The sequence below is a fragment of the Paenibacillus sp. FSL R7-0189 genome (genome assembly GCF_037969925.1).
GTDB lineage: Bacteria > Bacillota > Bacilli > Paenibacillales > Paenibacillaceae > Paenibacillus_AQ > Paenibacillus_AQ odorifer.
This window is the reverse complement of the sequence record NZ_CP150223.1, coordinates 1,730,144-1,787,814: the sequence shown is the minus strand read 5'-3', so window position 1 is coordinate 1,787,814 and position 57,671 is coordinate 1,730,144. Positions and strand designations below refer to the sequence as shown.

Genomic DNA, 57,671 nt, shown 5'->3' with positions numbered 1-57,671 from the left:
GGGACGATTCGATGGGCAAAAGAAAGAAGGCGAGATAATGGCGGCTACCGCAATTATGAATTATACAAGTATCCAGAAAAAAAAGAAAAGAGCTAAAGCCATCAATACCGGGCTGATTCTGCTCTCCTGTCTGCTCGTAGTGGTGTTTGCTTTTCCGCTTTATTGGCTGCTGCGAGGTGCCTTCGTGAGCCATACAGAAATACTGGCGCGGCCGCCTGTGTTTTTCCCAGAGTCACTAAATGTCGATAATTTTCGGCTTGGATTGGAACGTATTCAGTTCCTGCGGCAGCTTTGGAATTCAGTTTCGATTGTAGTTCCTTATGTGATCGGGACGGTGCTGACGACAAGCTTTGCTGGGTATGCCTTTGCTAAGCTGAACTTTCCGCTGCGCGGGATGTGGTTCGTGCTGGTCATCAGTACGATGATGCTGCCTAGTGCCGTAACCCTGCTGCCACAATATTCTCTGTACACTTCTTTGGGACTGGCTGGCAAACCTGCTCTTATTATTCCGGCCTTTTTCTGTGCAGGCGGCAACGCGTATTTTGTCTTTTTGCTCCGGCAATTTTTCATGACGATTCCGCTAGAACTCAGTGAAGCTGCCAAGATTGACGGTGCGGGTTACTTCCGTATCTACTCCCGCATCATGCTGCCGCTTATACGTCCCGCAATGATTGTTGTGGCGTTGTTCAGCTTTATCAACTGTTGGAATGAATTTTTCTACACCATGATTTATTTGAAGACTGAAGCAGATTATACGCTGCCTATGGGCTTGTATATTGTGAACGGGATGCGCATTCCGAACTATGAACAGGTCATGGCACTGGCGCTCGTCGTTACAGCTCCTTGTCTAGTATTTTTCTTGATCGGCAACAAATATTTTGTTGAGGGTATTACATTAACAGGAATCAAGGGATAAAAAGGAGGAATTCATCCAAATGACAAGTCATAAATGGCCCAGAAGAGCTTCTGTAGCGGCATTATGCGCGGCTGTGGTATTAAATGCAGGGATTGTTCCCGTATCGGCTAACTACACGACTGATTTCTATCATGAAGGCGTAGGCACCGATTATGGGCAGGCAAAGTGGAAGGATAATTCTATTGTTAAGGAAGGCGTTAATTTCAGCGATGTCACCGTCGGAGAAATGATGCAGGCGATTGAAGCTTTTGATTTTGAGGCTTTTGCAAAAGATAATTCCGATTTGCCTTGGCTTGATGCCTTGCTTGTTAACGAAGGTGTCATTCCGGATGATGTCAACGATGAAGTTAGCGCCAATACTCTGTTTAGCCGGGGAAGCGCTTTGTACATGAAGACTCAGGATAATACCAAGCTGGGTTTTGTGGGAACGGTGCATTACGCGGATACTTTGAACAAGGACACGATGTATAACATCACCCTTTCTACAGGAGACTTGGCGGAACAGAAAAATGTGCGGAAGAACTACCCAAGTCATGAGAATCAGACCTACACAAGCGGAGGCCTGGAGATTAACCAGCGGAAATTTATTTCCAGCTATAACAGTGCTGTAACACTGCTTCAGTTGAAGAATCCTACGGCCAGCGATATAACGTTGACGATGAAGGTTAAATCACCTTTCGTCTCTGCGGCGGAGGGGGATGAGCTGGTTGGTTACAGAGTGGCTGCTCCACTAATGGTAGGCAAAGCCGGGCAAAAGGTAGTTGAAGCAATGTCCTACGTGGATGTTCATCTGAGCGGAAACGGCATGAGTCCTTCCGAAAATGAACTGGTTAGAGAGATTACAGTGCCCGCCGGTGGCTCCGTTGACCAAAAGGTGGTCATGGGTTGGTTAGCGGATGAAATACCGGGCTCAAAGCTGCATTATGAGAGCTTTAAGGCTGCTGACAGCAATGATACAGCCTTCTCCGCACAGGTGCGGGAGTACAATGAGTGGTGGGCAGAGAACATTCCATATATCGATGTTCCCGATGAGAATGTGAAGAAGGTACTTTATTATCGTTGGTGGTGTAACCGCTTTAATTTGCTGGATGCCAACATTCCGGGCAATGACTGGCAGTTCCCAATGAACATGGAGGGCGTTCTCGGCTACAACAACGGGATTACGGTCAGTGTACCTTGGGCGATGCAGGATCTGAAATGGCTGCGTGATCCTTCCTACTTGTATGGAACCTGGCTGGCTCAAGGGGAATATTCCGAGAATAAGAACTATAAAAATAATCCCGGACGTCCTAACATCTGGACTTGGGATATGATGCAGAACACGTCGCAAGTAGGCTGGGATGCTTACAAGATTTACGGTGGTGGTCAGGAAATATTGAAGAAGTTCGCTGATTTTTCCGCCACTGATGTTACCGGCACACTTGAACATTTTAAAGGCACTAATCCAAATCTTGTTTATTATAACCATGGTCCGATTACAGGTAATGACGGAGATACCGTATCCATGCACTGGAATGGTAGTGGTAACTATGCCCGGCTGGATGGCTCTTCTACTACCTACGCCAATGCAGTGGCAACAGCGAAGATGTACGAGCAGCTTGGAGATACTGCGGGTGCAGCTAAAATGAACACTGTGGCGCAGAATATTAAGAATTCAATTCTGAATGAGATGTGGTACGACAAGGCTGACTTTGATGGTGACGGTGTGGCAGATACGAATGGTACAGGCAGCTTTTTGCACAAAAAAGTTGTGGGTGGTACCGATGTATTCAACCCTTGGCGGGATAATAACATGTTTGTCTTTAACTTTGGTGTAGTACCATCTGAAGGTGAAGAAGGATATGAGGCGAAATATTTATCCCAGTTGTCTGATTACGCAGATCCGAATTATTATCCGATCTTTCCCTTCTTTACAGCGGATCAGAACAGTATTATGAAGCGGGTGGAAGATTTCAAGAATGGCAAGACGGATGCCTTCGGTACAGACCAGTTCGCCTGGTGTAACTTCGGAAACTATATTAATACCGTTCGTGCCTCTCTGCGCTATTATCCTATAGATAATATCAACAGTGACGTTTACAAAACACTGTTTGATTGGGGCGCTTGGTTGCATACAGTGGAACCGGGCAATACGGACCACCTGGACTCTAATGAATTTTTCTGGCTGGAGGATTACTTCTTCGGCACACCATGGACAAAAGACAATCCTCCTAACCCTAGTGGAGATATGGTACGGGCATGGATTCACCACGATACGCTTGGCATGATGAATTACACTGTGGTTGAAGATATGGCGGGTATTCAGCCACGGACAGATGACAAAATCGAGCTATGGCCGATTAATGTCGATTATGACTATTTTGCTGTAGATAACGTGCGTTACCATGATGCTAACTTATCTATCGTATGGCAGGATCCTGCTAAATATAGTGACAATCCTCATTATCAAGGTATTCCAGCAGGTTATTCGCTCTTCATTAATGACGAACTCGTAATGACAACTAACGAAATGTCCCATCTGATTTATGATACAGCTACTGGCAAGGTGGAAAAACCTTCAGGGGATGTAACTGGGGCCGTTGGCGACAACTCGAAGACACAGGTGTTATATGAAAAAGGCAGTGCTACGACGCTTGCTGCGGCAGATCAAACATCCTTAGCCAGCAATGAGAAGACTGTCGACATGTTTAATAAAGCAGGCGTTGATATTGTTAATAACGGTACGAATCTGGCTGTTGCTTCAGGCACTACTGTTGAATCGACTTATATCAAGAGCGGTTCGAATATCCGCAACCTGGCGGACAATTCGACAATCGCATCAATTAATCATACGTCAAACACAGCTTTATTCGGCGGTTCGCCGAATTCTGTCGATACGGTTACGTTCAAATTTGATGGAGTCCAGGCTGTGGACAATGTAAAAGTCTATTTCTATAATGACCGGCTTCTGAACGGTTATGGTACACCACAGACATTTGGTGTCGAATATCAGGATGCTGATGGAAGCTGGAAACCAGTGGAGGGACAATTCCGCTATCCGGAATATATTGCTTCCAACTATAACAATGTGGAGTTCCAAAAGGTTAACACTGCAGCGATTCGCATTCATGTGACGCATCCGCTGGAACTTGCGACCGCCATCAAGGAGATTCAGATCTACAATAATAATCTGGAGGTTAAGGCGGCTGCCAATCAGGCACCAAAGGTTTATCTAGAAACACCATTGAAGGTTGAGCAAAATGTTCCTCTGACGATTATGCCGCAGATCGTTGATGATGGGTTGCCAAGTGGCAAGCTGACTTATACCTGGGAGAAGATTTCAGGTGAAGGAGAAGTAGAGGAGACAGGGCTTGATAAAGCCATGCTGCAAGCCACCTTTAAGACGACTGGTGAATACGAATACCGCCTGACTGTCAGCGATGGAGAACTGGAAACTGTCGTGAAGGTTCCAGTCACCGTATTTGTAGCTACTGCGGAACTGACAGAGATGATCGCGAAGTTTGCGGATCGGGATTCCGGCAGACTTGTCCGGAACAAGGATGATTTTACTGCGGCAACATGGCAAGAGCTGCAAGCTGCGCTGACTGCTGCCAAGGCATTGCTGGCTCAGGGAGAATATACGCTGGAAGAGATCAAGGTGGCAACGGATCAAATGCGGATGGCGTTGGATAACCTTAGATACAGAAATGCTGCCCTTTTGGCTGCCCCTAGTGCCTCATACACTTCGGCATGGGAGTCTGTGTATGGCATTAATGATGGTTATATCCCTTATACTTCAGCAAGTATTTACAATAGCGAAGCAGAAACTCAGTATGGGAACTGGGGCGGTCCCGGTGAAAGCCACTGGCTGCAACTGACCTGGAAAGAGCCCGTGACTTTGTCAGGCAGCTCCGTGTACTTCTATGATGATGAAGGCGGTGTGCAGGTACCGGGAGATTACAACTTCGAATATTGGGATAAGGATGCTGGAAAATATGTACCGGTATCGGGCTTGAGCGAGAAAGGCAAAGCAAGAAATGCATTTAACGAGGTAACCTTTGACGAGGTGAAGACGGATAAACTCCGTTTGATTCTTAATAAGCAGTCCACCAGTATTTGGACAGGCGTTAAGGAATGGCGGGCTATTTCGTCTAAGCCAGAAGGAGAAGTTCCTGCTCCCGGCGACCATGGTGCGATTGTGAGCATTGAACAGATTGCGGTGAGTACGACAGTTAACGTCGTGCCTACGCTTCCAGCTAAGGTTACAGTAACTTACGCCGATAAAACGACAGGCTTGGCAAGTGTGGTATGGGAGGAAATTCCCCTTAACAAACTCACCATTGCTACAGACTTCACTATATTTGGTAAAGTGGCGGGCACCGATATTGCTGCCAGCTGCCGCATCAGTGTGAGGTACGATAAATCTAAACTTAAAGCAGCCATTGATACAGCGGAAGATCCTTCGGTAAATGAAGAGAATTATACCGGAACGCTTGAGCAATGGGAGGCACTACGCATTGCACTAGAGGCTGCTAAAGCCACTTATGCAAATGACGGTGCTACCGATGGTGATATTAATGTGGCATATTCCAATTTGAAAAATGCCTTTGAAGCCTTACAGCCTGTCGAAGCTCATGATGCAACGATCAGCGGAATCACAATTCCGGGCGGATCTATTGATCAGGTAGCCAAAGAAATTATTTTACCGGATACGACTACGCTTGATGAGCTGAAGGAAGGACTTACTGTTCCGGTAGGGGTTACCTTCGCTGTGTACGAACCTGATAGCATTACTCTTGCGGGAGAAATCCAAACGGGTTACAAGGTCATTGTGACGGCACTGGATAAAACAACGACCAGAACGTATACCTTAACATTAGTTTCTGTAAATCCGCCTCTCATAACGGCACCCTTGGAGGAGAAGCTTAGAGCAATAGAGACTCTGGATAAGAGCCTTTATCTAGAGGAGAGCTGGAATACTCTTGAGAAAGAGGTAGCACGTGCAGTGATGTTGCTGGAGAGTGGAACTGCCACTCAGGCAGACATAGATGAGGCATTAAGTCAGCTTAATGCGGCGGTTGCGGGCCTGAAGTTGCTTTCAGAAGTTACGCCAACACCTACGCCAACATCAACACCTGTACCGACAGCGACACCAACGCCAACGTCAATACCAAAACCAACAGAGGCACCGGGTACTTATGTGCCGGTAGCTACGGCCAAACCGTCTCCTAGCGCGTCTGCGATAGCCCCTGCTGTAAGCAGTGGTAAAATCGTGGTCCAGACGGTCATCGGAGCAGATGGAAAAGCATTGGCTGAACTCACTGCCGCAGATGTTGAAAAGGCAGCTAAAGATGCAAAGGATGGTATTCTGTCCATTGTCGTGAATCCTGCCGGAAACGCGAAACAAATTGTAATTGAGCTGCCACTGCAGTCACTGGCAGCAGCGGGAAATGTTAAATCCCTCAAGATTGATACAGGAACAGCAAGCATAATGCTGCCGGAAAGTTTCTTGAAGACTTACACAGATGCTAAGAACGGCAAACTTAAGCTTATTGTGGGCACTGGAGATGTATCCGGATTGCCACTGTCGGTAAGCAGTCAGTTGAATGCTGGTACAATTAAAGACATCAGTCTTAGCGTAGACGGTGTGGTTATTCCGAGTGATGTTCTGAAGACATCGGGGGTCAAGCTGGCACTTCCTTATACGCTGAAGTCTGGTGAGAAAGCTCATAAAGTAGTGGTTTATTACTTGAACAGTAATCAGCAACTAGAGATCGTTAAGAACGGAAGATTTAATACAGGAACACAGATGCTTGAGTTAACTTTGCCGCAGCTTGGCAGTTATGTAGTGGTTCACTCGAATGTTTCATTCAAAGATATCGCTACAGCTAATTGGGCGTTAAACAGCATTGAAGCACTCGCAGCACGAGGTGCAATCGAAGGGATGGATGCTGAACACTTTAATCCAAGTGGAAATGTAACCCGTGCAGAATTCATCAAAATATTGATGAACGCTTTTGATTTACTAGATGAGACGGCTGTAAGCACATTTACAGACGTTAAGGATGGGGCATGGTATGCCAGTCCGATTGCGAGCGCTCAAAAGCTCGGCATTGTTAAAGGCAAAGCGGATGGCAACTTTGGTGCAAGCGAGGAGATTACTCGTCAGGAAATGGCAGTCATGATTTATCGTTTGGCTCAGACGATTAATATCCCATTGACTGACGGAACAAATGCTTCTGGTGAAGCATTCTCTGATGTGAACCAGTTGTCTGCGGATGCAGCCAAAGCTGTAGAAGCGATGCGTATTAGTGGAATTATTAACGGTATGACATCCAACCAATTTGGGCCAAACGGCAAGGCTACAAGAGCGCAAGCAGCGACAGTGATCTTCCGCCTGTTTGAGCAGCTTCAATAATCGTGCAGCAATACAAGCTATAAAAAACACAGGTGTCCTAGTCATGCCAATGACTGGTGGGGTACCTGTGTTTTTTGCTGCTGACCGTATGTCCCGAACGCCAGCTTTATTAGTTCAAAGCTGCTAGCTCAAAGGTGCCAGCCCCAAACGCCTAACTCAAAGTTGCTGGCTCAGAGATGCCAGTGCCAAACGCCTAGAACAAGCTGGCAACCCCTAAGGCCTAACTCAAAGTTGCTAGCATAGAGATGCCAGCCTCAAACGTCTAGATCGAAGTTGCTATCTCAGAGCTGACAACTCAAAAACACCTAATCACATGCTCGTATCCCCCATGCTCTTAAAACAAACTTTGCTTCATGGTATGTCATTTGCACGCAAGAGATCGCTAACGGACCCAGTAGCCGCTAAACACAGCATTTATCGACTTTTGGCTTGCTATCGGACTCCATAGTAGCTATTGGCATGAAAACCGCCCAATATGAGCCTCTTTTGATAAAATAGCTGCACTGGAGTCCGAAAATGTGCCAAAAAGGAGATAAATGAGCAAATAACGCCTCCTGAGTCCGTAAGTGCCTGAGGATGCAAGTGGTGTTATCGCGGCTAAGTCCGTAAGTGTCTGAGGATGTGTTCGGTGTTATTGTGCTAGGTCCGTAAGCTCCCCGGGGAGAGGGTGTTTTGGCGCTAACGGACCCAGTAGCCCCTAAACGTTGCATTTATCGACTTTTGGCGTACTATCGGACCCCATAGTCACTATTGGCATGAAAAACGCCCGGTTTGAGCCACTTTTGATGAGATAGCTGCACTGGAGTCCGAAACTGTTCGCAAAAGGCAATAATTGAGCAAATAACGCCTCCTGAGTCCTTAAGTGCCTGTGGATGTATTCGGTGTTATCGTCCTAGATCCGTAAGCGCCTGATGATGTGTTGGGTGTTATTGTGCGAGGTCCGTAAACCCCAAGGGATGAGTGTGATTCGGCGGTAACGGACCCAGTAGCCCCTAAACGTTGCATTTATGGACTTTTGGCGTGCTATCGGTCCTCAGAGTCGCTATTGGCATGAAAACCGCCCAATATGAGCCACTTTTGATGAAATAGCTGCACTGGAGTCCAAAACTATGCCAAAAAGGCGATAAATGAGCAAATAACGCCTCCTGAGTCCTTAAACGCCTGAGGATGTATTTGGTGTTATCGTGCCTGAGTCCATAAGCGTCTGAGGATGTATGCGGTGTTACGTGCCTGAGCCGAAAGCGTCTGAGGATATATGCGGTGTTACGTGCCTGAGCCGAAAGCCTCTGAGGATATATGCGGTGTTATCGTGCCTGAGTCCATAAGCGTCTGAGGATGTTATGCGGTGAGTCACTATTGGCATGACCCCAAGGGCTGATTGGGTTACTTACCTGCCGAACCCGGCGTATGGAGTAGTCTCGTTTCTTTCTTGTTGATCCCTTTTCAGTATAATTTTGGCGGATAGGATTTGGAGAGACGGGGGATAATTTCTAGGAAACCTAATTCTGACAGGAGTGACTACTGTGGAGGAACGGCCAGCAGGTGGAAACAGCAATACGTCTCAAAAAAACACAAAATCTGAGCAGACTCTGAGTACGTCACTGGATGAAATGATGACTTTGTTTCGAAACATATTCAAGGACGATGAAACGCTTAGAATCAGGGTGTTTAGCAACATGTTTACTGATAGTCTTCGCTTTGGGTTAGTCTATGTTGACGGAATGGTTGACAAGCATTTGATCCAGGAAGGGATTATTAAGCCTGTTATGGCTTTTGATTTTACCAAAAAGAATTGTGACAATAAAGCCGAGCTGATGGAGAACATCCGGACGCAGGTCATTAGCATTAGTGATGTGGTCGCCTCTGAAGATTTTGATGAAATGATTTATTCGATTATAGCTGGCAAGACCTTACTGCTGATGGACGGCTTTGCGGGTGTTCTGAACATTGGGGCACAGGGTTGGGAGACGAAAGCTCTTGCGGAACCGGTGACCGAAAAAAGTGTCAAAGGTCCAAGGGAAGGATTTACGGAATCACTGTTAGTGAATCTCACCCTTATTCGGCGCAGGGTGCAAGACTCCGAGTTAAAGTTTGTTTTTAGTTCACTGGGAAGACGTTCCAAAACACCGATATGTATCTGTTATATGGAGAGCTTGGCATCACCGGCTATTCTCAAAGAATTACAGAATCGAATTGAACAGATTGACATAGATCTTATTCTGGACACGGCATCTCTGGCGGAATTAATTAGAGACGAACCCTATTCGCCCTTTGAGATGACAGGAAGTACAGAGCGCCCGGATGCCGTAGTCAGTAACATGATGGAGGGCAGAGTTGCCGTGCTTATAGAAGGCAGCCCGTTTGCAATGACCGTTCCCTATCTATTTGTAGAGAATTTTCAAGCCAGCTCGGATTATTACATTAACTTTTATTTTGGTTCGTTCAATCGAATGTTAAGAGTATTTGGAGCTTTTTTGTCGATCAGTATTCCTGCTCTTTATGTAGCTTTAGTTACCTATAGCCAGGAAATGATCCCCACCATGTTGTTGCTCAGTATTTCTACAGCAAGAGTAGCAGTCCCTTTTCCTACAATAGTAGAGGCGCTATTCATGTTAACTATTTTTGAAATATTAAGAGAGGCGGGCGAGCGGATACCTACCTATATAGGGCAGGCTATCAGTATCGTAGGCGCTCTCGTGTTAGGACAAGCGGCAGTGGAGGCCAGAATAGTGAGTGCTCCAATGATTATTGTAGTCGGTTTAACAGGGATCATGACGCTACTTAATCCTAGGTTGACCGGTCCTTTAATTATCGTAAGAACATTGCTGCTGGGTGCGAGTTTTTTCCTGGGGATATACGGATATTTTCTTGGAATGCTTGGTTTAGTAGTACATTTGATGAGTTTGCGCAGCTTTGGGGTTCCATACATGCTTGAAGTAGGCTCTATCCGTCCTCAGGACATTAAAGATACAGCGATCAGGGCGCCGTGGTGGCATATGTATCTGCGTCCGGCGTTGATTGGGGCACGAAATATGAGGAGAAAAGGTTCCAATAAAGTAAGGAGAAGACCATGAGCAAGCTGAAAAGGATACTTCTGATTGTTATATCCATGATGCTTCTGATCTGCAATACAGGCTGCTGGAACTACTTTGAAATTGACGATATGTCGATTGTTGCTGGGGTCGCAATTGATAAGGGGAAAAAAGACGGTCAGTTATTGGTAACGACAGAAATTGTAGATACGAAGGAAGGGTTGAAATCAAGTCAGGCTGGCTTCAAAATGATTACGCTCGCGGGCGAAACCATGTTTGATATTGTGCGGGGGATGATCTCGATTACTGGAAAAAAGTTATTTTGGAGCCATTCTAAGGCGATTATCCTCAGTGAGGAGATTGCAAGGGAGGGAGTCACCAAAGTAATTGATTGGTACAACAGGGATACGGAAACCCGATCAGATGTGTATATCTTTGTCGCTAAAGACAAACCGGCTCAAGAAATCATAAGCCTAAGCAGTTCAACTGAGAGTATTATGTCTTACGCACTTGCACAGCAGATGAGAACTGAGAAGAATGTCAGCACAGCGCCTGTTGTGGAAATCTGGGATTTCATTGACAAGCTTGAGGCTTCTGGAGAATATGCTATCGCTCCGTTAATTTATGTCCATGAACAAAATAAGATGAAGAATGCACGAGTTAGCGGAACAGCTATATTCAAAATGGATAAAATGATCGGTATGATCAGTGGCGAAGAAACGAAATACATGCTGTTTGCCAACAATCAAATCCAGGGAGGTGTGTTAATCGTAAAGGATGAAAGTGGAGAGCCTAACTTTTCGCTCGAGATTTTATCCAATCGCACAAAAATAAAACCTGTATGGGTAAATGGTAAGCTCCAAATAAAACTTAATACACTGACACATGCCGGATTGGACGAGGTCAAATCTTCGGGCGAATTCAATAGTCTGGACAGCAAGAAGACGATAGAAAGGTGGGCTGAAAAAGAACTAGAAGAGCAGATTTTCTCAGTTATTCATAAGGTTCAGAAGGATTACCATGCAGATATTTTTGGGTTTGGAGAGCTCCTTCATGAGAAAATGCCGCGGACCTGGGAGAAAATCGAGAAAAACTGGGTGAAAGAATTTTCCAACGTAGAAGTAGTAGTGAATTCCAAGGTGATTATTGAGAACAGTGCACAAACGACAAGGTCTATCAAGATTCATCAAAAATAGGTGATAATATTGGTTGTGGTGGTCATGTTTATCTATGTAGTAATTATTTTAATCGATCCTTATGGTCTGTGGAAGCAGGGGATGAAGCGGGATTTTTATGTTTCTTCTGCATTATGTCTAATTTCATTCTGTATTGCCTTTGCATTGGCAATGAGATGGTCGATTCCTAGTCTGTCACCATTCCTTGTGTATTGGATCAAGAAGCTATTCTAGGTATTAGCCTAAAGGGAGAATAGAGTATGAATAAAGAGATCATATCAACAGGGCATGCTATTAGTATTGCTGTCTTATTTATTATGGGGACTTCAATATTTATGGGCGTACCGGGACAATCCGGTAACAGTAACTGGATCGCCGTATTGTTAGCTATGGTGCTGGTTGCCCCACTTTTGCTGATATATGCCAGACTCCACGTCCTATTACCGGGTAAGGATCTATTTGATATGTTGATTACCGTGTTTGGCGGAATCCTGGGTCGAATCATCTCCACTCTCTATATATGGTATTCCTTTCATTTGGGGGCACTAATTATTAGAAACTTTGGAGAATTCAGTCGCACAATTACCTTAACGGATACCCCTATGTTAGCACCTATGATATGTCTGGGACTATTGTGTGTTTGGGTGGTTAAGGCGGGGATTGAAGTGATGGGGAGAAGCGCTAAGCTCCTGTTGCTGTTTGCTGTATTTGTTAATTTAGTACTGATAACACTCGCCTTTTCCAGACTGGAATATCATCATTTACTTCCTCTGTTGGACAAAGGCTGGCAGCCTTTATTAAGCGACACTCTGGGTACTTTTTCTTTTCCATTTGCGGAGATTGTAATATTTCTGGGAGCATTCAGTAATTTATCGGACAAGAGCTCAATACGGAAGATATTATTTGGTAGTCTAGTAATTTCAGGGGTGATTATCATTATGGCTACTTTGCGTAACCTGTTGATGCTGGGTCCTGAAGTTCTATCCAGTTTATATTTTCCCGCTTATGTGTCTGCTGGCCGTATTAATGTAGGTGATTTTCTGACCCGAATTGAAGGTTCATCGGCAGTTGCTTTTGTAATCACTACTTTTATCAAGACAAGTTTATGTCTGTATGTAGCGAGTAGTGGGATAGCAAAAGTACTCAAGCTCAAGAGTTACCGCTCTGTTGTGCTTCAGATGGGACTACTCATGATCTATTTTGCGGATTTTGTGTACAAGGATATTATGGAAATGTACTATTTTTCTTACCATATTTATAAAATATACGCCTTTCCTTTTCAGGTGATTATTCCACTGATGTTATGGATTTGCGCTGAAATTGTTGTGAGCCGGCGTAAAAATAAACAGCTAGCGCCGCAGTCGCAGCAATAGCTCTAATAGGAGGATACAGGTGTCTCGTAAGCCTTAAAGTGGCTGGTTGCCCGTGTCTTTTTTTATTTCGTTTTATTTGATCACATTTACGCTTTTAAAGCCGCGGGAAATGTGCAAATAGCGTCCTCTGAGTCCGTAAGTTTCAGGAGAAGGCGATGATGCTATAATGATAGATACATAGATAGAGTTTACTTTTTTATTGAGAACAGGGGAGCTGATCTATCATTGAATACATATATTCTTATATATGATAGCTTTGTGCAGTTTGAGGTTACATTGGCAGCTTATTTTATGAAAACAAAGGGCGAGGTCTATACCTTAAGCTTGGAAGATAAGGCGTTAATCTCCTGCGAGGGTTTTTCTGTGAATCCATTAGTATTGGTTGAAAATGTGGACGTTAGCACCATAGATTTATTGATTATCCCTGGTGGGGAAACAGATAATTTAATAGGGCAGGAGGCTCTATTAGATTTAATCAGAAGCCTGAATCGAGCAGGCAAAGTCATCGCGGGCATTTGCGGTGGGGTATCCATTCTTAAGGCTGCCGGAGTACTGGATGGTAAGGTTTATGTGGACAATGAATCCGGCGTATCTAACGTCGTTGTCGATGGAACAATCATTACCGCTAAGCCGAATGGATATGTAGATTTTGCGCTTGAAATTGGGCGAGTAATGAGTATCTATAAAGATGAGGCAGATTTGCAAGAAACGATAGATTTCTTTAAACATTTTAAATCCGTCTAAGGAGTAGAAGAGGGGAAACATGTATGAACGTTAGCAATATCATTATGTCCTCTTATTGGGGTAGAGAGGTTAAACATAAATATATCACCCAAGGTTCCAAAGCGCTGGCTGTTATTTTTCCGGGTAAAAATTATTCAGCTGATCGCTCTCTGCTGGATTATGCGGCTAAAGCTGCCCGGGAGCATAATTGTGATGTTCTGCTTTTAGAATATGGTTACCAGAGTGCTAGGGTGGATTTCAAGCGTGAAGAAATGAGTATTATCATTGAGGAATGTAAAGCCGTGATTGCTTCTCTGCCGGATTATAAGAGGTTTCTTTTTATAAGTAAAAGCATGGGAGCTGTTATTGCAGGTAGAATAGCTGATGAGCTAGAAATACAGAAGAAGACGTCTCATCTATATATCACCCCGTTGCCTGAGGCGGTGCCGCTGATTCAGCGGAGTCGGGGGACTGTAATTTATGGAGGCAGTGACCCCTTATTTGGTGAAGAGCATTCGGGTGAAATTAGTGGGCTGAATCATTTGAAGGTGTATAGAATCGATGATGCCAATCATTCGCTGGAGGTAGGCAGTGTCAACGAGTCACTAGCAATACTGCTGGTCATCATTAATTTCTATCATGAATTTTTCCGGGATGCTTTAAATTAATAACTTTAGGAGATGATGAGTGTGATTTTGGAAGCTGCGATGCTGCAAGTGAAGCCTGGTTTGACTACTGAATTTGAGCAAAGCTTCAAGGAGGCATCAAGCTTAATCTCCTCGATAGAAGGTTATATGGGCCATGAATTACAACATTGCTTGGAGGATGATCATAAGTATCTGTTGCTGGTGAAGTGGAGAACGCTTGAAGACCACACTGTTGGATTTAGAGAATCCAGCCAATATCAGGAATGGAAAGCACTCCTTCACCATTACTACGACCCATTTCCGGTAGTTGAGCATTTTACCCACATTAATCTGGACTAAATGGAGGATACCGAATGAAGGCCAAGCTTGTTGGGGAAGGCAGAACAGCGGAGATCTGGCAGCATGACGATCAGAGGATTCTTAAATTGTACCGGGAGGATATAGCAGAGCAACACGTCAGCCGGGAATATAAAATCAGCCAGTTTGTACATGCGCGGGGTGTTCGGACCCCCCAGCCTTTTGAGCTTATTTCTGAACAGAATCGACAAGGTATCGTTTTTCAACAAATTCAGGGTCCCTCTTTACTAAAGGTGATGGGTGAGAAGCCTTGGAAAGTTACCCAATATGCCAGGCTGATGGCGGGGCTTCATTGTGATTTACATAAGCTTGAAACTACAGAGGAAATCGGCCAGCAAAAGGATATGCTGAAAAGTCAGATCATGGTTGCCCCTATGCTGAGCGAAGAGGAAAAATCCGTCATTTTGAAGTATCTGGAGAAGCTGCCGGAAGGCACTCGTTTATGTCATGGGGATTTTCATCCCGACAATGTGCTTATGGATGAACAGCTCTGGGTGATCGACTGGATGACGGGTGTAGTGGGAGAACCTGCTGGAGATGCTGCGCGTTCCGTAGTGATGTTCAGTTTGGGAGCTATGCCTCCGGGAGCTTCGGCCTTCTCCAAATTAATGTTAGGTTTTATAAGAAAAAGATTAACTAAGGGATACATTCAAGAGTATCTCAGATTATCAGGACACACTTATGAGGACGTAGACCGCTGGATTTTGCCGATCGCTGCCGCACGTCTGGTGGAGGGGCTTTCGCCTCCAGAGAAGGAGCTGCTGGTAAAAGAAGTTCGTAAACGTCTACACACCTTAGCCGCAGAGGTAAGCTGATCATGGCACAAAAACGGAGGCGTATTCTATGACTACCTATATAGCGCTGCTGCGTGGAATTAACGTCGGCGGGAACAAAATTATTAAAATGTTGGACCTGAAGGCGATGTTTCAGTCTCTTGGATTTGCAAATGTACGAACGTATATTCAGAGTGGAAATGTCGTTTTTGAGAGTGATGAAGGTTCGGTAAGCCTGCTTAGAGGAGTCATTGAACGTCAGATTCATGAGGTTTTTGGATTCGAGGTCTCTGTTATTATCCGTACTTTAGCAGAAATGGAGAATGTGATCGCTAACGATCCTTTTCAGCTGTCCGAGCCAGAGGAATTCAAAAGATGGTATGTTACTTTTTTACCAGCCGAGCCTTCAGGGGAAGCATTGGATAAACTGTGCACTTATGAGAATGGACCGGATAAAGTGCGTTTTGTCGGCAGAGAGATGTATATATTATATGAGGTCAGTGTGAGCCAATCATCGCTTTTTAAAGTCCCTTTTGACAAAATACTCGGGATGCCCATTACCGCACGCAACTGGAACACGGTGAATAAGCTTGTTGCCATAGGCAAGATGGAATAACATAGTTTGGATTGAACAGGGTACCGAAAGGCTCCACATTGTGGGGTCTTTTTTGCGTTCCGGCAGCCTCATTTATTCAGCAAACATTCAGCTTGCACTCATTGAGAGTTAAGGTATGGATGAAATAATACACCTACGGAAAGCTTGGGCCGGAGTTACAGAACTGCCGGCATATAGAATGATCAAGGGATAGGAGTGAAATGGAGATGAGTTTTGCTAGAAAAATAAGCTCGGATCTTATACTGTGGCTCATTTTAATACTCGCTGCTTTTTTGTACGGTTATGGAGTTTGGAATGACCACTATGTGAATACATACTACACCACTGCCGTGGGAAGTATGCTGCAAAACTTTCATAATTTCTTCTTCGCTTCACTCGACTCTGCAGGTTCAGTCACGGTGGATAAACCACCAGTCACCTTTTGGATTCAGACTCTTAGCGCACTCATTTTCGGGCTGCATGGCTGGAGTGTGATTTTACCTCAGGCGCTTGGGGGCGTGGGCTCCGTGTTGCTCGTATACCTTCTGGTAGAACCTACCTTTGGTAAAGCAGCAGCACGTTTAGCAGCGCTGGCCATGGCAACAACTCCAGTAGCGGCGGCTGTTAGCCGGACGAATAACATTGATGCTCTGTTAGTATTCACGTTACTGTTGGCGGTTTGGTTTTTATTTAAAGGAACGAAGAGTAATAAGCTGGGCAGTCTCCTTGCCGCATTTGCTTTAATCGGTGTTGGGTTTAATGAGAAGATGCTGCAGGCTTATATGGTTTTGCCGGCTTTTTATCTCTTTTATGTCTTGGCTGCGAAAGTGAACTGGAAGCGAAAAACTGGAGTATTAGCGGCCTCGACAGCTATATTACTCGTGGTCTCGTTATCCTGGGCAGTGATAGTGGATTCGATTCCCGCTAGTAAACGACCTTATATCGGCAGCAGCGGTACTAACTCCGTGCTCAATCTTGCCTTTGGTTATAATGGTGTCGCGCGATTGACGGGTGATCGGGGGACAGGTGGTGGCGGAGGTGGAATGCCTTCAATGAATGGTGGTGAGATGCCGAACATGAATGGCGAGATGCCAGCTATGAACGGTGAAAGACCCGCTATGAACGGGGCAGATGCTGAAAATGGTACGGATAGCGGACGTGGAGCATTTTCGGGTCGGCAAGGCATAAATTCAACCTCAGACAGTCAAAATGGCACCGATGATGGAGGTTCTCCAGGGCAACCACTCGGCGGTGGAACAGATAATCAAAACCGGCAATTTGGTGGTGAAGGTGGGGGCCAAGGACAACGCGGCGGCATGAATGGCGGCGGTGGAGGAATGTTCAATACTGGAACCGCAGGTCCACTGCGCCTGTTCCAATCAGAGCTGTCAGGTCAGGCAAGCTGGATGCTGCCTTTTGTATTGTTTGGTTGTATTGGATTATTCGCTAATCTGCGGAGAAGGAACTTTACGCAAGGGCATAAAGAAGCTCTATTCTGGTTAGCATGGCTGGTGCCGGTGATGGGATTCTTCAGTATTGCGGGATTCTTCCATCAATATTATCTGGTGATGATGGCTCCGCCGATAGCCGCGCTGGTCGGTGCAGGCTGGTCAAAGCTCTGGAGTCTGTATCGTGAGCACTCTGGTTGGCTGTCATGGCTATTGCCAGTTGCGACGCTGGTTACAGCAGTTTTTCAATGTTACATTATTCATCCTTATGACGATACGATTGGCAGGGGCTGGTCGATTGGCATTCTGGCTGCCGGTATAGTTGTTTCTTTGGTGCTGGTCGTTCTTAAAGGCAAGCAGAAGCCATTTGTTTTCTCGGCAAGTATTGTTGCTGTACTAGTATTGTTAATTGGCCCGCTCTACTGGGCAGCTACCCCAATTACTTATGGTCTGAATAGCCAAACCCCTGAAGCAGGACCAGGGAGCAGTGAGAGCAGAGGAGGAATGGGCGGCAATTCTAGCAACTTTGGGCGTAATAGCGCCACAAGTGCGAACGAGAGTCTGTTGTCCTATCTGGAGGAAAATAATACCGGGGAGCCTTATCTGTTTGCCGTATTGGATTATGGCACAGCAGCTCCTTATATCGTCGATAAGGGGGCATCGGTTGTTATTTTGAACGGTTTTTCCAATTCGGACACAGTATATACCACAGATACCCTAAAGGCGTTAGTAAAGAGTGGAAAGGTGAAATACTTCCTGCTGAGCAGCGGCGGTATGGGTGGTGGACGTGGAGGGAATTCTACGCTCTCTACCTGGATTACCGACAATGGCACAGAGGTTCCAGCAGCGGATTGGGCAGGAAACGACGCTGGCAACAGCGGAACGTTATACAAAGTTACAGTTAACTAGTTCAGTGTTTGAGGATACGAAGCGTGCTAATACATTTACAGGCACGCTTCAGCATTCAAATTAAAGGAGGAGCTGCTCATGAGTATCAACGTGCGCTATTCCATTATTATACCGATGTTTAATGAAGAGGCAGTCATTCAGGAAACGTATCGCCGTATTAAAAAAGTGATGGCAATGACGGAGGAAGTGTATGAGCTGATCTTCGTGAATGACGGCAGCACCGACAACTGTGCCCAGATGATCGAGGAATATAGCTACTGGGATGAGAGTGTGAAGCTGATCGATTTGTCACGTAACTTTGGACATCAGATCGCTATTACTGCCGGAATGGACTATGCCCTTGGGGATGCAGTTGTCATTATTGATGCTGATTTGCAAGACCCGCCTGAGCTGATCTTGGACATGATTGCGGAATGGAAGAAGGGGTATGAAGTTGTATATGCTAAACGGGTGAAGCGTAATGGTGAATCCTTATTCAAAAAGTGGACGGCCAGCCTCTTTTATAGAATTCTGCGTTATTCAACCGATATTTCTATCCCTGTGGATACGGGTGATTTTCGGCTTATAGATCGTAGGGTCTGCGAAGAGCTCAAACGTCTACCGGAGAAAAACCGTTTCGTGCGCGGACTGGTCAGCTGGGTTGGTTTCCGTCAGAAGGCGATTGAATATGAACGGGATGAACGTCTGGCGGGGGAAACTAAATATCCACTAAAACGTATGATCAAGCTCTCTTTGGACGGAATTACCTCCTTTTCCTATAAGCCGCTGAAGCTGGCAGGATATTTGGGCGCACTGCTGTCGGCTTCTGGTTTTCTGTACCTTATGTATGTTTTGTACCTGGTGATTTTTACAGACTCAGTTGTTAAGGGCTGGGCTTCGATGATTGGAATTACGCTGACCTTCAACGGATTTGTACTCATTATGCTAGGAATACTAGGTGAGTATGTCGGCCGGATTTATGACGAAACTAAGGGACGTCCGCTTTATATTGTCCAAGAGTTCTATGAAGGTAAGGGGCAGCAAAAGAACATTCGTGAGCACCCTGTGACCCATCTCCGTAAATAAACTGCAAGGGAGGGATTCATGATGAAGATTAGAAAAGCTGTCATTCCCGCCGCGGGCTTAGGCACTCGTTTCCTGCCTGCCACTAAGGCTCAGCCAAAAGAAATGCTGCCCATTGTGGATAAACCAGCGATTCAATATATCGTAGAAGAAGCCGTCCGCTCTGGTATTGAAAGTATTATCATCGTGACCGGCCGCAATAAGAAGTCGATTGAAGATCATTTTGATAAATCGGTGGAGCTGGAGCAGACGCTTTTGGAAAAAGGGAAAGAGGATCTACTTCGTGAAGTCCAGCTAATCAGTGAGCTAGCGAGCATCCATTACATTAGGCAAAAAGAGCCGCTGGGACTGGGCCATGCCATCCTTTGTGCGGAACAATTTATCGGTGATGAACCTTTTGCTGTTTTGCTTGGTGACGATATTATGGTTTCGGAGGACCCGGCGCTGCTGCAGATGATGAGATTGTATGAGCAAGAGGAGCAGACTATCGTCGGTGTGCAGCAGGTGCCACGGCAGGAGGTTAACAAATATGGGATTATAGCTTCCAGCGGCTCACTAAATGGAGTTCATGAAGTAAAAGGATTGGTAGAGAAGCCCTCGCCTGAAACAGCACCTTCAGAATACGCCATTATGGGGCGATACATTTTGGAGCCTTCGATATTCTCAGTGCTGGCTAACCTCAAACGTGGAGCGGGCGGTGAATATCAACTGACGGATGCTTTGCACGAGGTATGCCGGCAAGAAGGATTGCTGGCGCTGGATTTAATCGGCAAACGTTATGATATTGGTGATAAATTTGGTTACATTAAAGCCACGCTGGAGGTAGGTTTGATGCGGGAGGATTTGCGCCCATTATTGGTTCCGTATTTGCAGGAGCTGGCTGCTAGTCTTAAGGGAAGAGAAGAAGAAGTGGACTCCTTGCATCGGAGTATACACAGTTGAGGGAGAGGAACTGTTTCAAATGATCATAACATCGGCTTCGGCGGTGGCATGAGGTTTTGAAGCAGTTTTTTTGCGTGTGGTGTTCAAAGGGCAGGTGAGGGACGAGCAAATAGGTGTACTTTATACAATTAAAAGTATGGGGGGACAGCTGCAAATCGATTTAGTTGCACTTGATACATCTATATCTTCACATCTTAGCTATAATGCTCATTTAGCCTGTTTTGAGTTGCATAAAATACACTTAAAACAGCCGTGTGGGTGTTATTGTTTGAAATAGCTGCATCAAGTGCAGTTATTTTTAAATCTCGTAACTTGGTTCTCCTTGGTGACGAAAAAATCCGGAAGACCGATTCCTAAGAATCATCCTCCGGATTATGATTTGAGTACTGAAGATTAAGCTTTCAACACATCATGATCAACGTAACGCGCGCCATTTAACTCGCTAATTACATTAATAGCTACCTTCGCACCATCGCCTGCGGTAATAATGGCATGTACACTTACTCCAGCAACAGTACCAGCAGCCCAAATACCTGCGATATTCGTTTTGCCTTCAGCATCAACGGCTACTACAGTTTTGATTCTTGGCTCTGTACCATCCTTAGTCTCTACGCCAGCTTTGGCAGCTAGATCTGTAAGGGCGCCTGTGGCAAGAATAACATGTTTTGCTTCATAGATAATTCCATCTTCAGTTTCAATGACAAAACCATTGCCGCTGGAGGTGAGGTTGATAGCCTGCTCGGAAACCAGCTCAGCGCCAAATTTAACGGCTTGCTTATGCCCAGTTTCGACCAGCTCAGGACCACCTACTTCGGAAATTCCATAAAAGTTCTCAAACCAACCTCTGCGGGTCATGCCCTTATCGTTGTCGATCAGCAGCGTTTTTTTGCCCGCCTTGGCGGCGAACAGGGCTGCGCTTGCACCGGCAGGACCGGCGCCAATTACGGCGATTTCGTACATGTATTTACCTCCTAAAAGTTTTGTGGAGCGATGCTCCTTAGAATGGACTACATAGCAAAACTGGCAACGAAAGCATACGCTTGGTTTTGTGGAGCGATGCTCCAGTTCCTCTTAATTATAACGGTTGTTACTGTTCCTTGGCTAATCCTTCCTCACAAGGGAGGCTGACCGTAAATGTTGTCCCCTCGCCGACGGTGCTATTTACACTAATCTTGCCGTGATGCGCCTCGACAATAGATTTTGTGATAGAGAGGCCTAAACCTGATCCGCCATATTTACGTGTGCGAGAGGAGTCACTGCGGTAGAATCGATCAAAGATATGTGGGATATGCTCTGCGGGAATTCCGCAGCCATTATCCCGCACGCTTAAGAGAGCCTGATTTCCTGCGGCTTGTAAAGAGAGATGAATGCTGCCTGCCGCGGCATCGGTATGCTGAACTGCATTGTGGAACAGATTCAGAATCACCTGCTTGAGCTTATGGGGATCATATTTACCACGGATGCCATAGGAGATATCAAAAGTAACTTTACGTTGATCTGCGAGCAAAAGCAGATGCGGCTTCATTTCGTGAATTACCTCGCTGAGAATCAGGTCAGTCATCTGCAGCTGTGGAGCTCCATCCATTCGAGCGAGCAGTAGCAGATCCTCGACCAGCTTATTGATCCGTTTCGATTCACCATGCATGCTTCGCAACGAGTTATATAACTGTTCTTTATTATCGGCGGCGCCCCGCAGCAAGACCTCAAGAAAACCGTGTATTGAGGTAAGCGGAGTTCTAAGCTCGTGAGAAGCATCGGCAGCGAACCTGCGCATCTGCTCCTTGGCCTCCCGTTCATTATGAAAGGATATTTCGAGACGTTCGAGCATACCATTGAATGAATGAGCAAGCTTGTCGATCTCGGCCTGTCCTTGGTCAACTGGAAACCGAATGTCCAAATTACCGGCATTAATGATCTCAGCCGATTCTCCCATATTAGAAAGAGGAACTAACGTCTTTCGCAGGGCCGGCAAGTATAGGAATAATCCAGTCAATAAAGCAATCACTGACAAACCTGCGTAGATCAGCAGCTGCTGCATAATCACATCCGTTAATGGCCCCGTGCTCACACTCATTTGCAGCAGCAATCTAGTATTTCCAGGCCTATAAAGATTCATGAATATGGCTAGATGTTCAGTGCCGTCTTCAGCTTGGATGAGCTTGTAATTTCCTGTTGCCCTATCTGTGGTGTGAATCAGCAGCGCATCGTATTGCTCATTGGTCAACCTGGGTGCTGCTATATCTGAGAGGGTCAATTGCTGTAAATCCCTGAAGGTGCCATCCGAGCTGTACATGGCGAGAGTTGTATGGGCATCAAGCAGAAGCGGACGCCGGTTCTCGCCAGTTCGCAGCCCACTTGGCATTTTATTCATGTCTTCTCTTTCCATCGGGAAATTGCTGTTAAACTCGTTGTTCGTGTCATTTATACCTGTGGTGTCCTCGTCATAGGAATTAAAAAAGTTGAAAAACATCTCACGGGGGACAGAACGTATTTGCGCTTCCATAGACTCCGCTCTATTGCTGTATATAAAATCTCGCATAAGGATATATTGTAAGACTCCAATTAGCAGCAGCAATCCTGATAGAATGAGCAGCGATGTGGCAAGCAGCTGTTTACGCAGGGAACGTGGTGCAGGTAGTCTGCGAAGCCATCTGAAGATGGGAGTGCTCATAGATCCACCCGGTAGCCTGCGCCCCGCAGGGTACGGATAATACGGTGCTCCTTATCTCCGAGCTTCTCACGAAGCGAACGGATATAGACCTCAACAATATTTTCCTCACCGCCAAAATCATAGCCCCACACTTTATCAAGAATCATAGGCTTGCTGAGTACAAGGCCGTGATTGATAACGAGATACTGTAATAACTCGTATTCCGTAGGGGATAGTTCAAGTACTTCCTCCCTGAAGCGAATTTCCTTTCGCCGGCTGTCAATTCGGAAAGGACCGCAGCGGACCTCACCTAGCAGCCCCGGAAACTGATTCCGCAGCCGCGCTTGGATCCGCGCTAGTAATTCATCAAAGCTGAAGGGCTTGACCATATAGTCGTCAGCACCAATAGATAGTCCTTTTACGCGATCATCCACTTCGTCTTTTGCAGTAAGCATGATGACAGCTACCTCTGTCTCTTCCGAGCGCAGATAGTGACATACCTCGAATCCATCCATACCCGGCATCATAACATCCAGGATAGCTACATGGGGCTTGAATTCAGCTGCAATTGAAATGGCGCTTAGCCCGTCCGACGCGGTTCTTACTTCAAAACCTTCATTAAGGAGACCCAGTTCCAGGAACTGTAATATATGAGGCTCATCATCTACGAGCAGAAGTCGAACTCCTTGTACTGCTTTCATCATAGGTTCCTCCAAATCGGTGATAGATAGCTTCATTATGCCATATCCGGTTGAATGTTTGCTGAAGACCGGAGGATACTTTTTCTAGAATAAATGAGCGAATTTCTTTCACATGGCTTTAAATTGGTTAATCTAGTTATAAGGAATATTAACGTGTTTAATGACAAACAGGGTTAAAAATTCCGGATTTTCGGAATTGCGATAAAGGGTTTTGACGAAGAATATAGAACACTTTACAATAAGGATAATCTCCTGATTCAGGCTCTTGATTTTGGAGAATGCTCTCCCTATTTTAGGTTAGATCATCCGAACGTGTAAAATTTCCTTCCTCGTTTTTTCAACTTTGTCATCTTCCTATCAAGGCTCATTTCTTTCTGGTGTATTTCTTTTCTAATTCACTTCTTTCTGGAATTCTGTTCATTCATCCTAGGTTTGCTGAACTTTATATTACCCATAAGTCAAGGGAGGCTTTTCCATGAAGAAAAAAGAAATGGTAGCCATGCTATTGGCTGGAGGCCAAGGCAAAAGATTGAAAGGTTTAACCAAATCGCTTGCCAAGCCCGCTGTCTATTTTGGGGGCACTTATCGGATTATCGACTTTCCTTTAAGTAACTGCTCCAATTCGGGTATTGATACTGTCGGTGTATTGACACAGTATGAGCCACTTATACTACATTCTTACATCGGAGTAGGCAGTGATTGGGATTTGAACCGTAAGAATGGTGGAGTATTCGTATTGCCACCGCATGAACGTGAGAATGGAAGCAGCTGGTATCGGGGAACAGCCGATGCGATTTATCGAAATCTTAAATTTGTAGATCAGTTCGACCCCGAGCATGTCCTTATTCTATCCGGTGATCACATTTATAAAATGGATTATCATGCTATGCTGCAATACCACAAGGAGAGAAACGCAGATTGCACGATTTCTGTGATTGACGTTCCGCTGGAGGAAGCAAGTCGATTTGGAATCTTAAATACGGAGGACGATCTGAAAATTTACGAATTTGAGGAAAAGCCTGCACAGCCAAAAAGCACGCTAGCTTCTATGGGTGTGTACATCTTTAAATGGGAAATTCTCCGCAAGCATTTACTGGAGGACGGAGAGAATATAGGATCATCTCACGATTTTGGTAAAGATATCATTCCTTTGATGCTGGAAGACGGGAACTCTTTATTTGCGTACCCTTTTGAAGGGTATTGGAGAGACGTCGGTACGGTAGCCAGCCTGTGGGAAGCGAATATGGATTTACTGAGCGATAATCCACCGCTTAATCTAAATGATCCCAGCTGGCGCATATTTACACGCAATCCGAATCAACCTGCCCAATATGTCGCACCTGGGGCGAAAGTGTCAGGATGCATTATTAATGAAGGCTGCATTGTGCATGGTGAAGTGAAGCACTCGGTTCTTTTTTATGGCGTAGAAGTAGGTGAAGGCAGTGTGATTACGGACTCCGTAATTATGCCTAAGGTTAAGATTGGTAAGAACGTACGCATTCATAAAGCGATTATTAGTGAGAATACGGTAATCGACGATTATATGGAAATAGGCATCGAGCGGGAGAACGAGAACGAAATTCTGCTGATCGACAATAAAAGCAAGAAACGTAAATCAGCTGTGGCCAAAACCATATAATCAAGCTAAAACGCCTTCGGCGTCCTTCTAGGGACGGTAAGCGTTTATGCGAGATTTATAAGGATAAAGTATATAGTGAAACTTATACTTTCTTATAAATTATAAGAGGACGGTGGATTCCGATGAAGCAACTCATGGGTGTAATTAATCTGGATCATGAACTCGATAAACTAAATGAACTCACTTATTTCCGCTGTGGTGCAGCCGTACCTTTTGCCAGTCGTTATCGGTTGATAGATTTTGTGCTTTCCAATATGATGCGTGCGGATCTGGAGAGCGTGGGCCTGTTTGTTCGCCGTAAATACCGTTCTTTAATGGACCATTTGGGTGACGGGAAATCTTGGGATATGAATCGCAAGCATGGGGGACTATTTATTTTGCCTCCGGACTGGAATGATCCCACCGATACTTCTCTTGGCGACCTTCAGCATTATCATAATAATCTGGATCTTTTTAAACGGGGATCTGCTAAATATATTGTGTTTTCCGGCAGCCAGCATATTAATACTATCGATCTCCAGGACTTGTACAGCTATCATTTGGAGAAGGGTGCCGACGTTACAGTAGTATACAAAAAAATAGAGCAATTGCAGCCAGAACATGAGTTATGCCAGCGTATTGAAGTGGACGAAGAGAATAATGTGACCAATATCCATCATGAGAAGGATCATCCCAATTTATATCTCGATATCTTCATTATGGAGAAAAAACTGTTCCTGGAGCAGGTGGAACATTGCATTGCACATGGTGAGAGTTATTTTTTCCGTGATGTGATTCAGAAAAACCGTCATAAATTCAAAATCGCTGCTTATGAATATCATGGCTATCATGCCGTAATTAATTCATTGGAAAGCTATTATAAGAATAGTCTGGAGCTGCTTCAGCAGGAGAATTACTTTAGTCTGTTCAAAGAAAGTCCCGTGCAGACGAAGATTAAATATGAGGCTCCTACCCGATATTTAGAAAGCGCAAATGTCAGCAATTCACTGGTGGCTAACGGCTGCATTATAGCTGGAACGGTGGAGAACAGCGTGATCTTTCGTGGGGTTCAGGTACGTAAAGGAGCGAAGATCATCAATTCTGTAATTATGCAGAAGTGCATTATAGAGGAAGATGCTGTTATTGAGAATGTGATCATGGATAAGGACGTACATTTAAGTAAGAATCGAATTCTCGTCGGGGATAGTAAACGTCCATTTGTGATCGCCAAGAGCAGCAAAATATAAACCAACTGGATTAGATGAAACGAAACAGTATAACCTATCTGATCTACAGGCATAGTCTAATGCATCCCTAAAAAAAGCTTTTGTCAGGAGGAACCTGCTGTTGTTTAACGATAAAGAAACTTTCAAACAGGTGTTTCGCGAGACGCTCATCAGTAAATTGGGCAAACCTTTGGAGGAAGCCTCTAATGCTGATGTCTATAAAATATTAGGCAACATGATTCGCGAGAATGCCGGGAAAAATTGGGCGGATACCAATCAAAAGTACAAGACGGATAAGGATAAGCAGGTATACTATTTTTCTATGGAGTTTCTGATCGGAAGACTTCTGGGGAACAATCTGCTGAATATGGGCGTGCTGGAGGTCGTGCGTGAGGGATTGGCCGATCTTGGTTTCTCGCTGCAGGATATTGAGGAGGTAGAAGCCGACGCTGGGCTTGGCAATGGAGGACTTGGACGTCTAGCTGCTTGTTTCTTGGATTCACTGGCCTCCCTGCAATATGCGGGGCATGGTTGCGGTATACGTTATAAATACGGCCTGTTCGAGCAGAAAATCGTTGACGGGTATCAGGTGGAACTGCCCGATTACTGGCTGCAAAATGATAATGTATGGGAAGTGCGTCGTGAAGACAAGCAGGTAGAAGTAAGGTTCTGGGGCGTGATTGAGACTCGCGAGGAGAACGGGCGGCTTATCTTTGAGCATAGTCAATATGAGGCCGTTCGTGCAGTTCCGTATGATGTGCCTATCATTGGTGCAGATCGGCGGCATGTGAATACACTGCGCAACTGGAGTGCGGAGTCCATCACTCAGCCTACCAGAACCTTTGGCTCTTTTGCCGGATCAGACTATCATAAATTCCTGGAATATAAGCGTTCCGTTGAATCCATCTCGGAGTTCCTGTATCCGGATGATTCTCAATACGAAGGCAAGCTGTTGCGGTTGAAGCAGCAATACTTCCTCTGCAGCGCTGGCCTGCAAAGTATTCTGCGAACCTTTGGAAAGCTTGGACTCCCTATACAATCGCTGCCCGACAAGGTTGCACTTCATATCAATGATACACATCCGACGCTTGTAATTCCTGAATTGCTGCGGATTCTGATGGATGTACATGGATTAGGATGGGATGAAGCGTGGAGTATTACAACTCGTATGGTTTCCTATACTAATCATACGATCTTGAGCGAAGCCCTGGAGAAATGGCCTATTCAAATGGTCAGGGACTTGCTTCCGCGTATTTTTCTTATTATTGAAGAGATCAATGCCCGCTTCTGCGGCGAGCTGATGAGTCGTTATCCCGGGGATCAGGACCGGATTTCACAGATGGCGATTATTCATGACGATCAGGTTCGCATGGCCCATCTGGCGATTGTGGCGAGCCATAGTGTCAATGGGGTAGCGGCGCTGCATACAGAAATATTGATGAAACGCGAAATGCGGCTCTTTAATGAAATGTACCCGCACCGCTTCAATAATAAGACGAATGGGATTACTCACCGGCGCTGGCTGATGCATGCCAATCCGGATCTGGCTAACCTTATCAATCAATCGATAGGAACCCGCTGGATGAGCCATCCGCAAGAGATGATTGGCTTGATTAAATATTGTGAGGATGCTTCCTTCCAGGAACAAGTAGCCAGCATTAAACGGCGGAATAAGCTCAAGTTGGCTGAATACATCTACAGCAAGCATTCGGTACATGTAGACCCCGACTCTATCTTTGATGTTCAGGTGAAGCGCCTGCATGCTTATAAGCGGCAGCTGCTAAATATTTTGCATATTCTGCATATGTACAACCAAATCAAAGATAATCCTTCGATGGATATGGTACCCCGCACGTTTATATTCGGAGCAAAGGCGGCACCAAGCTATCATTTGGCGAAGCGAATTATCAAGCTGATCAATACTGTGGCGGAGGCTGTCAACAAGGATCCGGATGTTAAAGGCAAGATCCGTATCTTTTTCCTTGAGAATTATTCGGTATCCTTGGCCGAGAAGATCATTCCTGCTGCGGATATTAGTGAACAGATCTCTACTGCGAGTAAAGAGGCCTCCGGCACGGGGAATATGAAGTTTATGATGAACGGTGCATTAACCGTAGGTACGATGGACGGCGCTAACGTGGAAATGCATGAGATGGTAGGGGACAACAATATGTTCCTGTTCGGTCTTCGTGCTGAGCAGGTAATGGATTATTATCAGCATGGCGGCTATCACGCACGTGATATCTACAATGGGGATAGTCGTGTGAAGGAAGTATTGGATCAGTTGGTTAATCCGGGACCTATATGCTGTCATGGTGCGGAGTTTGAGACCATTTTCCATTCTCTTTTGGATAATAACGATGAATTCTTTGTACTTAAGGATTTCGCAAGTTATGTCGAGACTCATGTCGAGATTGACCGGGCATACCGCAACCGTCAGGAATGGCTGAAGAAGTCTATTATAAATATTGGTCATTCCGGTAAATTCTCTAGCGATAATACGATTAGCCGCTACGCCGCGGAGATTTGGAATATCAGTCCGGTACGGCTATAGGCTCAACAAGATTAGGCTGTCTTATAAGTAGGAGATTCCTACAAATGAGACAGCCTATTTCTTATGCTTTATAAGGCAGAGCTGCTTTAGATAACTTCCGATACCAGGGCAGCGAACCGCTCTAGGAACCGGCGTTCCTCATCATCAAAACGATCTTTCAGCGGACTGTCGATATCGAGTACGCCAAGCAAACGATCATCCTTGATCAGCGGGACAACAATTTCGCTGTTTGAAGCGGCGTCACAGGCGATATGTCCCGGGAATGCATGGACATCTCCAACTACTAGCGTGCGTCGTTCCGCAGCAGCCGTTCCGCAGACTCCACGAGACAACGGGATGCGGATGCAGGCAGGAAGACCTTGGAAAGGTCCGAGCACAAGCTCCTTGCCATCAAATAAATAAAAACCGGCCCAATTCGTATCCGGCATAGCGTGTTTAAGCAGTGCCGAAGCATTGGCCAGGTTGGCCGTAGCACTTGGTTCGTCCTTTACTAATGCTTCTAGTTGGATTAGAACCGCTTCAAACTGCTCGTTGCGTGTTCCATCGTAAGGCATAGCTTGAAACATGAAGCATCACCTTCCTGTACTTTAAATTCAAATATGAACTCATAACTGTAATTATCAACATAGTACAGCTAGACATGATACGTCAAGCGACAATACCAATCTGTAACAATATGGAATGTTCCTTGAAGTCCATGAAATGCGCAACAGCCACAATAATGTTTCCGAGGATCGGTCAGAGGGTAATGCTAGTATAAATACCGAAGGCTATATAGCCGGAAGAGGTGGAATATGCGCGCTGATGTACAGAACTTGTTCATAGGAATTCATATGCTTTATTGTGCACGGGATAAAGATGTGACGATCTCAGAGATGCTGCTCGGACTTGAAGATCTGGGGTATCGTGTAGGAGAACGCGAAGTGAAACAGGAATTGGAAAAGCTGACACTGGACAACTTTCTGACTGCCCATACCGAAGGGTACAGTATTACGGGGACTGGAATTGAAGAGTTCAAGGATATTCGAGCCAAACTTCAGGTGTTATGCAGTGAAGTTATTCATGAAGCGGAATGAAATCATTGTAGTTAAGTTTAATAAAAAGCGTCTGTATTAAGGGAGTGTATGCCCCCTGATGCAGACGTCTTTTTATGTTAACGCGTAGAATTTGTTCTTTTCAATGTTAAAGAATTTAGAACTTTTATCTTAAGGATATACTCTTGAATGATGTATAATTGATAAGTTGAAGGGGGGCAGAGACTTGTATATCTGCAATGGAGTGATACCCACACTGGTCGGCAGTAGATTGAAGCTGTGTGCCATGACTACTGAGCATGCTTCAGCATTATATCAGATCTGGTCTCATCCAGAGGTCACCCGCTGGCTGGGGGCTCCAGCATTATCCTCTATAGAAGAGACTAAGCAACTGATTGCTTTTTTATCACAGATGGCTCAGGAAGAGGAGAGCTTGCGCTGGAGTATTGTAGGACCCGAAGGTGAAGTTATAGGGAGCTGCGGTTATAACTATTGGCAGTTGCAGGGAGCTTACCGCGGGGAAATTGGCTGCGATCTGGCGCCTGCCTTTTGGGGACTTGGATATATGAAAGAAGCGCTTGGTTTAGTGCTCGACTTCGGCTTTAATAGGATGGGGCTGAATCGGATAGAAGCGCTGTGTCATCCTGATAATAATCGTGCGGAGAGGCTGGTTCAAACGCTCGGCTTTCAGAAGGAAGGTATACTGCGTCAATATCGCCAGACACCTTCCGGCTTTCAGGATGTGACCCTACATGCGCTTCTACGTGGGGAATGGGAATAATTTTATTACATAAAGAGAGGGTTTGGAACATTGAAGTCAACAGGGGATTTAGAACGTAAATTAATACTGATAGGGGTGCTGCTAGCTACCTTTCTAGCTGCGATTGAAGGAACGGTAACAGGACCAGCGGGTCCAGCTATCGTAGGTGAATTTCAGGGAATGCAGTGGCTTAGCTGGATATTCACTTCTTATTTGCTGGCAATGGCTATTACTACTCCTATTTTCGGCAAAATCAGTGATCTCTTTGGACGCAAGCCGGTGTTCATGTGGGGAGCAGCTGTTTTTTTATTAGGCTCGTTATTATGCGGTATTTCGCAAAGTATGGAGCAGCTGATCCTGTTCCGGGCAATACAGGGGATTGGCGCGGGTGCGCTCATTCCAATGACCTTTACCATCATCGGGGATATTTACAGTATCGAGGAGAGAGCGAAGACACAAGGATTACTTAGCTCTGTATGGGGGATTTCCTCTTTGGTAGGTCCTCTTCTTGGGGGATATGTAGTAGATTACCTAAGCTGGCGCTGGGTATTTGTTTTTAATCTGCCATTCGGTTTATTAGCAATGGTATTTATTGCCCGCTATCTGAAGGAAGAGAAGGTACGTCGGAAAGCACAAATTGATGTGGCAGGGGTGCTGCTGTTCGCTGCTGGTATGGGCGCATTGCTCTTCAGTCTCTCCACAGGTGGACAGAATCTGGAGTGGACATCCCCACTGCTAATCGCAACTCTAAGTGTGGCTGTTATCCTGCTAGTCTTATTTTTCTTTGTGGAGCGTCGTGCTCCTGAACCTATGTTGCCGCTGGGTCTATTCTCGAACCGCAACATAGCGGTGTCTACTGGCGCTAACCTGCTGGTAAGCACATTAATTATTGGGCTTTCTACGTATGTGCCATTATGGGTGCAGGGTGTATCCGGAAAAAGCGCCGCCATCTCAGGTTTGCTACTGGCGCCGATGTCGGTAGGCTGGATGTTTGGTTCGATCGCCGGAGGGCGGATGATTCTAAAAGCGGGTTCGCGTCGAACCGCAATGCTTGGGTTGATTATGATCGCTGCCGGGGCTATTGGCCTGGCTTTCTTAACAGGTGAGTCTTCACAGCTGCTGCTTTTATGCTTGATGCTGGTCTGTGGAGTTGGCTTTGGGTATTCTTCTACAGTCTTTACGATTATTGCGCAGTCCTCTGTTGCGTATGAGCAACGGGGAGCATCTACAGCGCTTAATGCGTTCACGCGTTCTTTAGGACAGACTGTTGGGGTGGCTATTTTTGGTTCTTGGCTGAACTTGAATATTGATAAGCTGTTAAGAAAACAACCGGATTCGAACATCTCAGGGGATGATATTAATAAGCTGCTTGGATCGCATGCAGGAACTAACCTGTCTGGGGAAGTATCAAATAGTCTGCGTGATGCCCTTGAAGGTGGTCTTCATTCATTATTTATCGTAATGGCAGTTTTCGCTGTTTTGTCGCTGATAATATCCTGGGGTTTGCGCAAGGGTGTGCCTTCAGTAGAGGATGCTACATCGTCCTTGAAAAAGGCATAACTTATTAGGTAGATAGCGTGTTAAAGTGGTTGAACCATACGAATTGACTCTTGGAGTGGCGTACGGAGTGACACATAGAATGACGCATGGAGAGACACATGGACTAACGGACGGAGTAGCACATGGAATCACGCACGGAATAACGGACGGTGGCACGCCAGATTGATGTAACCTCTAGAGTAGAGAGTCGATGGAAGCAGTGGATAGACGCGTTTAGTTGTATTTCGTACAACTATAATCCTGCTGGTAACTTTTTCAATGGATATAGCTGTATTTAGTACACCTATTTTCTTGATTTACTCGCCTAGGGGTGGTTTGTCTGGTTTTTAATTGTACAGAATACACTTAAAGTTAGAATGAGCGGATTTGCATACGAAATAGCTGTATAGAATGCAGTTATTCCCTAAGTTACTGCTCAGGTTCATCAAGATCCGGCGCTGAAAATATAGCGAGTTACATCAAAAGTGAATTTTACCGAGAGCGATAGTAACGGTCAGCTGAAAGGGACGCCCAATCGGAAGCGTGCTTGCAAGTCCTGCCGAATAAGGATGACTATGATCCGAGGGTTGCCAAAAGCGGACCTCAAAGTCCGTCTTCGGCATCGACTTACCGATCATCTGCTCAAGTAAGCCGGCGCAGAACAAAAAAACCAATAGGCGATTCTCAAATAAATCGGAGAATCGCCTATTGGTTTTCTTTTTAACATTAACAGAAATCAATAACAGCTTGTCTGTAACACATAAACAAGGGACTCTTACTTACGGGGAAGAGGGGACAGCTTCTCAGCTTGTAGACCCATCTTTTTGAGGAGAACAATCATTTGTTCCTTCTCATCATCATTCAGACCGCTGAAAGCAAGATGCAGGCGTTCTGAATATTTCGGATACATCTCATTCATGAGACGTTCACCTTCCGTAGTCAGCTCCGCAAAAATCACGCGGCGGTCGCTCGGACAAGGCTTACGCTGCAAATAGCCGCGTTCCTCAAGCTTATCGATTACGTAAGTAACGTTGCCGCTTTGCAGCAGCAGCTTGGCGCCAATTTGTTGAATGGGTTGTGGTCCCTTATAGTACAACACTTCCATAACGGCAAAGGCAGTCGGATTAAAACCTTCAATTTTGCTGCCGGTAACAGCATGTTCATTAATGCTCTTAAAAGACTTGGCAAATACCCGGTACAAATGTAGTGTTAATTGCGTATCACGTTCGTAAGATTGTATCATGCTTCTCCACCCTCTATCGTTAATCATGTGTGAACTCATCGCACAGTTTGCAATCAATAGTCATTAGTGCACGGGTTACCTGTGCAACGAACCTTGAGATAACCTTAGAATACGTGAAAGAGCGAATGAAGAACATGTGATTTGTCACAATGAGCACACTTTTAATTATTAAAAATCAAACAATTTTTTAAATACGATAAAAACGAAGGTTTTTTTGATTTCAGTCTTTGAAAGGATAAGAATTTCAGCCTTAGGTTCAAGCGCTATTTACGCCTCCAGACGGATGATTGATGTTCTCCAATATTTTAATATTACTTCATCGAGAAATAGTAACGGGGAGTGAAGTAAGATGGAGGAACAGCTGGCTCATGATTCAAAAGAAGGAAAGCTGACGGCGAATAAGCCCTTTATGCTGCTTATTGCCGCACAGCTTGTATCGAATGTGGGAGACTGGTTGCATATACTAGCGCTACTGACAATGGTAGGTTTTAAATGGAATGCTACACCGTGGGAAATTACGGCTATATCTTTATGTATGGCTGTGCCGTTGCTCTTGGGAGGGCCGTTTGCAGGTTATTTAAGTGATCGTTTTAACCGCAAGGCGCTGATGATTGGTTCCGATCTAGCTCGTGCCGGAATCGTTGTTTGTTTGGTATTTGCAGGTTCTCTCTGGCAGGTATATGTCCTGTTGGTAGCTAAAGGGATCATGGATGTACTCTTTTCACCAGCCAAAAGCGGAAAGCTCAAGGAGCTTGTCCCTGCGGCCCAGATGGATAAAGCCATGGCGCTTAGCTCATCTATTGAACAAATAACCAAAATTGTAGGTCCTGCTCTAGGTGGACTGCTGGTTGCCGCATTTGGTATTGCCGCTTGTTATGTGATTGACTCGGCTACCTTCATTTTATCGGCGGTCATCTTAATAGGACTGCCGCGTGCGGCTGCACTGAAGAAAGATGCAGCAGAGGATAGCACAGGGGAGAATGGTGCTCGGAAGTCTTTTCGCCAAGAAATGTCGGCGGGTCTGCAGGTGATCGTGGGAATGCCTGTAGTGCTTTGCGGGATTGCTATGCTGGTGCTAGTGCTGCTAATGCTGCAAATTGGTGATTCGCAGATTGTAACGTTATTCCGGGAAATTCCGGGTGTGAACGGAGATCTGCTGGGTTGGTGTGTGGCAGCCAGTGGTCTTGGCACCTTACTGTCAGCCCTGCTTGTAAGCCGTATAGGCAGTGGTAAACATACGCTCGTCTTCATGGGATTGGGAGCTGTAATTATGGGGGTTGTTTTCTCAAGTGCAGGAATTGTAACTGCCCACGGTCAGGCTGGACTCTGGATGAACATCGCTTTGTTTGGTTCTTTTATGTTTGCTGGTGTGGGAGCAGGCCTTGCGTTTATTCCCTTCAATTCTATGCTGCAACAGCGGACCCCTGCGGAATACACGGGCCGTGTATTTGGAACTATAGGCAGTCTAACAAGTGCGGCTGTTATCTTAGGACCTGTAGCCGGTGGGGCTTTAGTTACAGCGTCAGGACCTGTCCCGGCGTTCATTCTCTCTGGTACGCTTACAGCCCTGCTTGGAGTGTTGCTGTTAATGCTGCGTGGTAAAATCGAGCGGAGAGATGAAGCGGCAATTAAACGTGAGGAAGGAATTTCAGCAACAAATAACCTAGAGCTTCTCGGACAGACCTCTCTTTAATGGGAGGTTTCTTTTTAAATATAAGAGTAGTTCTCTTAGCTGTGAAAAAATCAGTATGCTTCCTTGGAGAAAGTATATATAGTACGATTAGAGAAGCTATCTTTCTGGATTGGAATTTCGATAATAATATTTATAAGAAATATTTAGGAGTTGGCGAATATGGAGAATGTAGAAATAACAGGGGATACCGAGAGCGACGAAGAGATTGTACTCGATGTTGAGATCGATGAAGCAGGCTATGAAGCAGGTGCCCCATGCATATTCGATATTTCATTTCAGGTGCGGCGTGGACAGCTGCTCGGACTGATCGGACCAAATGGTGCGGGAAAAAGTACTACAATCAAAACATTGCTCGGTTTGCTTAAGAATACCAAAGCTAAGGTCTCCTTTAATGGAGTTAATAAGTCCTATGCTTATGTACCGGAGCAGCCGGTGTTTTATGAGGATCTGACCTTATGGGAGCACTTAGATTTGGCTGCTGCTGCTTATGGACTAAAATATGAGCAGTTTCAAGAAACGGCGGAGAGATTACTGAAGCAGTTCGGTATGAATCATGTCCGTGATGATCTTCCAGCTGGCTTCTCTAAGGGTATGAAACAGAAAATGATGCTGATGCTGGGCTTTTTGGTACAGCCGGATGTTTATATTGTGGACGAGCCTTTTATCGGCTTGGATCCTCGGGCCACTAAAGATTTCCTGCGACTGCTGGAAGCGGAGCGGCAGCGCGGAGCTGGTGTATTAATGTCTACGCATGTATTGGATACTGCTGAGAAAATTTGCGATGATTTTGTGCTGATCTCGGGTGGCAGGGTTGCCGCTGCAGGAACGCTTGAGGATATACGTGATTATGCTGGGCTGCCGGAGGCGTCGTTGTTTGATTGCTTCGACGAACTGACATGAGTAAGCAGAAGCAGCGAGGGTTTGCTTTTCCTACCTCCAAAAAGCTATTCTGGCGGCGATTATTTTCTCATTGGCGTGAGCAATCTGCTATTATTCGTACGGCAGCCGATTGGACTGTGCTGTTATATATACTGATTCCCGGAGGATTTCTGGGAGGACGGTTATATTACGGGTTCTGGAATGAGGCACTGCCAGCTTGGAGTGCAGATTTGCCGTTTATGTTGATTCCTTCATTATTAGTGCTCCTGCTCTGTAGAGGTGGACTGGTGCTATTATTGCAGGAAGGGGATCTATTATTTCTAAGACAACGGCAGCGATGGATAAATACGATCATGTTTCGCGGGTTGCTGTACAGCCTGATCGTAACATCGTTGAAGTTCTGTGTAGCTTTTGTGCTGTTATTACCTTTCCTGGTTCGGGGATATGGAATGCTGTCATCCGAGGTATGGGCGCTGTTCGCTCTAACTCTGGCATGTAGCTGGTGCGTTAAATTACTTGGGCATATTGTAAAAGTACAAAAGCAAGGCTGGCGGCGCTGGCTGTGGCTGTTTCTGGCCATCTCCGTTCCCTGTGGGATTTATTTCCGTGCAGCTGCGTTTTGGAACAACCGTCCAGTTTTTATGCTGCTGATTGCAGCACTCTTTGCAGTCGTAGCGGTAATCGCTCTTCAGCGGCGTATAGTGATGCGTGGGACATTCATGAACGATGTGCGTGAAGATTATAAGCAGCGGATGAAAATAGCGGCCCTATTGCTCCGCGGCGTACTGGATAAGCCACGTCCGACCCGCCATAAGCCGTGGATTTTCCGGAAATCACAGCCTTTGCTAAAATCAAAAACTGCCGAGAGCCGTTTCTCTGCGGCAGCGATTAAGGCACTTGTACGGAATCCTGCCCATTTAAAGCTCTACTTATCGTTTACTGCTGTGTCCCTTCTAGCGATATTTATCATTCCATCAGGGTTCAAATGGCTGGGTTTTATAGTTTTAATTTCCCTCATGACCAATTGGCTGTTGTCGTTCTGGTCGTTATTCGTGGGAGATGATTACATCGGAATTCTGCCGTTTACGAAAGAACAAAAAGCCGAAGCGGGGCTGCGTGCGGTCCCTATCTTACTGCTTCCTTTTTCAATCATTTGTTCTGCGCTAATCTGTATTTCCTTATATGGATGGTTTGGGATTATCCTGTTCATCCCGCTAGGTTATATCGTTGCACTGTTTAGCTCTAGAATATTTGGAACATTTCGCTTAGCGAAATAAAGATATAAATAGAACGGAAGAGTGCCCCATAAGCCGTAAAAGTGCTGCTGGGGCACTCTTCTTTTTTTGTCTTGATTCGATCTATTGCACGCACGTACGTATGAGGTACCTAGCTAGCCTATCGGACACAGCTGCCCCAAAACATACTATTTTTCCACTTTTGGGATGCTAACGGACTCCATAGTTGCTATTGCCATGAAAAACACCATATATGAGCCTCATTATAAGGAATAGCGTCGTTGGAGTCCGAAACCTTGCCAATAAGGTGAAAAATACGCAAATAACGTCATCTGGGTCCGAAGCCGCAGTAGCTGATTAGGCCAGACGCTCCACATAGCTAACGAACCCAAAACAGAGGAGCGATTCTCTAATTAATGAGAGAATCGCGCGGTCCGCCATTTTCAAAGCAGTAAGCTGCTTGGAGGATATTCACGTTGCACTAGAGATTATCCCAGTCGAATGTCAGCGGCGTGTTTGCCTGCTGTATATCCTGTTGAGAAGGCCGCTGTTATATTGTAGCCTCCTGTATAGCCATGGATATCGAGTACCTCGCCGCAGAAGAATAACCCCGGCATAAGCTTCGATTCCATTCTTTTGGGATCGATCTCCTTCAGATTTACCCCACCGCCGGTAACAAAGGCCTCGGATAGGGAACGGGTGCCATGCACATAAACTGGCATGCGTTTCAAAATCCCAGCCAATAGAAGCAATCCATTCTTGGAGACGTGATGACCGGTTGTATCCCCATCTAATTCAGCTTTAGTCAGCAAGAGGGGGATGAGACGTTCTGGCAACAGTCCTTTCAGCGAATTGCGGATCGCTTTCTTTGGTTCCTGATCCAGCTTATCCTGCAACATAGATTCTACTTCCTGTGCGTTCAGATCAGGGAAGAGATCGATGGACATCTCCACCGTATCTGTGCCGGATTTACGTTGGACTTGTCTCAGAAATTGGCTGCACCGCAGTGCAATGGGTCCTGATAATCCAAAATGGGTGAATATCATATCCCCTCGATGAGAGATGACTTTCTTTCCTTTAGGATTCCACACAGTAAGGACCACATCACGTAACGACAGACCTTGCAGCTCGCCGGACTTAATCCATTCTTCCCGTGAAAGAATCGGCACCTCTGTCGGGAACAGCTCGGTGATCGTGTGCCCTGCGGCTTCTGCCCAAGGGTAACCATCTCCCGTGGAGCCGGTCTGTGGTACGGACTTGCCTCCGGTAGCGATGATAACAGCAGTGCAGGCGATCGTCTTGCCCGAGCTCAGTTGGACTCCCTTAACAGCCCCTTCGTTATAGATTATTCTTGAGACGGGACTGTCGGTCATAATCTGTACGCCTAGACTCCGTACTTTGCTAATTAAGGCAGAGACGACACTAGAGGCCTTATCGGAAACGGGAAACATCCGCCCGTTATCTTCTTCTTTTAATGCAATGCCTAAACCTTCAAAAAAGGCGATGATATCCTGATTATTAAAATGGTCGAAGGCACTATACAAAAAACGCCCGTTTCCTGGAATATGGGCGATTAGCTCGTCTCTTTCCTTGACGTTGGTAACATTGCAGCGTCCGCCACCAGATATTCCGAGCTTTCGGCCTAGTTTTGCTCCCTTGTCGATTAGCAGAACGGATGCCCCGTGTTCTGCAGCGGCCACGCTTGCCATTAGACCCGAAGGGCCGCCCCCAATGACGATCACATCGTAATTGCTCATGAAATTTTACTCCTTTACATGTTAAGACACGGAAGCCTATTCCGCGGGTATTCCTAACGGAATCATACCATTCTGATTCACATGTAACCAGTCTTGTCCAATCATTAGGTGATTATCGTTGTCAGGAGAGTAATCCTGTGCTTTAATCTAAGCATGTAGGGTAATTTGTCCATTTTGGGGTGTGATTGTAATTATTGGTGCGGTTAAGGATATCTTATTGCAAATATCGGCAGCATGCTCCTTTCTTTTTCTTTTTCAATGGTGGGTGGACCGTAGATTTGTGACACGGAAAAAGGGGAAGCTCCCAAATGATCAGACCTTTTTGATTTTGGCGTGTACGTTTAGTCTTATCCTGTGCTCTCTTCTTTCGACAACTTTGTTTGGTGTAGCCTATTTAAATTTAGGATTAATCCCTGCGTATATTGGTATTTTATATGGAACTACCCGTTCGGGCATTTTGCTGTCCATTTTTTTGCTTATCTGCAATGTAATCATCGCGGAGCCTACAGGAATCAGTAATGTGATATTGAATTCAGGGATTTTATTATATCCGCTACTGTTTGGACTGGCCAAACCTTTTAAGAAAGGTACAGTAGTTGAGAAGATCGGTATGTTATGGATGATTCTTTGTCCAAGCATGCTATTTATTGCGTTAGTCCCTATTATAGGCGGGAAAAATATATATGAATCTAATTCCGTGCAAGCATTTCTGATTACGGTATATCTGTTTTTCACCATCGCTTTAGGTGGTATTTTTGTATATTATGTTGAGATGGTTAGAAGTAGATTGCAGGATAAAGTACAGATGGAGAATATCAGTGAAAGTTTCCAGTGGGAGTCCGAGAAGCTGCAGCAGATTACCAATGTAGTCCCTCTGAGTATTATGTCTCTGGATGAACACGGAGTTGTAACTGATCTTAATGATTGTATGCTAGGAATGATGCGGGCTCATTATCCCAATTTGCGAAAAGAGGATATTATTGACGAGCCGGTAAAAAAGTTTTTTCATAGCTCAGTGGATACACAGGCATATATGCGGGTAAGTGATAATATCCGCTCTAAACGGCGTTCCAGTGAAAAAATGATTCATGAGTCGCGCATCTATCAGATTTATTCAGCGCCGTTAATGCATAAGAGCTCAGGGGTAACAAGTGGTGCTGTAATTATTGTGCAGGATATGACCAATGAGGAAAAACTACGTGTAGAGCTCGATCATGTGGAACGTTTGAGCTTGGTCGGGCAGATGGCTGCTGGAATTACCCATGAGATTCGTAATCCTATGGCGGTAGTTCGGGGTTTTTTGCAGCTGATGAGAGAAAAGAGTGCTCAAGAATTGGATTCTTATTATCAGATTGTGATGGAAGAGCTGGACCGCGCTAATAGTATTATTAATGATTTTTTATCCTTGGCACAGAGCCGGGTTTCTGATAAAGAGAAGGTGCTGCTGCACCATATTATAGAAGAAGTTAGTCCATTGCTGTGGGCTGATGCTAATCTTCGCGGTCAAAGTGTTGAACTGAAGCTGAGCCCATCACTGTATGAATTGGAACTAAATGTCCGGGAAATCAAGCAGCTTATTCTCAATTTAGGACGTAATGGTATGGAGGCTATGGGACCCAAGGGGGTGCTGACGCTGGAGACACGCAGTACTCATGATAAAGTGGAGTTGATTGTCACCGATAGCGGCGTTGGTATGTCAGAAAGTCAACGCGAGAAGTTGTTTTTACCCTTTTTTACGACGAAAATTCAGGGAACAGGTCTAGGCTTATCCTTGTGCCTAAGTATTGTGGAGCGGCACAACGGTAAAATAAATGTAGAGTCTGTAGAAGGAGAGGGGACGGTATTTACGATCTCCTTCCCATTGGATAAGGAGGAACCCAGCGGGGTTCGCTCTTAGATTGAATCACCCTCTACAGCATCTCTTGCTTTCACAGAGTATGAATGTATAATAAAGTTAGTAAGTACTGCTGTAATATTATCTGACAAACAGTTGAAAAGTGAAGGAGAGTGCAGAGAAATGTCCATGTCTTTTAATCAATATATGAGAGATTCAATTCAGCCTATGCGTGATGACCTGACAAGTATCGGGTTTCAGGAGCTTATGACTCCAGAAGAGGTGGAAGCTACTCTTCCAACCGCAAAAGGAACATCGCTTGTAGTCGTAAATTCGGTCTGTGGTTGTGCTGCTGGACAATGTCGTCCAGGTGTAGCTCAGGCTTTGCAAAATGAAATCACTCCGGATCACTTGTTCACAGTGTTTGCAGGTCAAGAGAAAGAAGCTACTGCTAAAGCACGTGAATATTTTGCTCCTTATCCGCCATCCTCACCTTCCATCGCACTGATGAAGGATGGAGAACTCGTTCACTTTATTGAACGTCATGGCGTAGAAGATCGTTCGGCTGCTGAAATTGCTGCTGAATTGAAAGAAGTCTTCAATCGTTTGTGCCAGTAAAAACAGTTATTCCATATAATCTCGCATCAGCCGGCAAATCGGCTGCATGCGGGATTTTTCAAAATATAAGAGCAATAATGGGATAGAATATGCTTAGAAGCATGAGCTTCGTTTGAGTGGATATTTTGATGGATATGGAACCATTTCTGATGGAACGAGGTGTGTTTGGTGAGTTTACAGAAGGAAATTATTGCGGATCTTGGCGTGAAGCCAACGATTGATGTAGAGGTTGAGGCACGCAAACGGGTTGATTTCTTAAAGTCGTACGTGCTGAACGCAGGGGCTAAAGGATTATTGATCGCCATTAGTGGTGGAGTGGACAGTGCGGTAGCCGCGGGTCTTTGTAAACAGGCTACGGACGAGCTGTCGGCAGAAAAAGGCACAGAGTATATGACGCTTGGAGTATTCCAGCCTTATGGGGTTCAGGAAGATATCGAGCACAGCTACGATGTTGCTAAAGCTTTTAATCTGACTCACACTGTGGAGACCAACATTGAGGAAGCTGTAAATGAAATTGCCCTTGAAGTTGAGCATGGTCTGAAATCAATAGGCCAACACCGCCATATGACGCATCAAGGCAAAGGAAATGTTAAAGCCAGAACACGTATGGTTATGCAATATGCACTCGCTTTTGAGAACAATCTGATTGTAGTAGGAACGGATCATGCTTCTGAAGCAATTACCGGCTTCTACACGAAGTGGGGCGATGGCGCTGTAGATATTACACCACTATCCACACTTAATAAACGTCAGGTACGTCAGCTGGCTGCACATATTGGTGTGCCTGCGGATATTGTCACAAAAGCACCTACGGCGGGCTTATGGCCGGGGCAGACGGATGAAACCGAGCTGGGCATTACTTATGACGATAACAGCGACTATCTGGAAGGTAAACAGGTTAATCCTGAGGTAGCTGAGAAGCTTGAGAATTATTACCGGAGAACGGCACATAAGCGTAATGTTATTCCGGGGATTTAGAATAGTTGAACTAGAAATCGCCACGGGTCTGCGTAGCAGCAGAGCTCGTGGCGGTTTTTGTGAGTTGGATAGCTGGATAGACTAAGAAGAATAATTATTCTGTAAGCGTAAGTGTCTGATCGATAAAATTAGTTGTCGCAGCAATCGCGAGCTCTAATTGCGGAGTCGTGCCAGCAAAAGGATGCACAGTGTTGAACGTATGATTACCCTCAGGAACCTGCACCCAGCTAATATCTGGCCGAAGTTTGATGAGATGCTCAGACCCTTGGCGGAGATGTACTCCATCTTGACTGCCTTGAATAAGAACAACTGGGAAGGACGCTTTCTGTATGCGTTCAAGGATGTTATAGCGTTCTTTGTTGTTCTCCATATCTTCTAAAATTACAGCATCCAGCGGCATTTGTTGGCCAGTACGTCCATTAAGGACATAGGTTCTTCCTGTTTCCTTCATCTGCTGCTTTTGTTCTTCCGTCAGCAAATCGAGTTTCGTAACCCCGTTCCAGGAGATTACTCCGCTGATCTCATTGGGATGATCAAGCGTGTAGACCAAACAAATTCCCCCTCCGAGACTGTGGCCGAGAAGGAATAAGGGCAGGCTGCCGAATTTCGGGTGTTGGCTAAGATAAGATAACAGGATTTCCATGTCCTTTAAGCTACGGCGATAGGTGTTGCGGGCGAACTTCTCAAGCTCAGTGAAATGCAGCAGATCTTCCCCGATGCCAGCATGAGAGAAGTTAAAAGTGATCACTTCATGCTCCTGGCTGAGAGTTGTGGCTATGTAAGGAAACATTCCCCAATCTTTAAAACCTTTGTAGCCATGGGCAATAACAATAACACTCTTGGCTTTGCCTTGGGCAGGGAAGTGCGAGCAGCGGAGAACAGCTCCGTCACCGGCAGGTATTTCAAAATTACGATGATTCATAGGGTAATCCCCTCTCCATATATAAAAATGAAGTAAATCAGCTAGTCTATCGTGAAGTCGCTGGATAGACTTATTAGACTTAAAGCGCATTTTCTTTTAAGATAGCAGAAAGAATCTTGCAGGACTATTACTTTTAATAATACTTCATATGATTGATCATACCATTATTGAAGCAAAATGGGATACACGTCCATAAGGAGCGTGAAGTGTTGATTTACGGAATTGGACATGATGTGTTAGAAATTGAACGAATCTCAGAGGTAATAAATAGAGGACTGGGCAAGAAATTTAACCAGCGCGTCTTAACAGAGCAGGAATATCAACTTGCTGAAGAGCGAAGCGGGAGGTTGGCTGAGTTCGTAGCCGGGCGTTTTGCTGCCAAGGAAGCAGTTGTGAAGGCTTTAGGCTGTGGCATCGGCAATGTAGTTGGTTTTCAGGATATTGAGATATTGCCTGATGCTAAAGGAAAGCCAGAGGTGACTTTATCGTGCGAAGCCTGGAGCAGACTAAATCTTCCAGATGGACAGAAGTACAACATTCATCTTACGATAACACATGGCCGTGATTTGGCTTCGGCTTTTGCCGTCGTGGAAGGGCTAGGTTCATAAATTGAACCCTGATTATAGAAGGGCAAGGAGCGTTATAATGACACAACAAGATATACAAGTTCAAGAGGAACAGGAGCTGCAGGAGGCTAAGCAATATTTCAGCTATCATTTGCTGGAGTGGTATCAAGGGCAGAAACGGGATTTGCCTTGGCGTCGGCACCGCAATCCTTATTATATTTGGATTTCCGAAATAATGCTGCAGCAGACAAGGGTGGATACGGTAATCCCGTATTTCAATCGGTTTATCGAAAGGTTTCCTACCGTGGAGTCGCTCGCCGATGCACCAGAAGAGGACGTGCTTAAGTGCTGGGAAGGCTTAGGTTATTATTCTCGTGCTCGCAATATACAGCATGCGGCCAAACAGGTCAAAGAGCTGTATGGCGGGCAGGTGCCGAATGATCGCGAGGCTGTGTTCAGTTTAAAGGGAGTGGGACCTTATACGGCAGGGGCTATCCTTAGCATTGCGTTCAATCGGCCGGAGCCAGCGGTCGACGGCAATGTGATGCGGGTGTTGTCCCGATACTTCCTGATAGAGGATGATATCGCCAAGGGACCCACCCGCGTAAAAATGGAGCACCTGGCAGCTGAACTGATCCCGGAGGGGGAAGCGGCATCCTTTAATCAGGCCCTGATGGAGCTCGGGGCGCTCGTATGCACTCCTAAGTCACCGCGCTGTTTAACCTGCCCGGTGATGGAGCATTGCGCCGCGCGCCTGGCGGGCTGCGAGACTTCGCTGCCCATCAAGACCAAGGCCAAGCCGCCGCGCCCTGAGGAGCGGCTGGCGGCCTTAATCGAGGGCCGCGGTGCCCACGCGGGCCAAGTGCTCATCCGGCAGCGGCCACAAAGCGGGCTGTTAGCCCGCATGTGGGAGCTGCCGCACTGGCCGGCGCCGCCTGTGGAAGGCGGCGCCAAAGGCGCGCGGCTGCCGGAAGCAGCGGCGCTGGACCGGCTGCGCCGGTCACTGCGGGAGGCCGGGATCTCTGCCCGGCCTGAAAAGCATTGGATGGCTGCTGAGCATATCTTCAGCCATATCGTGTGGACGCTGCAGGTGTACCGCTGCAGCGTAGAGGACGCCCTTCCGCTGCCGATAGCGGCAGAAGGACGGGCGGTGTACAACGCGGAAGCGGACTTGTTCTCAGGGATCGACAGCAGCATGCCTATCGAGAGATTTGAGGACGGGAACGCTAGTCCAGAGGACGGCGGAGCAGTGCGCTGGATCAGCCGCGAAGACATGGCTAACTATGCGTTCCCTAACGTTTTTCTGAAGCTACTGAACCTTTATTTTGATGAGCAGGAAGAGCGGGCGAAGCTAGAGAAGTAGGGGATTCGCCATGTTCTGTTGCTAAACTACTAAATGTACAAAACCTGAGTTTGATGTATGCACCTAAGCATGGTCGTATGCACCTAAGTAGGGTTGTATGCACCTAAGTATGGTCGTATGCACCTAAGTAGGGTCGTATGCACCTAAGTAGGGTCTTATGCACCTAAGCATGGTCGTATGCACCTAAGTATGGTTGTATGCTCTTAAGTATGGTTGTATGCACCTAAGTAGGATCGTATGCACCTAAGTAGGGTCGTATGCTTCAGTCTCTTCGTAGCAAATATTTGTTTATTTGGCTCAGACTATAGTTCAGTCTTGTTCCAACTAAATTCTTCTGGTGTTCCTATAGCTACGAGAGTGGTAAAGACTTAATTAGGGAATTCTTCCCTAAAAATAGGTCGAATTGGCTTGTAATTGATCATTTTAGGGAAAACCTCCCTAATAATTGGGAAAATATCGGTTTTATGCCCAAAACGGATAATTTTTAGGGAGTATTTCCCTAATTACTCGTGTTTATGGAGTATATCGCAGAATTTTAGGGAGTTATTCCCTAATCTATTGCTCAGCGACTCCAAACGCAGATTCTCGTAAGCCGAGTATAGATTTATTGCGATTTATTGCGATTTATTGCGATTTATTCTCATCTATACCGATCTATTCTGATCTATACCGATCCAGCGCATCCATTTAAGCGACGCAAGCGGCGTGAAATGCGGTGTCTGGGAGGATCTGAATCAATCAATCTTTATCTTTATCTCCAACCTAAACAAAGAAGGTATCCCTTAGCCTATTCGGCTCTGAGATACCTTCTTTTTTAGTTAAATGGCATAAGCCAAATGGAATTTCTTATTTTGCGCTTTCGTAACGTTTGCCAACTTCTTCCCAGTTTACTACGTTCCAGAACGCTTTGATGTAATCAGGGCGTTTGTTTTGGTAGTTCAGGTAGTAAGCGTGCTCCCATACATCCAGTCCGAGGATTGGAGTAGCGCCTTCGCTGATTGGGTTGTCTTGGTTAGGTGTGCTTGTTACTGCCAGTTTGCCATCTTTAACAACTAGCCAAGCCCAGCCGCTGCCGAAACGAGTAGTTGCTGCTGCTGCGAAATCTTCTTTGAATTTTTCGAATCCGCCCAGTTCTTTATCGATAGCTTCAGCCAATGCGCCAGTTGGTGCGCCGCCGCCGTTTGGTCCGATAACTTCCCAGAACAAAGTGTGGTTAGCGTGTCCGCCACCATTGTTGCGAACAGCAGTACGGATAGCTTCAGGTACAGCGTTCAGATCTGTAAGAAGCTCTTCAATGCTTTTGCTTTGCAATTCAGGTGCTTTTTCCAAAGCTGCATTCAGATTAGTTACATATGTGTTATGGTGTCTGTCATGGTGAATTTCCATCGTCAATGCGTCGATGTGTGGTTCGAGTGCGTTGTTCGGATAAGGAAGTGCCGGTAATTGAAATGCCATGGAAAAATCCCTCCTGAGTTATATTAGAATTTTGTTATAGATAAAGAATTCTGGCGAACTAACGTCAAAATCCTTTATTGTAAATATGTACTATAGGGTTTCGCCCAATAGGATACTTTAATTAAACCGTATCTAGACCAATAATGCAACACTAAACAAACATAAATGTTTATAAAGTATAATTGGAGAGGGAAAGGGTTTTACAATTGTATTTAGAATGTTAAAATAAATAGTCCCTAACCTATAGACATATATCCTTATTAATACCCTTTTAATGAAGAAATGAACCCCATCCGAAATGTAAACGCTTGATATTAAGCGCTTTCAAAAGAAAAATGATGATATCACGAGAAAAGTGTGCTTTAATAGATTTAAAAGCAGGTATTCCTCGATATTTGATGCTTTTTTTTATTTTCTCTATGTTAAGGGAACCCCTTCTTTTTGTTAAATTCATAAGCCATAGACAAGGGAGATTTTAAAGAATGCACGTTCGTTCCTTTCAATTAAGCGACGTTAGCCCTGTGACTGATTTGCTGCAAACCGCATTATCGGAAGAGTGTTTCGAGAACACTATCGAGCCTTTCTCCAGGCAGCTTTCTTGGGATTCAGATCTCATTGTAGTTGCGGAAGATGAAGAAGAAATTGTTGGAGCACTGATTGGTACAATTGAGAAAAACCACGGTTGTTATTTCCGGATTGCTGTACATCCTGATTATCGCCGCAGAGGAGTCGGTAGAAGTCTGGTATCAGCTATGGAATCCAGGTTTCAAGCTCGTAAAGTCAGTGGTATCTATGTAGCCGTCGATGAGCATAATTCTTTTGCTTTGCCATTGTATGAAGCTATGGGATATAGCGAGAATCAAATCTTCAAATCTGTCCGGAAGCTGAGCATTGTTGGGTAATTTTGATCACTCAGCTGCGAAAGCGGAAACATTTTCTAGAAAAAAGAACTATAGCTGACGATATAGTCTGTTTCATTCATACTCGAGCGTATTTTCCAGAAGTCCATTGCTAATGGCTGGGAGATATGCTTTTTTATTGTTATAATATCTGCAAGTATAGACTTCAATTATTGAGAACAGAGGTGACATATTGAATCAGGAGCCCCAAGTAGATTACACGAGAAATAGGAAACAAAGACATAGATCCTCCAGATCCAAGACTACCCTGGGCGGTCGTTTGGTCTCGGAAATGAAGGATTGGCTGCTTACAGCTGTGATTGTTTTTGCTGTGATGTCTGTTCTTAATGTTTTTGTGTTCAATATATCAACGGTTAAAGGTCAGTCTATGCAGCCAACGCTCTGGGAGGGTGAGAGGCTCTTCATTAATAAAATTTCATTGCTCTTCGTAAATCCAAAACATGGTGATGTTGTCATTCTTCATGATCCAAGTACCGGACCTAGTCATAAGGAGTATTTAGTGAAGCGAGTGATTGGCATACCTGGAGATATCATAGAGGTACGGAATCATCAGTTATACGTAAATGGAAAAATAGTGAATGAGCCCTATATCGATACTGAGATTGAAGATCCGGATTTTGCAGCGTTAACCGTGGAAAGTGGCAATTATTTTGTAATGGGCGATAACCGTCATGCTTCAGCCAGCAAGGACAGCCGTTACTTCGGCTCTATTTCACAGGATATGATTGTCGGCAGGGCTGATTATATATGGTGGCCTCTGTCAAAACTGAATAGATTATAAGAAAGTCAGCGAAGATATGAAAGGAGAAGGCGGAAATGACCAATACATTTCAGTCATCGTATGCTCCCCCGCCTTCCGAGTGGGCACAGCTTAAAGCAGAGATTCAGGAGGCTGCGACATCACTCGGTATTGATGATATCGGGTTTACAACAGCAGAACCTTTTTTATATTTAAAAAATATACTGCAAGACCACCGGGACAAAGGATATGAATCTGGCTTCGAGGAACCCGATCTGGATAAAAGGACAGTTCCAGCATTGTCTTCTGGAGACAAGCCGTTATCTATTATTTCGATTGCAGTGGCTTACCCTTCTAAAATGGAGAACCCTCCTAAATCTGAGCCGGGTGCACGTAGAGGCATCCTCGCCCGGGCATCTTGGGGCAGGGATTATCACCATGTGCTGAGGGAAGCCTTAAGTAAGCTAGAGGAATTTATTCACGAGCGTGTACCAGAGGCTGTGCTGGAAAGTATGGTGGACACTGGTGTTCTAGTAGATAGAGCGGTAGCGGAAAGAGCGGGAATAGGCTTCAGCGGCAAAAACTGTTCTATCATCTCGCCCAAATGGGGATCTTGGATTTATCTTGGGGAAATGGTTACGAACATTCCTTTTGCTCCGGATGAACCTGTTGAAGAAGGCTGCGGGGAGTGTACCAAGTGTATTGATGCTTGTCCGACCGGAGCGCTGGTGGGTCCGGGTCAGCTTAACGCACAGGCTTGTATTTCTTTTTTGACGCAGACTAAAGGGTTCCTCAGCGAGGAGTATATGACCAAGATCGGCAATCGTCTATACGGCTGTGATACTTGCCAGATTGTATGTCCCAAGAATAGAGGTAAGAACTGGAATCATCGCCCTCAGATGCAACCTGATCCTGAAATTGTGAAGCCGCTGCTGCTGCCGATCCTTGATCTTAGCAATCGTGAGTTCAAAGAGAAATTCGGCAATAGCTCAGCAGCCTGGAGAGGCAAAAAGCCGATGCAGCGAAATGCGATCATTGCCCTAGGCAATTTTAAGGAAGCCGGGGCTGTGCCAAAGCTATCAGAGATTGTTCTGAAAGAGCCGCGGCCGGAGATGCGGGGCACTGCTGCTTGGGCGCTTGGACGTATTGGCGGTGATGAGGCTCTAGCGGCTGTAGAAGCGGGTTTAGAGCGCGAGGAGGATAGCACGGTGAGGGAAATGCTAAGCCGGGCGCAGGATGTGCTCCTTACTGGGAAGAAGGCACGGGAGGACAGCGATATTAATGGAGGAAAAAGTTCATAGACAGGTTGCATATTGCCAATTGCTGTCCAGTTCCCGAAATGCTATGATAGATTCGCGTGCCATATGGCGATGCAGACAATAGAGTGTAGAGGTGGGCTTTAGATGAGTATCGCATTACCTATTATTACATTGGTCGTAGGTCTCATCGGTGGTTTTTTCATCGGTGTATATTATCTGCGCAAACAAATGACAAACATGCAGAATGATCCTGAAATGCTGCAAAAGGTTGCAAAGCAAATGGGTTATAACCTGAACGGGAAGCAAATGCAGCGTGCCCAGCAAATGATGAAGACTCAGGGACAGCCAGGTGCGCGCCCAGGAGCAGCTAAAGGGAATAAACGTAGAAGTAAGTAACCGGGTCCGGATAACATGTATACGGGTGCGGAAGGGGGAGACATCATGGGGAACATCAAGGAATATGTGAACGGTAAAGTTGCAGAGAACCGTGAGCAAATCGAGTATCACGTTGAGAAAATATTAGAATTAATCGGTGAAGATACCGGCCGCGAGGGACTGCTGGAAACACCGGCACGTGTTACGCGGATGTACGAGGAGATATTCGGCGGTTATTCGATAGATCCCCGCGAGGCGCTCGGCGTTACTTTTGATGAGTCTCATGAAGAGCTAGTGATCGTTAAGGATATCGTCTATTACAGCCAATGTGAACACCACATGGCTCCTTTCTTTGGTAAAGTGCATATAGGATACATTCCGAGCGGACGTATTGCTGGACTCAGCAAATTAGCTCGGCTTGTTGAAGCAGTAAGCCGGCGTCTACAGGTTCAAGAACGCATTACGGCGCAAATTGCTGATATTATGACGGAGGTGCTAGGCCCCCACGGTGTTATGGTTGTTGTGGAGGGAGAACATCTGTGTATGTGTGCACGCGGAGTGAAGAAGCCAGGCAGCAAAACGGTAACTATGGCTACTAGAGGGGTCTTCCGTGAGGATGCCGCCGCTCGTGCGGAGTTTCTAAGCTTGATTAAGGAATAAATATCGGGGTGCATACCTCGAAATTGGAAGGACCCATCGTTCACGTAATGTGAATGATGGGTCCTTTTTGGTCAGGGTGTGGGAATAAGAGTGATGTTCACTGTGAATTGAAATAATATCAAAAAGGCTTCCAGGCCAGTTTACTGGCAGCAGCATAACGTTCTGAGACGTAAGGCCAGTTAACGACCTTCCACCAATCCTCAATATAATCGGCCCGATTATTCTGATGTTTAAGGTAATAGGCATGCTCCCATACATCCAGAGCCAGTAACGGAACCACGTCCCATTGTGACAGGTTCTGATGTTTCTCCGCAGTCAAAATCTCCAGTCTATGACTGCGTGGACTCCAGACGAGAATAGCCCAGCCGCCACCTTCAACCTTATTCGCAGCTTCTGTGAACTGTTTCTTGAAGCTGTCATAGCTGCCGAAGCTTTGTTCAATGGCTTCCAGTAAGGCTCCAGTTGGACGCCCGCCACCTTGTGGAGACATTACGTTCCAGAAGATTGTATGGAGATAGTGGCCTGCCCCATTAAAGGCTAGCTCCCGCTCCCAATGCTTAACGAGATCGAAATCTCCTTTCTTGCGAGCCTCAGCTAGCTTGTTCTCCGCTTTATTTAGTCCATCTACATAACTTTGATGGTGTTTATCGTGATGAATCCGCATGGTTTTCTCATCGATGTATGGTTCCAGCGCATTATAAGCATAAGGCAATGGAGGCAGCGTATGCCCGCCAATTGGCACAGCACTCATTTCACGAATATCAAGGATAGTATCTGTAGAAGGAATAAGTCCCTCATTCCGCGTGACATTGTCCTCTTCTGTTCTTACGACATAGTCGGCTGCTGTATAATCTCTCATAATTTGCGTGAGCTGTCCGGGCGAGCTCAGAGTGTGCAGTACGGCAAGGAAATACTCTGATTCGCGAATAATATGCAGGATCACAGTGGTTGCAAGGGGGACGGCTTTGACGGCTGCGCTACTTTCCATAATGGCAAAAAGCTGCCGAACAAATTCTTGGGATTGGGTACAGGAGATATGCAGCAGCTTTTCTGTTTCCGCAGTGAGTTCAGCCTGACTTGGTGGAGAAGCAGAGAGGGCAGAATTCAATAACTGCTGAGCGGCCATCTCTGTGGCACCGAAGACCACTGCCCATTCATCCAGCAGTTTAACATAGGGTTCCTCCAGGTTAGGTACGATTGCTTTGATAACCTCGGTATGCTCTTTCTCTTGTGTTTTCCAGAATACGATTTCTTCTAAAATACGTACTGGCAGCATCGGCCCGTATACATATAACATTCCAAGAAAACCTCCCGTGATATGTCTTCATCAGTCCATTATATGTGTGCTCATGATAGCTTATGAAGAGCATAAGAACGCGATAATAATATCGTTGACAACCGTTTGATATGGTGAAATAATACAGGAAAATAAAGGCAATGATACCGAAAGGTACAACCTCGCGAAAAGGAGGGTGTACCTTTTTTTGTCGTGTGGACCGATTAATGAAATCCTATGGGGTAGTAGAAAAACTTTGAGAAATGAGATGAGGGTATGAACAAGCTTGAGAAGAAGCAATTTTATAATCAGCTGTTAAAATTAGCGGTACCGATATCCCTCCAAAGTCTAGTCATGGCGGTGCTGTATTTAGTAGATCAATTGATGGTAGGGCAGCTTGGGGGTGTAGCGATCGCTTCGGTTGGGATGGCTAGTAAAATCTATAGCGTGATTTCAGTGGTACTGGCGGGTCTTGCTACGGGTCTTGCTATATACGCGGCTCAATATTGGGGGAGTAAAGACCGAAAGAGCATCACACCACTACTGGGATTAAGTCTTGGAATTGGCCTGATCTTGTCGGGTTCATTTACGATATTTGTTTTTTTCAACCCTCGGCTATGTCTGTCTATTTTTACAACGGATAAAGAAGTGTTGGAGAATGGGTACATTTTTCTGAAAATCGTTGCCCTCAGTTATATTCCAACGATGTTGACGATGCTCTATTCGGCGGTTCTACGAAGTTCAGGACATGTAAAGTATCCAATGATTGTTAGCATAGCTGCTGTAGGAATGAATATTATTTTAAACTATGCGCTTATTTTTGGGCATTGGGGATTTCCAGAGCTTGGACTTGCAGGTGCGGCATATGCAACGTTAATCTCACGTATAGTCGAAAGTGCCTTGATTATCGGAGCCGTATATCGTGGAAAGCTGCCGGGTGCCGGAGGTATTAAGGAACTCAGTTCGTTTTCGAAAGCGCTGTGCATACCTTTTTTAAGAACGATAGCGCCTATTGTTTTAACGGAATTGGTTTGGGTCTTAGGGGAGGCTTGTTATTCCGTTATATATAGCCGTATGGGCACAGCAGAGATGACCGCTATGACAGTGACCTTTCCGCTGCAGGGGTTGACGATTGGGCTTCTGGCAGGGCTTTCTGGTGCAGCTGGCATTATGGTCGGACATAAGCTGGGAGAGAATAATAATGCAGGTGCTTTTCAGTATGCTCGTTTTTTTGTTCGAATAGGAGTAGGGATTTCATTGCTGCTTGGTGTGCTTATTGCTGTTCTTGCCCCGCTCTACGTCTCAGCCTTTAACTTAACATTGGAAGAACGCCGAATGGCCACTTCCGTTATCTGCTTTTTTGCTCTTTTTTTATGGATAAAGGTGGGCAATATGATGATTGCGGGAGGGATCCTGCAGAGTGGTGGCGATAGTAAATTCGTCTTTATTATGGAAGCCTCCACAACTTGGTTGCTTGGGGTGCCTCTAGGGCTACTGTTGTCATGGGGATGGAAACAGCCTCTTCCCTGGGTATACTTCTTTCTGTCCCTGGAAGAGGCTGTTCGATTGGTTATAGGTTACGTGCGTTTTCGCCGTGGTAAATGGTTGAAGCAGCTGACCCATCAGGGGACAGAGGCGGATTGTAGTGCTTAACTAGTTACTTGCCATCGCCGGCTGATTGCCATTGTAGGTTTTGGCTAGTTGAACATTTCCTAAAAAAGCAGAGACTCGCCGCAAATACTCACGCGGGTGCTCACGGAACAGCAATTCATGATGGCTGCCCTCTACGACCCAGGAATCTGAGAACGGATTGCTTTGGTTTGCGGCCAGCTTTTCGGCAATAGGATAAGGAGCTTTATCATCTTCGGTTCCATGCATGAGTAGAATAGGGAAAGGATAATCTTCGGATTTGACCTTCGCATAAGGAATTTGATTCAGCCCCGTACCGTTCAGAACTGGGAACAGCATTTCCATAATCGCCAGGGAAGGCTGGCGGGGCAGATCAATATTTTGCTTAATATTATGATACAGCGTATCTGGCTCTAACAAAAAGGTGCTGTCCAGAATCATCGCATCAATGTCCTCTGATACTAATCCTGTTTGCAGTGCTGTGCCTGCTCCCATGGAGAAGCCCCATACAACTAACTCCTCAGCTCCACGTTCCTTAGCAAAATCAATAGCGCCTAGCAGCTGCTGGGATTCTTTTTTACCTCCGGTTGCAATATCCTTGTTGCCTTGGGCAGCAAAGCCGTAATCAAACATCACGACATTGAAATTCAGACTGTGTGCATAGTGAGCAAGATCGTACATAGGTACCCAAGATTCTTCCCGGTTGGCGCCATAGCCATGGCTGAACACGATAGTTTTGGTAGCCCCTTCGGAGGGAATATACCAGCCGCTCATCATCCGACTTCCATCTTTAGCTGGAAACGTCACATCCTCGTATGCGAGACCTTTGGCCTGCATGGGATTGGAATACAGAGGTGCGACCGTTGGATTAGATAATACCCAGGCGATATAGCCATGAAGTGAGACAAAGCAGAAGGCTAAAAAGAAAAAAATAGATAATAGCAGTGCAACGATAATATGCTTCACACGAATCATCCGCAGCGATAGCCGGGACGAACTGCCTTGTTTAGGTAGTTTAGGTCGACGGGAGACGGTTGTGCCGGTTTGGCGAGTTGCCAGATCCATATGGTCCCCTCCTAAGAATGATGTGAGTACTAGTGCCTAGAAGAATTTGTAAAAATGATTCTAAAGCATCAGTAGATAATTTAATATGTTAATCGTATGAAAAAGCCCTTACAAAGTCAATGAATTAGACGCTTTTGTAATGTAACTGTAAAGTGCGGCCCAACCTTTTCCGGCACATTTTTGGCACAACTCCAGCGGAGTGAATATACTGGACTTTCCATAGAGTTTTGCACTAAGATAGAGTTAGTTATAATGTAACCGAGTTTCATTTGATGAAACACGAGGGGGAGATTGTCATGGAGGACCGAAAGCTTACAGTGCGTGCGGTAGAGCGTGCGCTTGATATATTGCTTTGTTTTACCCAGGACAGAGATTTAGGGTTGACGGAGATCGCTTCAAAGATTGATTTACATAAAAGTACCGTCCATCGGCTGCTGGCAACCTTGGAGGAAAAGGGCTTCCTCATTCGTAATCCGGCCACTGAGAAATACAGCCTGGGTATACGAATTTGGGAATTGTCTACGCATTTGCCTGCTTTTGATGAGTCGGCAGCGGTATTATTGCCGTCAATGGAACGGCTGCGGGATCGGCTAGGGGAGACCGTTAGTTTATACTTACGCGACGGCATAGAACGTGTGCGGATTCAGGCGGTTCAGAGCCAGCAGGCCATCCGGCGAGTGGCGCAGATTGGTGCGAGATTGCCTTTATCTGTAGGCGCATCAAGCAAAGTGTTGGCAGCTTATGCTCCTCCAGAGGTGCTGAAAGAATTGCTGGAGAGTTCAGGATGGCCGGACTACGTTGAGAAGGATGTCTATCAAGAGCAGCTTAATGACATTATCCGGCTCGGATATGCCACCAGTTTCGAGGAACGCGAGCCCGGCGCGGCCGCGGTGGCGGTGCCTGTTACGGGCCGCAGTGGAAATGTGATTGCGGCGTTATCACTGTCCGGCCCAGTAAGTCGCCTATCCAGGGATACGCTAGTGGAATATGCCGCGGTACTGAAGGAAGCGGCTAGTGAAATGGGCATGATGATTCCTTAATTCGCTGGCTGAGACATACCTTGTTAAACAGCAAAGCAGCGATCTCTCCGTTACTGGAGGATCGCTGCTTTGCTGTTTTTTGGGGAGAGATGCTTAGCCGATTGTGGGTAAGTGGCTGAAAACTGATGCCTGATGAGTGAATGATGGGGGACTGACGGGTAACTGAAGGCCTGATGGTAACTGAGGGCTGGCTGATAGATAACTGATGGGTAACTGAGGGTAATTGATGGCCTGATGGGTGACTGATGGATAATTGATGGGTGACTGACGGCTAACTGATGGGTAATCAACAGCTAACTGACGGCTGGCTAATGGCTCCCCCACCTTGCGTTGGTTTGGTGAGCTTCAGTGAATATACGTTCCTTTGGAAGCCTCAGTAACTCGTAATGCTGAGTCTGGAGTGTTAGAACCCATAGTCTAGATAGGCGGAAAGGCAGAGCGACAGAGAGAGGGGAGGCTAGAATCCACGAATGCACGAACCCAGGAACCTAGGAACGCAGAAACCCTCGAACTCAGGAACGCAGAAACCCACGAACTCATGAACCCAGGAACGCAGAAACCCACGAACTCACCGAACCCAGGAACACAGAAACCCACGAACCCACGAACCCACGTATCTCATAACTCGTACACAAGTAATCTCGGGTTGTTATTTAGATCTTCCCTGAGGATTCCGGACTCAGAAGACGCTATTTGCCCATTTAAAGCCTTTTGGGCAGAGTTTCGGACCCCAGTGCAGCTATTCGACCCAAAAGAGCTCCATTAGCGTGTTTTTTATGCCAATAGCGACTATGGAGTCCGATCGCACACCAAAAGTCGGATAATCGAGCGTATAGGGTCATCTGAGTCCGATAGCGCGGATTCCTAAGCGTCCCTTGAGACGTGCGGACTCAGGGGACGCTATTTGCGAATTTACAGCCAGTTTGTCGTAGTTTCGGACCCCAGTGCAGCTATTCGACCCAGAAGAGCTCCTTTAGCGTGTTTTTTATGCCAATAGCGACTATGGAGTCCGATCGCACGCCAAAAGTCGGATAATCGAGGTATAGGGTCATCTGAGTCCGATAGCGCGGAATCCTAAGCGTCCCCTGAGACGTGCGGACTCAGGGGACGCTATTTGCGAATTTACAGCCATTTTGTCGTAGTTTCGGACTCCAGTGCAGCTATTAAGCAAAAATGGGCTCATTCAGCGTGTTTTTCATGCCAATAGCGACTATGGAGTCCGATCACACGCCAAAAATTGGATATTCGAGCGAATAGAGTCATCTGAGTCCGATAGCATGGAAACCTCGGCGTCCCCTGGGGCGTGCGGACTCAGGGGACGCTATTTGCGAATTTAAAGCCAGTTTGGCAGAGTTTCGGACCCCAATGCAGCTATTCGACCAAAACGGGAACCTTTAGTATGTTTTTCATGCCAATAGCGACTATGGAGTCCGATCCCACGCCAAAATTTGGATAATCGAGCGTATAGGGTCATCTGGGTCCGATAGCGGCGAATCCTAAGCGTCCCCGGAGGTGTGCGGACTCAGAAGACGCTATTTGCGAATTTAAAGCCATTTTGTCGTAGTTTCGGACCCTAGTGCAGCTATTCGACCAAAATGAGCACCTTTAGCGTGTTTTTTATGCCAATAGCGACTATGGAGTCCGATCGCAGGCCAAAAATCGGATAATCGAGCGAATAGAGTTATCTGAGTCCGATCGCGCAGAATCCTAAATGTCTCCTGAGGTTCACGCAGC

General features: G+C 45.8%; 45 protein-coding genes and 1 pseudogene (1 of these 46 cut by a window edge). 36 read left to right on the top strand and 10 right to left on the bottom strand.

From position 1 onward, the window contains the following. The 15 genes from MKY63_RS07620 to galU all read left to right on the top strand — a co-directional run. A protein-coding gene (locus tag MKY63_RS07620) for a sugar ABC transporter permease (protein WP_339812325.1) crosses the window boundary here: on the top strand, positions 1–38 show its end. 940 nt of this gene lie to the left of the window's left edge; the window shows 38 of its 978 coding nt (coding positions 941–978); its start codon lies off the left edge, out of view; its stop codon occupies positions 36–38. After that, the gene (locus MKY63_RS07615) at positions 38–916 is read left to right on the top strand and encodes a carbohydrate ABC transporter permease (RefSeq protein WP_339812322.1); all 879 of its coding nucleotides are present in this window, start codon (positions 38–40) and stop codon (positions 914–916) included. The genes MKY63_RS07620 and MKY63_RS07615 overlap by 1 nt, the downstream gene beginning before the upstream one ends. A gap of 19 nt (positions 917–935) precedes the next feature. After that, positions 936–7,313, top strand: coding sequence for an S-layer homology domain-containing protein (locus MKY63_RS07610; RefSeq protein ID WP_339812319.1), 6,378 nt, complete (start codon positions 936–938; stop codon positions 7,311–7,313). Between the two features lie 1,523 nt (positions 7,314–8,836). Beyond that, the gene (locus MKY63_RS07605) at positions 8,837–10,387 is read left to right on the top strand and encodes a spore germination protein (protein WP_339812316.1); all 1,551 of its coding nucleotides are present in this window, start codon (positions 8,837–8,839) and stop codon (positions 10,385–10,387) included. Further along, the gene (locus MKY63_RS07600) at positions 10,384–11,541 is read left to right on the top strand and encodes a Ger(x)C family spore germination protein (protein WP_036676759.1); all 1,158 of its coding nucleotides are present in this window, start codon (positions 10,384–10,386) and stop codon (positions 11,539–11,541) included. The genes MKY63_RS07605 and MKY63_RS07600 overlap by 4 nt, the downstream gene beginning before the upstream one ends. A gap of 24 nt (positions 11,542–11,565) precedes the next feature. Next, complete coding sequence (locus MKY63_RS07595) at positions 11,566–11,754, top strand: hypothetical protein (protein ID WP_143763183.1); 189 nt, start codon at positions 11,566–11,568, stop codon at positions 11,752–11,754. Positions 11,755–11,780: 26 nt separating this feature from the next. Then, complete coding sequence (locus MKY63_RS07590) at positions 11,781–12,893, top strand: endospore germination permease (RefSeq protein ID WP_036676761.1); 1,113 nt, start codon at positions 11,781–11,783, stop codon at positions 12,891–12,893. Between the two features lie 225 nt (positions 12,894–13,118). Beyond that, entirely contained in the window at positions 13,119–13,637 is a 519-nt protein-coding gene (locus tag MKY63_RS07585) for a DJ-1/PfpI family protein (protein ID WP_339812313.1), read from the top strand. Positions 13,638–13,660: 23 nt separating this feature from the next. Further along, on the top strand, positions 13,661–14,284 hold the full coding sequence (locus MKY63_RS07580; RefSeq protein WP_076305613.1) for a hypothetical protein: 624 nt from the start codon (positions 13,661–13,663) through the stop codon (positions 14,282–14,284). Between the two features lie 21 nt (positions 14,285–14,305). Further along, positions 14,306–14,602 (top strand): antibiotic biosynthesis monooxygenase, encoded by a 297-nt coding sequence (locus tag MKY63_RS07575; RefSeq protein ID WP_339171085.1) that lies wholly within the window; start codon positions 14,306–14,308, stop codon positions 14,600–14,602. A gap of 14 nt (positions 14,603–14,616) precedes the next feature. After that, a complete protein-coding gene (locus tag MKY63_RS07570) occupies positions 14,617–15,435 on the top strand; it encodes an aminoglycoside phosphotransferase family protein (protein WP_076186267.1) in 819 nt (272 codons plus the stop codon). Between the two features lie 28 nt (positions 15,436–15,463). Continuing rightward, entirely contained in the window at positions 15,464–16,009 is a 546-nt protein-coding gene (locus tag MKY63_RS07565) for a DUF1697 domain-containing protein (protein WP_076186269.1), read from the top strand. A gap of 206 nt (positions 16,010–16,215) precedes the next feature. Then, entirely contained in the window at positions 16,216–18,345 is a 2,130-nt protein-coding gene (locus tag MKY63_RS07560) for a glycosyltransferase family 39 protein (protein WP_339812309.1), read from the top strand. A gap of 78 nt (positions 18,346–18,423) precedes the next feature. After that, on the top strand, positions 18,424–19,410 hold the full coding sequence (locus MKY63_RS07555) for a glycosyltransferase family 2 protein (RefSeq protein WP_076138397.1): 987 nt from the start codon (positions 18,424–18,426) through the stop codon (positions 19,408–19,410). Positions 19,411–19,428: 18 nt separating this feature from the next. Beyond that, positions 19,429–20,349 (top strand): UTP--glucose-1-phosphate uridylyltransferase GalU, encoded by a 921-nt coding sequence (galU, locus tag MKY63_RS07550; RefSeq protein ID WP_339812306.1) that lies wholly within the window; start codon positions 19,429–19,431, stop codon positions 20,347–20,349. A 393-nt stretch (positions 20,350–20,742) separates the two neighbouring features. Here the strand turns inward: galU and MKY63_RS07545 are convergent, their stop codons facing one another. The 3 genes from MKY63_RS07545 to MKY63_RS07535 all read right to left on the bottom strand — a co-directional run bounded on the left by MKY63_RS07545 (position 20,743) and on the right by MKY63_RS07535 (position 23,700). After that, entirely contained in the window at positions 20,743–21,309 is a 567-nt protein-coding gene (locus MKY63_RS07545) for an FAD-dependent oxidoreductase (RefSeq protein WP_036676776.1), read from the bottom strand. A gap of 127 nt (positions 21,310–21,436) precedes the next feature. Continuing rightward, the gene (locus MKY63_RS07540; protein WP_339812303.1) at positions 21,437–23,020 is read right to left on the bottom strand and encodes a HAMP domain-containing sensor histidine kinase; all 1,584 of its coding nucleotides are present in this window, start codon (positions 23,018–23,020) and stop codon (positions 21,437–21,439) included. Beyond that, positions 23,017–23,700 carry a response regulator transcription factor gene (locus MKY63_RS07535; protein ID WP_038568592.1) on the bottom strand — a complete coding sequence of 228 codons (684 nt, stop codon included), beginning with the start codon at positions 23,698–23,700 and terminating at the stop codon, positions 23,017–23,019. The genes MKY63_RS07540 and MKY63_RS07535 overlap by 4 nt, the downstream gene beginning before the upstream one ends. Before the next feature lie 475 nt (positions 23,701–24,175). On the opposite strand from MKY63_RS07535, the gene MKY63_RS07530 reads away from it, so the two are divergent. The 3 genes from MKY63_RS07530 (at position 24,176) to MKY63_RS07520 (ending at position 29,098) form a co-directional block, all read left to right on the top strand. Further along, positions 24,176–25,339 carry a glucose-1-phosphate adenylyltransferase gene (locus MKY63_RS07530; RefSeq protein WP_038568594.1) on the top strand — a complete coding sequence of 388 codons (1,164 nt, stop codon included), beginning with the start codon at positions 24,176–24,178 and terminating at the stop codon, positions 25,337–25,339. Positions 25,340–25,461: 122 nt separating this feature from the next. Continuing rightward, the gene (gene glgD / locus MKY63_RS07525) at positions 25,462–26,565 is read left to right on the top strand and encodes a glucose-1-phosphate adenylyltransferase subunit GlgD (protein ID WP_036676786.1); all 1,104 of its coding nucleotides are present in this window, start codon (positions 25,462–25,464) and stop codon (positions 26,563–26,565) included. A 100-nt stretch (positions 26,566–26,665) separates the two neighbouring features. Beyond that, positions 26,666–29,098: a glycogen/starch/alpha-glucan phosphorylase gene (locus MKY63_RS07520; RefSeq protein WP_036676789.1), complete on the top strand. Its 2,433-nt coding sequence runs from the start codon at positions 26,666–26,668 to the stop codon at positions 29,096–29,098. An 86-nt stretch (positions 29,099–29,184) separates the two neighbouring features. Here MKY63_RS07520 and MKY63_RS07515 read toward each other — a convergent pair whose 3' ends face one another. Continuing rightward, entirely contained in the window at positions 29,185–29,664 is a 480-nt protein-coding gene (locus MKY63_RS07515) for a GAF domain-containing protein (RefSeq protein ID WP_036676791.1), read from the bottom strand. Between the two features lie 228 nt (positions 29,665–29,892). On the opposite strand from MKY63_RS07515, the gene MKY63_RS07510 reads away from it, so the two are divergent. From MKY63_RS07510 to MKY63_RS07500, 3 genes are all read left to right on the top strand, one after another. Then, positions 29,893–30,174, top strand: a complete 282-nt coding sequence (locus MKY63_RS07510) for a hypothetical protein (RefSeq protein ID WP_036676794.1) — start codon at positions 29,893–29,895, stop codon at positions 30,172–30,174. Between the two features lie 184 nt (positions 30,175–30,358). Then, a complete protein-coding gene (locus MKY63_RS07505) occupies positions 30,359–30,913 on the top strand; it encodes a GNAT family protein (protein WP_036676796.1) in 555 nt (184 codons plus the stop codon). A gap of 30 nt (positions 30,914–30,943) precedes the next feature. Continuing rightward, positions 30,944–32,452, top strand: coding sequence for an MDR family MFS transporter (locus MKY63_RS07500; protein WP_036676799.1), 1,509 nt, complete (start codon positions 30,944–30,946; stop codon positions 32,450–32,452). Between the two features lie 754 nt (positions 32,453–33,206). Here MKY63_RS07500 and MKY63_RS07495 read toward each other — a convergent pair. Continuing rightward, entirely contained in the window at positions 33,207–33,674 is a 468-nt protein-coding gene (locus MKY63_RS07495) for a MarR family transcriptional regulator (protein ID WP_036676802.1), read from the bottom strand. Between the two features lie 349 nt (positions 33,675–34,023). Here MKY63_RS07495 and MKY63_RS07490 point away from each other — a divergent pair, with 349 nt between their 5' ends. The 3 genes from MKY63_RS07490 (at position 34,024) to MKY63_RS07480 (ending at position 37,523) form a co-directional block, all read left to right on the top strand. Next, a complete protein-coding gene (locus MKY63_RS07490) occupies positions 34,024–35,367 on the top strand; it encodes an MFS transporter (RefSeq protein ID WP_051490936.1) in 1,344 nt (447 codons plus the stop codon). 159 nt (positions 35,368–35,526) lie between these two features. Continuing rightward, positions 35,527–36,267 (top strand): ABC transporter ATP-binding protein, encoded by a 741-nt coding sequence (locus MKY63_RS07485; protein ID WP_036676805.1) that lies wholly within the window; start codon positions 35,527–35,529, stop codon positions 36,265–36,267. Further along, a complete protein-coding gene (locus MKY63_RS07480) occupies positions 36,246–37,523 on the top strand; it encodes an ABC transporter permease (RefSeq protein WP_143767991.1) in 1,278 nt (425 codons plus the stop codon). Before MKY63_RS07485 ends, MKY63_RS07480 begins: the two co-directional genes overlap by 22 nt. 446 nt (positions 37,524–37,969) lie before the next feature. Here the strand turns inward: MKY63_RS07480 and MKY63_RS07475 are convergent, their stop codons facing one another. Then, positions 37,970–39,238 carry an NAD(P)/FAD-dependent oxidoreductase gene (locus MKY63_RS07475; protein ID WP_036676810.1) on the bottom strand — a complete coding sequence of 423 codons (1,269 nt, stop codon included), beginning with the start codon at positions 39,236–39,238 and terminating at the stop codon, positions 37,970–37,972. Between the two features lie 280 nt (positions 39,239–39,518). Between MKY63_RS07475 and MKY63_RS07470 the strand changes: the two genes are divergently transcribed. The 3 genes from MKY63_RS07470 (at position 39,519) to nadE (ending at position 42,668) form a co-directional block, all read left to right on the top strand. Continuing rightward, positions 39,519–41,135 (top strand): ATP-binding protein, encoded by a 1,617-nt coding sequence (locus tag MKY63_RS07470; RefSeq protein WP_339812296.1) that lies wholly within the window; start codon positions 39,519–39,521, stop codon positions 41,133–41,135. Positions 41,136–41,255: 120 nt separating this feature from the next. After that, positions 41,256–41,690 carry a BrxA/BrxB family bacilliredoxin gene (locus tag MKY63_RS07465; RefSeq protein WP_036676813.1) on the top strand — a complete coding sequence of 145 codons (435 nt, stop codon included), beginning with the start codon at positions 41,256–41,258 and terminating at the stop codon, positions 41,688–41,690. Positions 41,691–41,858: 168 nt separating this feature from the next. Further along, complete coding sequence (gene nadE, locus MKY63_RS07460) at positions 41,859–42,668, top strand: ammonia-dependent NAD(+) synthetase (RefSeq protein ID WP_036676815.1); 810 nt, start codon at positions 41,859–41,861, stop codon at positions 42,666–42,668. A gap of 94 nt (positions 42,669–42,762) precedes the next feature. Here nadE and MKY63_RS07455 read toward each other — a convergent pair whose 3' ends face one another. Further along, positions 42,763–43,590 (bottom strand): alpha/beta fold hydrolase, encoded by an 828-nt coding sequence (locus tag MKY63_RS07455; protein WP_036676817.1) that lies wholly within the window; start codon positions 43,588–43,590, stop codon positions 42,763–42,765. A 209-nt stretch (positions 43,591–43,799) separates the two neighbouring features. Between MKY63_RS07455 and acpS the strand changes: the two genes are divergently transcribed. Together acpS and mutY are read left to right on the top strand one after the other, a co-directional pair. Next, on the top strand, positions 43,800–44,198 hold the full coding sequence (gene acpS / locus MKY63_RS07450) for a holo-ACP synthase (RefSeq protein WP_036676819.1): 399 nt from the start codon (positions 43,800–43,802) through the stop codon (positions 44,196–44,198). Positions 44,199–44,235: 37 nt separating this feature from the next. After that, positions 44,236–45,519, top strand: coding sequence for an A/G-specific adenine glycosylase (mutY, locus tag MKY63_RS07445; RefSeq protein WP_051490937.1), 1,284 nt, complete (start codon positions 44,236–44,238; stop codon positions 45,517–45,519). Positions 45,520–46,365: 846 nt separating this feature from the next. On the opposite strand, the gene MKY63_RS07440 is transcribed toward mutY, so the two are convergent. After that, a complete protein-coding gene (locus tag MKY63_RS07440) occupies positions 46,366–46,974 on the bottom strand; it encodes a superoxide dismutase (RefSeq protein WP_036676820.1) in 609 nt (202 codons plus the stop codon). A gap of 482 nt (positions 46,975–47,456) precedes the next feature. Here MKY63_RS07440 and MKY63_RS07435 point away from each other — a divergent pair, with 482 nt between their 5' ends. The 5 genes and pseudogenes from MKY63_RS07435 (at position 47,457) to folE (ending at position 50,927) form a co-directional block, all read left to right on the top strand. Next, positions 47,457–47,876 (top strand): GNAT family N-acetyltransferase, encoded by a 420-nt coding sequence (locus tag MKY63_RS07435; protein ID WP_036676822.1) that lies wholly within the window; start codon positions 47,457–47,459, stop codon positions 47,874–47,876. 190 nt (positions 47,877–48,066) lie between these two features. Then, positions 48,067–48,675: a signal peptidase I gene (gene lepB / locus MKY63_RS07430; RefSeq protein WP_076101394.1), complete on the top strand. Its 609-nt coding sequence runs from the start codon at positions 48,067–48,069 to the stop codon at positions 48,673–48,675. A 35-nt stretch (positions 48,676–48,710) separates the two neighbouring features. Next, positions 48,711–49,865: pseudogene (queG, locus tag MKY63_RS07425) on the top strand (tRNA epoxyqueuosine(34) reductase QueG); the annotation flags it as partial. A 171-nt stretch (positions 49,866–50,036) separates the two neighbouring features. After that, the gene (locus tag MKY63_RS07420) at positions 50,037–50,288 is read left to right on the top strand and encodes a YneF family protein (protein WP_036676828.1); all 252 of its coding nucleotides are present in this window, start codon (positions 50,037–50,039) and stop codon (positions 50,286–50,288) included. Between the two features lie 45 nt (positions 50,289–50,333). After that, positions 50,334–50,927 carry a GTP cyclohydrolase I FolE gene (gene folE, locus MKY63_RS07415; protein WP_036676830.1) on the top strand — a complete coding sequence of 198 codons (594 nt, stop codon included), beginning with the start codon at positions 50,334–50,336 and terminating at the stop codon, positions 50,925–50,927. A gap of 118 nt (positions 50,928–51,045) precedes the next feature. On the opposite strand, the gene MKY63_RS07410 is transcribed toward folE, so the two are convergent. Next, entirely contained in the window at positions 51,046–52,224 is a 1,179-nt protein-coding gene (locus MKY63_RS07410) for a Fe-Mn family superoxide dismutase (RefSeq protein ID WP_076138416.1), read from the bottom strand. Positions 52,225–52,479: 255 nt separating this feature from the next. On the opposite strand from MKY63_RS07410, the gene MKY63_RS07405 reads away from it, so the two are divergent. Further along, positions 52,480–53,856, top strand: coding sequence for an MATE family efflux transporter (locus MKY63_RS07405; protein ID WP_339812292.1), 1,377 nt, complete (start codon positions 52,480–52,482; stop codon positions 53,854–53,856). Here the strand turns inward: MKY63_RS07405 and MKY63_RS07400 are convergent, their stop codons facing one another. Continuing rightward, the gene (locus MKY63_RS07400; RefSeq protein ID WP_139329954.1) at positions 53,857–54,897 is read right to left on the bottom strand and encodes an alpha/beta hydrolase; all 1,041 of its coding nucleotides are present in this window, start codon (positions 54,895–54,897) and stop codon (positions 53,857–53,859) included. 296 nt (positions 54,898–55,193) lie between these two features. Here MKY63_RS07400 and MKY63_RS07395 point away from each other — a divergent pair, with 296 nt between their 5' ends. Next, positions 55,194–55,937, top strand: coding sequence for an IclR family transcriptional regulator (locus MKY63_RS07395; RefSeq protein WP_036676839.1), 744 nt, complete (start codon positions 55,194–55,196; stop codon positions 55,935–55,937). The last annotated feature ends 1,734 nt before the right edge of the window (positions 55,938–57,671 follow it).

Bases quoted from the DNA above. Each gene is read 5' to 3' on its own strand.
- MKY63_RS07580 (WP_076305613.1), top strand. From the start codon at position 13,661: ATGAACGTTAGCAATATCATTATGTCCTCTTATTGGGGTAGAGAGGTT.
- MKY63_RS07465 (WP_036676813.1), top strand. From the start codon at position 41,256: ATGTCCATGTCTTTTAATCAATATATGAGAGATTCAATTCAGCCTATG.
- MKY63_RS07510 (WP_036676794.1), top strand. From the start codon at position 29,893: ATGCGCGCTGATGTACAGAACTTGTTCATAGGAATTCATATGCTTTAT.
- MKY63_RS07475 (WP_036676810.1), bottom strand. From the start codon at position 39,238: ATGAGCAATTACGATGTGATCGTCATTGGGGGCGGCCCTTCGGGTCTA.
- MKY63_RS07615 (WP_339812322.1), top strand. From the start codon at position 38: ATGGCGGCTACCGCAATTATGAATTATACAAGTATCCAGAAAAAAAAG.
- MKY63_RS07420 (WP_036676828.1), top strand. From the start codon at position 50,037: ATGAGTATCGCATTACCTATTATTACATTGGTCGTAGGTCTCATCGGT.
- MKY63_RS07530 (WP_038568594.1), top strand. From the start codon at position 24,176: ATGAAGAAAAAAGAAATGGTAGCCATGCTATTGGCTGGAGGCCAAGGC.
- MKY63_RS07410 (WP_076138416.1), bottom strand. From the start codon at position 52,224: ATGTTATATGTATACGGGCCGATGCTGCCAGTACGTATTTTAGAAGAA.
- MKY63_RS07555 (WP_076138397.1), top strand. From the start codon at position 18,424: ATGAGTATCAACGTGCGCTATTCCATTATTATACCGATGTTTAATGAA.
- MKY63_RS07595 (WP_143763183.1), top strand. From the start codon at position 11,566: ATGTTTATCTATGTAGTAATTATTTTAATCGATCCTTATGGTCTGTGG.
- MKY63_RS07400 (WP_139329954.1), bottom strand. From the start codon at position 54,897: ATGGATCTGGCAACTCGCCAAACCGGCACAACCGTCTCCCGTCGACCT.
- MKY63_RS07485 (WP_036676805.1), top strand. From the start codon at position 35,527: ATGGAGAATGTAGAAATAACAGGGGATACCGAGAGCGACGAAGAGATT.
- MKY63_RS07610 (WP_339812319.1), top strand. From the start codon at position 936: ATGACAAGTCATAAATGGCCCAGAAGAGCTTCTGTAGCGGCATTATGC.
- MKY63_RS07545 (WP_036676776.1), bottom strand. From the start codon at position 21,309: ATGTACGAAATCGCCGTAATTGGCGCCGGTCCTGCCGGTGCAAGCGCA.
- MKY63_RS07495 (WP_036676802.1), bottom strand. From the start codon at position 33,674: ATGATACAATCTTACGAACGTGATACGCAATTAACACTACATTTGTAC.
- MKY63_RS07440 (WP_036676820.1), bottom strand. From the start codon at position 46,974: ATGGCATTTCAATTACCGGCACTTCCTTATCCGAACAACGCACTCGAA.
- MKY63_RS07435 (WP_036676822.1), top strand. From the start codon at position 47,457: ATGCACGTTCGTTCCTTTCAATTAAGCGACGTTAGCCCTGTGACTGAT.
- glgD (WP_036676786.1), top strand. From the start codon at position 25,462: ATGAAGCAACTCATGGGTGTAATTAATCTGGATCATGAACTCGATAAA.
- MKY63_RS07455 (WP_036676817.1), bottom strand. From the start codon at position 43,590: ATGAATCATCGTAATTTTGAAATACCTGCCGGTGACGGAGCTGTTCTC.
- MKY63_RS07570 (WP_076186267.1), top strand. From the start codon at position 14,617: ATGAAGGCCAAGCTTGTTGGGGAAGGCAGAACAGCGGAGATCTGGCAG.
- MKY63_RS07565 (WP_076186269.1), top strand. From the start codon at position 15,464: ATGACTACCTATATAGCGCTGCTGCGTGGAATTAACGTCGGCGGGAAC.
- MKY63_RS07515 (WP_036676791.1), bottom strand. From the start codon at position 29,664: ATGTTTCAAGCTATGCCTTACGATGGAACACGCAACGAGCAGTTTGAA.
- MKY63_RS07490 (WP_051490936.1), top strand. From the start codon at position 34,024: ATGGAGGAACAGCTGGCTCATGATTCAAAAGAAGGAAAGCTGACGGCG.
- galU (WP_339812306.1), top strand. From the start codon at position 19,429: ATGATGAAGATTAGAAAAGCTGTCATTCCCGCCGCGGGCTTAGGCACT.
- MKY63_RS07540 (WP_339812303.1), bottom strand. From the start codon at position 23,020: ATGAGCACTCCCATCTTCAGATGGCTTCGCAGACTACCTGCACCACGT.
- MKY63_RS07535 (WP_038568592.1), bottom strand. From the start codon at position 23,700: ATGAAAGCAGTACAAGGAGTTCGACTTCTGCTCGTAGATGATGAGCCT.
- MKY63_RS07600 (WP_036676759.1), top strand. From the start codon at position 10,384: ATGAGCAAGCTGAAAAGGATACTTCTGATTGTTATATCCATGATGCTT.
- MKY63_RS07590 (WP_036676761.1), top strand. From the start codon at position 11,781: ATGAATAAAGAGATCATATCAACAGGGCATGCTATTAGTATTGCTGTC.
- MKY63_RS07560 (WP_339812309.1), top strand. From the start codon at position 16,216: ATGAGTTTTGCTAGAAAAATAAGCTCGGATCTTATACTGTGGCTCATT.
- folE (WP_036676830.1), top strand. From the start codon at position 50,334: ATGGGGAACATCAAGGAATATGTGAACGGTAAAGTTGCAGAGAACCGT.
- MKY63_RS07405 (WP_339812292.1), top strand. From the start codon at position 52,480: ATGAACAAGCTTGAGAAGAAGCAATTTTATAATCAGCTGTTAAAATTA.
- MKY63_RS07395 (WP_036676839.1), top strand. From the start codon at position 55,194: ATGGAGGACCGAAAGCTTACAGTGCGTGCGGTAGAGCGTGCGCTTGAT.
- mutY (WP_051490937.1), top strand. From the start codon at position 44,236: ATGACACAACAAGATATACAAGTTCAAGAGGAACAGGAGCTGCAGGAG.